The organism is Nodosilinea sp. FACHB-131, assembly GCF_014695395.1.
In the GTDB taxonomy this organism is placed as follows: domain Bacteria; phylum Cyanobacteriota; class Cyanobacteriia; order Phormidesmidales; family Phormidesmidaceae; genus Nodosilinea.
This window is the reverse complement of record NZ_JACJOF010000027.1, coordinates 742643-798097: the sequence shown is the minus strand read 5'-3', so window position 1 is coordinate 798097 and position 55455 is coordinate 742643. Positions and strand designations below refer to the sequence as shown.

47 protein-coding genes and 1 pseudogene (1 of these 48 running past the window's edge) are annotated in these 55455 nt (G+C 58.1%); 27 read left to right on the top strand and 21 right to left on the bottom strand.

Annotated elements, in window-relative coordinates:
- Positions 1 to 893: pseudogene (psaA, locus tag H6F75_RS19940) on the bottom strand (photosystem I core protein PsaA); the annotation flags it as partial.
- Positions 894 to 1711: 818 nt separating this feature from the next.
- Between psaA and H6F75_RS19935 the strand changes: the two are divergent.
- Positions 1712 to 1831: a photosystem II protein Y gene (locus H6F75_RS19935; protein ID WP_106871929.1), complete on the top strand. Its 120-nt coding sequence runs from the start codon at positions 1712 to 1714 to the stop codon at positions 1829 to 1831.
- A 130-nt stretch (positions 1832 to 1961) separates the two neighbouring features.
- Here the strand turns inward: H6F75_RS19935 and rdgB are convergent, their stop codons facing one another.
- Entirely contained in the window at positions 1962 to 2579 is a 618-nt protein-coding gene (rdgB, locus tag H6F75_RS19930; RefSeq protein WP_190754150.1) for an RdgB/HAM1 family non-canonical purine NTP pyrophosphatase, read from the bottom strand.
- A 246-nt stretch (positions 2580 to 2825) separates the two neighbouring features.
- Between rdgB and H6F75_RS19925 the strand changes: the two genes are divergently transcribed.
- Positions 2826 to 4580, top strand: coding sequence for an ABC transporter ATP-binding protein (locus H6F75_RS19925; RefSeq protein ID WP_190754149.1), 1755 nt, complete (start codon positions 2826 to 2828; stop codon positions 4578 to 4580).
- A gap of 72 nt (positions 4581 to 4652) precedes the next feature.
- Complete coding sequence (locus H6F75_RS19920; protein ID WP_190754148.1) at positions 4653 to 5333, top strand: DUF4033 domain-containing protein; 681 nt, start codon at positions 4653 to 4655, stop codon at positions 5331 to 5333.
- An 81-nt stretch (positions 5334 to 5414) separates the two neighbouring features.
- Here H6F75_RS19920 and H6F75_RS29050 read toward each other — a convergent pair whose 3' ends face one another.
- Entirely contained in the window at positions 5415 to 5597 is a 183-nt protein-coding gene (locus tag H6F75_RS29050; RefSeq protein ID WP_190754147.1) for a hypothetical protein, read from the bottom strand.
- A 414-nt stretch (positions 5598 to 6011) separates the two neighbouring features.
- Here H6F75_RS29050 and H6F75_RS19910 point away from each other — a divergent pair, with 414 nt between their 5' ends.
- The 3 genes from H6F75_RS19910 (at position 6012) to H6F75_RS19900 (ending at position 9561) form a co-directional block, all read left to right on the top strand.
- Complete coding sequence (locus tag H6F75_RS19910; protein WP_242020165.1) at positions 6012 to 7034, top strand: ABC transporter ATP-binding protein; 1023 nt, start codon at positions 6012 to 6014, stop codon at positions 7032 to 7034.
- 102 nt (positions 7035 to 7136) lie between these two features.
- Positions 7137 to 7949 carry an ABC transporter permease gene (locus H6F75_RS19905; RefSeq protein ID WP_190754146.1) on the top strand — a complete coding sequence of 271 codons (813 nt, stop codon included), beginning with the start codon at positions 7137 to 7139 and terminating at the stop codon, positions 7947 to 7949.
- 46 nt (positions 7950 to 7995) lie between these two features.
- Positions 7996 to 9561 carry a Gldg family protein gene (locus tag H6F75_RS19900; RefSeq protein ID WP_190754145.1) on the top strand — a complete coding sequence of 522 codons (1566 nt, stop codon included), beginning with the start codon at positions 7996 to 7998 and terminating at the stop codon, positions 9559 to 9561.
- A gap of 44 nt (positions 9562 to 9605) precedes the next feature.
- Here H6F75_RS19900 and H6F75_RS19895 read toward each other — a convergent pair whose 3' ends face one another.
- On the bottom strand, positions 9606 to 10259 hold the full coding sequence (locus H6F75_RS19895) for a hypothetical protein (protein ID WP_190754144.1): 654 nt from the start codon (positions 10257 to 10259) through the stop codon (positions 9606 to 9608).
- A 413-nt stretch (positions 10260 to 10672) separates the two neighbouring features.
- On the opposite strand from H6F75_RS19895, the gene H6F75_RS19890 reads away from it, so the two are divergent.
- Together H6F75_RS19890 and ruvB are read left to right on the top strand one after the other, a co-directional pair.
- On the top strand, positions 10673 to 10882 hold the full coding sequence (locus tag H6F75_RS19890; RefSeq protein ID WP_190754143.1) for a hypothetical protein: 210 nt from the start codon (positions 10673 to 10675) through the stop codon (positions 10880 to 10882).
- A 69-nt stretch (positions 10883 to 10951) separates the two neighbouring features.
- A complete protein-coding gene (gene ruvB, locus H6F75_RS19885; RefSeq protein ID WP_190754142.1) occupies positions 10952 to 12115 on the top strand; it encodes a Holliday junction branch migration DNA helicase RuvB in 1164 nt (387 codons plus the stop codon).
- A 64-nt stretch (positions 12116 to 12179) separates the two neighbouring features.
- Here the strand turns inward: ruvB and H6F75_RS19880 are convergent, their stop codons facing one another.
- Both H6F75_RS19880 and H6F75_RS19875 read right to left on the bottom strand, forming a co-directional pair.
- On the bottom strand, positions 12180 to 13196 hold the full coding sequence (locus tag H6F75_RS19880; protein ID WP_190754141.1) for a pentapeptide repeat-containing protein: 1017 nt from the start codon (positions 13194 to 13196) through the stop codon (positions 12180 to 12182).
- A 73-nt stretch (positions 13197 to 13269) separates the two neighbouring features.
- Positions 13270 to 14037 carry a hypothetical protein gene (locus tag H6F75_RS19875; RefSeq protein WP_190754140.1) on the bottom strand — a complete coding sequence of 256 codons (768 nt, stop codon included), beginning with the start codon at positions 14035 to 14037 and terminating at the stop codon, positions 13270 to 13272.
- A gap of 331 nt (positions 14038 to 14368) precedes the next feature.
- Here H6F75_RS19875 and H6F75_RS19870 point away from each other — a divergent pair, with 331 nt between their 5' ends.
- The gene (locus tag H6F75_RS19870; protein WP_190754139.1) at positions 14369 to 15085 is read left to right on the top strand and encodes a pentapeptide repeat-containing protein; all 717 of its coding nucleotides are present in this window, start codon (positions 14369 to 14371) and stop codon (positions 15083 to 15085) included.
- Between the two features lie 262 nt (positions 15086 to 15347).
- Here the strand turns inward: H6F75_RS19870 and tpiA are convergent, their stop codons facing one another.
- Positions 15348 to 16100, bottom strand: a complete 753-nt coding sequence (gene tpiA / locus H6F75_RS19865) for a triose-phosphate isomerase (protein ID WP_190754138.1) — start codon at positions 16098 to 16100, stop codon at positions 15348 to 15350.
- Positions 16101 to 16296: 196 nt separating this feature from the next.
- Positions 16297 to 18447: a polyribonucleotide nucleotidyltransferase gene (locus tag H6F75_RS19860; protein ID WP_190754137.1), complete on the bottom strand. Its 2151-nt coding sequence runs from the start codon at positions 18445 to 18447 to the stop codon at positions 16297 to 16299.
- A 194-nt stretch (positions 18448 to 18641) separates the two neighbouring features.
- Between H6F75_RS19860 and H6F75_RS19855 the strand changes: the two genes are divergently transcribed.
- The gene (locus H6F75_RS19855) at positions 18642 to 19631 is read left to right on the top strand and encodes an NAD-dependent epimerase/dehydratase family protein (protein WP_190754209.1); all 990 of its coding nucleotides are present in this window, start codon (positions 18642 to 18644) and stop codon (positions 19629 to 19631) included.
- Here H6F75_RS19855 and H6F75_RS19850 read toward each other — a convergent pair.
- The 9 genes from H6F75_RS19850 to H6F75_RS19810 all read right to left on the bottom strand — a co-directional run bounded on the left by H6F75_RS19850 (position 19628) and on the right by H6F75_RS19810 (position 32066).
- Entirely contained in the window at positions 19628 to 19801 is a 174-nt protein-coding gene (locus H6F75_RS19850; protein ID WP_242020159.1) for a hypothetical protein, read from the bottom strand. The two genes, H6F75_RS19855 and H6F75_RS19850, sit on opposite strands and share 4 nt — an antisense overlap.
- Positions 19802 to 20028: 227 nt before the next feature.
- Complete coding sequence (locus tag H6F75_RS19845) at positions 20029 to 21027, bottom strand: low-complexity tail membrane protein (RefSeq protein WP_190754135.1); 999 nt, start codon at positions 21025 to 21027, stop codon at positions 20029 to 20031.
- Positions 21028 to 21089: 62 nt separating this feature from the next.
- On the bottom strand, positions 21090 to 24176 hold the full coding sequence (gene infB, locus H6F75_RS19840) for a translation initiation factor IF-2 (RefSeq protein ID WP_190754134.1): 3087 nt from the start codon (positions 24174 to 24176) through the stop codon (positions 21090 to 21092).
- A 313-nt stretch (positions 24177 to 24489) separates the two neighbouring features.
- Positions 24490 to 24789 (bottom strand): YlxR family protein, encoded by a 300-nt coding sequence (locus H6F75_RS19835; RefSeq protein ID WP_190754133.1) that lies wholly within the window; start codon positions 24787 to 24789, stop codon positions 24490 to 24492.
- A gap of 19 nt (positions 24790 to 24808) precedes the next feature.
- A complete protein-coding gene (gene nusA / locus H6F75_RS19830; protein WP_190754132.1) occupies positions 24809 to 26299 on the bottom strand; it encodes a transcription termination factor NusA in 1491 nt (496 codons plus the stop codon).
- An 81-nt stretch (positions 26300 to 26380) separates the two neighbouring features.
- Positions 26381 to 26851 (bottom strand): ribosome maturation factor RimP, encoded by a 471-nt coding sequence (gene rimP, locus H6F75_RS19825; protein WP_190754131.1) that lies wholly within the window; start codon positions 26849 to 26851, stop codon positions 26381 to 26383.
- Positions 26852 to 27075: 224 nt separating this feature from the next.
- Entirely contained in the window at positions 27076 to 28656 is a 1581-nt protein-coding gene (locus H6F75_RS19820) for a glycosyltransferase family 39 protein (protein WP_190754130.1), read from the bottom strand.
- Positions 28649 to 29281, bottom strand: a complete 633-nt coding sequence (locus tag H6F75_RS19815) for a hypothetical protein (RefSeq protein ID WP_190754129.1) — start codon at positions 29279 to 29281, stop codon at positions 28649 to 28651. The genes H6F75_RS19820 and H6F75_RS19815 overlap by 8 nt, the downstream gene beginning before the upstream one ends.
- 169 nt (positions 29282 to 29450) lie before the next feature.
- Positions 29451 to 32066, bottom strand: coding sequence for a U32 family peptidase (locus H6F75_RS19810; RefSeq protein ID WP_190754128.1), 2616 nt, complete (start codon positions 32064 to 32066; stop codon positions 29451 to 29453).
- Positions 32067 to 32296: 230 nt separating this feature from the next.
- On the opposite strand from H6F75_RS19810, the gene H6F75_RS19805 reads away from it, so the two are divergent.
- A complete protein-coding gene (locus H6F75_RS19805) occupies positions 32297 to 33238 on the top strand; it encodes a phosphoribulokinase (RefSeq protein WP_190754127.1) in 942 nt (313 codons plus the stop codon).
- A gap of 113 nt (positions 33239 to 33351) precedes the next feature.
- On the opposite strand, the gene H6F75_RS19800 is transcribed toward H6F75_RS19805, so the two are convergent.
- On the bottom strand, positions 33352 to 33714 hold the full coding sequence (locus H6F75_RS19800; protein WP_190754126.1) for a hypothetical protein: 363 nt from the start codon (positions 33712 to 33714) through the stop codon (positions 33352 to 33354).
- Between the two features lie 344 nt (positions 33715 to 34058).
- Here H6F75_RS19800 and larB point away from each other — a divergent pair, with 344 nt between their 5' ends.
- Positions 34059 to 34847, top strand: coding sequence for a nickel pincer cofactor biosynthesis protein LarB (gene larB / locus H6F75_RS19795; RefSeq protein WP_190754125.1), 789 nt, complete (start codon positions 34059 to 34061; stop codon positions 34845 to 34847).
- 85 nt (positions 34848 to 34932) lie between these two features.
- On the opposite strand, the gene H6F75_RS19790 is transcribed toward larB, so the two are convergent.
- Positions 34933 to 36186 carry an HhoA/HhoB/HtrA family serine endopeptidase gene (locus H6F75_RS19790; RefSeq protein ID WP_190754124.1) on the bottom strand — a complete coding sequence of 418 codons (1254 nt, stop codon included), beginning with the start codon at positions 36184 to 36186 and terminating at the stop codon, positions 34933 to 34935.
- Between the two features lie 321 nt (positions 36187 to 36507).
- Here H6F75_RS19790 and H6F75_RS19785 point away from each other — a divergent pair, with 321 nt between their 5' ends.
- The 12 genes from H6F75_RS19785 to gltX all read left to right on the top strand — a co-directional run bounded on the left by H6F75_RS19785 (position 36508) and on the right by gltX (position 49574).
- Positions 36508 to 37464, top strand: coding sequence for a M23 family metallopeptidase (locus tag H6F75_RS19785; protein ID WP_242020158.1), 957 nt, complete (start codon positions 36508 to 36510; stop codon positions 37462 to 37464).
- A 148-nt stretch (positions 37465 to 37612) separates the two neighbouring features.
- Positions 37613 to 38419, top strand: coding sequence for a hypothetical protein (locus tag H6F75_RS19780; protein WP_190754123.1), 807 nt, complete (start codon positions 37613 to 37615; stop codon positions 38417 to 38419).
- Between the two features lie 89 nt (positions 38420 to 38508).
- Entirely contained in the window at positions 38509 to 39360 is an 852-nt protein-coding gene (locus tag H6F75_RS19775; protein WP_190754207.1) for a histone deacetylase, read from the top strand.
- A 26-nt stretch (positions 39361 to 39386) separates the two neighbouring features.
- Positions 39387 to 40256, top strand: a complete 870-nt coding sequence (locus tag H6F75_RS19770; protein WP_190754122.1) for a rhodanese-related sulfurtransferase — start codon at positions 39387 to 39389, stop codon at positions 40254 to 40256.
- Positions 40257 to 40270: 14 nt separating this feature from the next.
- On the top strand, positions 40271 to 40939 hold the full coding sequence (locus H6F75_RS19765) for an esterase (RefSeq protein ID WP_190754121.1): 669 nt from the start codon (positions 40271 to 40273) through the stop codon (positions 40937 to 40939).
- An 88-nt stretch (positions 40940 to 41027) separates the two neighbouring features.
- Complete coding sequence (locus H6F75_RS19760) at positions 41028 to 41240, top strand: DUF2555 domain-containing protein (RefSeq protein ID WP_190625890.1); 213 nt, start codon at positions 41028 to 41030, stop codon at positions 41238 to 41240.
- Positions 41241 to 41352: 112 nt separating this feature from the next.
- Entirely contained in the window at positions 41353 to 42591 is a 1239-nt protein-coding gene (gene coaBC / locus H6F75_RS19755) for a bifunctional phosphopantothenoylcysteine decarboxylase/phosphopantothenate--cysteine ligase CoaBC (RefSeq protein WP_190754120.1), read from the top strand.
- A gap of 72 nt (positions 42592 to 42663) precedes the next feature.
- Positions 42664 to 43665 carry a class I SAM-dependent methyltransferase gene (locus H6F75_RS19750; RefSeq protein ID WP_190754119.1) on the top strand — a complete coding sequence of 334 codons (1002 nt, stop codon included), beginning with the start codon at positions 42664 to 42666 and terminating at the stop codon, positions 43663 to 43665.
- Between the two features lie 229 nt (positions 43666 to 43894).
- Positions 43895 to 44254 carry a hypothetical protein gene (locus H6F75_RS19745; RefSeq protein WP_190754118.1) on the top strand — a complete coding sequence of 120 codons (360 nt, stop codon included), beginning with the start codon at positions 43895 to 43897 and terminating at the stop codon, positions 44252 to 44254.
- A 305-nt stretch (positions 44255 to 44559) separates the two neighbouring features.
- Positions 44560 to 45903 (top strand): LCP family protein, encoded by a 1344-nt coding sequence (locus H6F75_RS19740; protein WP_190754117.1) that lies wholly within the window; start codon positions 44560 to 44562, stop codon positions 45901 to 45903.
- A gap of 70 nt (positions 45904 to 45973) precedes the next feature.
- Positions 45974 to 47752 carry an N-acetylmuramoyl-L-alanine amidase gene (locus tag H6F75_RS19735; protein WP_190754116.1) on the top strand — a complete coding sequence of 593 codons (1779 nt, stop codon included), beginning with the start codon at positions 45974 to 45976 and terminating at the stop codon, positions 47750 to 47752.
- Positions 47753 to 48134: 382 nt separating this feature from the next.
- Positions 48135 to 49574, top strand: coding sequence for a glutamate--tRNA ligase (gene gltX / locus H6F75_RS19730; RefSeq protein WP_190754115.1), 1440 nt, complete (start codon positions 48135 to 48137; stop codon positions 49572 to 49574).
- Here gltX and H6F75_RS19725 read toward each other — a convergent pair.
- Positions 49548 to 50750: an MFS transporter gene (locus H6F75_RS19725; protein WP_190754114.1), complete on the bottom strand. Its 1203-nt coding sequence runs from the start codon at positions 50748 to 50750 to the stop codon at positions 49548 to 49550. The two genes, gltX and H6F75_RS19725, sit on opposite strands and share 27 nt — an antisense overlap.
- 317 nt (positions 50751 to 51067) lie before the next feature.
- Here H6F75_RS19725 and ftsH2 point away from each other — a divergent pair, with 317 nt between their 5' ends.
- Positions 51068 to 52954: an ATP-dependent zinc metalloprotease FtsH2 gene (ftsH2, locus tag H6F75_RS19720; protein WP_190754113.1), complete on the top strand. Its 1887-nt coding sequence runs from the start codon at positions 51068 to 51070 to the stop codon at positions 52952 to 52954.
- Positions 52955 to 53024: 70 nt separating this feature from the next.
- Positions 53025 to 54104, top strand: coding sequence for a glycosyl transferase (locus H6F75_RS19715; protein WP_190754112.1), 1080 nt, complete (start codon positions 53025 to 53027; stop codon positions 54102 to 54104).
- Positions 54105 to 54113: 9 nt separating this feature from the next.
- Here H6F75_RS19715 and H6F75_RS19710 read toward each other — a convergent pair whose 3' ends face one another.
- Positions 54114 to 54992, bottom strand: a complete 879-nt coding sequence (locus tag H6F75_RS19710) for a hypothetical protein (protein ID WP_190754111.1) — start codon at positions 54990 to 54992, stop codon at positions 54114 to 54116.
- A gap of 204 nt (positions 54993 to 55196) precedes the next feature.
- Here H6F75_RS19710 and H6F75_RS19705 point away from each other — a divergent pair, with 204 nt between their 5' ends.
- Positions 55197 to 55455: the 5' portion of a PD40 domain-containing protein gene (locus H6F75_RS19705; protein WP_190754110.1), read on the top strand. The gene runs 953 nt beyond the window's last position; the window shows 259 of its 1212 coding nt (coding positions 1-259); the start codon lies at positions 55197 to 55199; its stop codon lies off the right edge, out of view.

The window sequence follows — 55455 nt, the reverse complement described above, 5'->3', positions numbered from 1 at the left end:
GTTGTAGGGTTTAGACCGCCCTTGAAGGTGAGGAAGTCAGAGTACACGCCCCAGTTGAGGGTGAAGAAGGGCTTGATACCCTCAGCAAAGCTGGGGTACAAGTCAGCCATCAGGGCCTTGTTGAGGATCCACTCATGGGGCAAGGGAATTGCTCCAATTGAGTCGATCACCCGACCACCAATGGTTAGCGGCCGCCCCGCATCGATCGCATCCATACAGGCGTTGATGGGCAACGACACGTGGATCTGCTGACCGGCATAGCCCAAGCAGCCCAGGCCCAGTAGCCCAGCCAGGTGGTGGTTCATCATCGATTCCACGTTCTGGAACCACTCCAGCTTGGGAGCGCGCTTGTGGTAGTGGAACCAGCCGGCGAACAGCATCAGAGCGGCCATCACCAGCGCCCCAATGGCGGTGCAGTAGAGCTGGAAGCTGTTAGTAATGCCGTTGGCGCGCCACCACTGGAACAAGCCAGAGGTGATCTGAATACCGTGGAAACCACCGCCCACGTCGCCATTTAGAATTTCTTGGCCAAAGATGGGCCAAACAACCTGGGCACTGGGCTTAATACCGGTTGGATTAGTTAGCCAAGCTTCATAATTTGAGAACTTGGCACCGTGGAAGTACATGCCGCTGAGCCAGACAAAAATAACGGCTAAGTGGCCAAAGTGAGCACTGAAGATCTTCCGTGAAATATCTTCCAGGTCACTGGTGTGAGTGTCAAAGTCATGGGCGTCGGCGTGCAGGTTCCAAATCCAGGTGGTGGTTTTGGGTCCCTTGGACAACGTGCGGTCGAAGTGGCCGGGCTTGCCCCATCGCTCGAATGAGACGGGCACCGGATCTTTGTCAACCACTACCCTGACTTTTTGTCCCGGTTCAGGGGGACTTATGGTCATGGGACTCTCCTCTCTTCTACTCGAAAATACAGAGCGGATAAAGGCGCTTCCTACTCAATAGACGGATAAACCTGAGTCTATAGAAAGCTTAAATAAGCCGTTTCAGGCGTTACAAGCCACCTGAGACACAAACGACCTCCATTGGACGGCCAAGGGAGAGGCCTAAGAATCAGGTTTACAGCGCTTAACAGCCTAGTCCCTAGAAAGTTTCAAGCCACCCTGGGAACGACCCCATAGGGCTTTAGATTTGCAGGGCTATGACAGGTTAAGTAACAACCTACAGAATCACCGCCGCTCTTGGTAAGGGAAGTTTTCACAAGTTAATAACTCTGAGAAAATTAAATTAAAACGGCTGTTCAAGCTAGGGAGAAGGGCAGTCTAAGACCCTTCTATTTCTTGCGTCCAGAGAATTCACGAAGGCGATCGCAGCCCGTTATTTTCTTTCACTACTGAGTAAGTTAGGGCGCAAACCCAAGTGGGGAGCAGGTGACGATCGCACCCCAGACCAGCTCGAACTTTTTTCCTGCTGCTGGTCTGCTTATGTATAACGAGCTACTTCGATTTGTGGTGGTCACCAGCGATCGATTAGAGGTTAATTTAAGGGCGACGGCCCAGGGACAGAATCCCGAAGGATAATGGCTGTAGAGGTGCTATTGGGGCTTGTCGAGGCGGCGAGCCAGGCGATCTTGATGCCCTGAGGGAGGTTAGCCTTGGTTTAGATCGAGAAATCTCTCGGCCCGCGATCGCCCCATGTGGTGTACATTATGAGAAAATTGTGACAAGTGTTTAAGTAAAACTAGTTTAGGAGGGCATGCCCTATGGATTGGCGAGTCGTTGTTGTTTTACTGCCGATTGCTGTGGCCGCAAGCTGGGCTGTGTTTAACATTGGTCGGGCTGCTCTAGGGCAACTGCAAGATTTCCTTAATCGAGAAGCTTAGAATCTGCCTGCGAAGCTAGTGCGCGATGGTCAAAGACTGGCTCCACTGGGGCGATAGTCCAAGATCCGCCCATGGGGGCGATCGCACACCAGTTCCCAATCAGCCCTAGGGAGACCCAGCCACGGCTAGGTTACCCTAGGGCTAACTGCTTTAAGTGGGGCATCAGTTGACTAAAGGCAATGCCTCGATGGCTGTTGGCGTCCTTTTGCTCGGGCGACATCTCGGCAAAGCTCTTGTCCAAGGCAGGCACATAGAAGATTGGGTCGTAGCCGAAACCGCCAGTACCTCGGGGAGCCCGCAAGATCTCGCCGGGGCAGATGCCTTCTGTTTCTAAAACGATTTTACCTCTTGGATTTGCTAGGGCCAGAGCGCAAACAAACTGAGCGCTGCGGTCTGTTCCGGAATTGCCCTCCTCAGCGGAGCCCTGACCAGCGCGCTTACCCTCTAGCTCTTGAAGCAGGCGATCGATTCTAGCCGAGTCGCTGTCGGCGTAGCGAGCTGAGTAGATGCCCGGCGCACCCCCAAGGGCGTGAACCTCTAAGCCCGAGTCGTCGGCGATCGCCCACTGGCCCAGAGCCTTGGCTACCCCTGCCGCCTTGAGCCGCGCATTTTCTAAAAACGTAGTGCCGGTCTCTTCTATATCGATCGCATCGGGCTTGAGCTGTAGCTCCCAGCCCAGATCGCCTAGATACACCTGCATCTCTTTCAGCTTGCCGGGGTTTCCGGTGGCAACAATAACCGTGGGCATCGGCAAAACATCCCTCAAACATAGGCCATGGGTCGATTGTAGTGCCTTGCCCGTCGGGTTAAAATGGCGCGCTCACAGCAGATTGGGGTCAAGAGTGATTTGGCTAATTCTGATTAAAAATTTCAATAGGACGGCTTAACTGCCCCTAGCCAGAGCGGTCTAGCCAAATCCCCAGACACGACATTACCTGGAACACTCCAAACCTGGTAGCGTGGTGAACAGTATGCCATTGCGAAGGTTTTGCCCTTGAACCCCGAGCGCTCCGCTGAAGGCTCCAAATACTGGACGCTTGCCCCCTACGTACGGCGCGAGTGGCCCACTATCTTGCAGGCGTTGTTTGGCACCGTCATTTTTGTCTCTTTTTGGCCGATTTTGGCCTGGCTGTCGGGGAACATTCTGGAGCAGTTGGCGGCAGGCAATGTGCCTGTGGTGTCACGCTTCATTGCCATCACCATGGCCGGGTTTGCGCTGCAAAAGATTGGTCAATACATTCAAGACTCGCTGATGGCCAAGGCCGCCCTGGAGGTGGCCTTTAATCTGCGCCGAGATGTGTACACCCACATTCACCGGCTCAGCCTCACCTACTTTGAGCGCAGCCAAACTGGCGATCTGTCATACCGCCTGACCGAAGACATCGATCGCATCGGCGAGGTCGTGCAAAAACTGTTCCACGACTTTCTGCCCTCAGTGCTGCAACTGGTGGTGGTGCTGGGCTATATGGTCTACCTCAACTGGCAGCTAACCCTAACGGCAGTGGTCTTAGTTCCCATTCTGGCGGTGTTGGCCGGCTGGTTTGGGGAGCAAATGCTGAAATTTTCGCGGCGCAGCCAAAACTTGGTGTCTGACCTGTCGTCGCTGGTGACCGAAGTGTTTAGCGGCATTCGCCTGGTGCGGGCCTTTGCTGCCGAAGAATACGAAGTCGAGCGCTTTACCCAGGAGGCCGAGAAAAACCGCCAGGCCAAGTACAAGGCGGCCTGGCTTCAGGCAGTGCAGTACCCAGTGGTGGGCTTTACCTACGCCGTGGTGGTGATGCTGATTTTGCTAGTGGGCACCTGGCAAATTTCCCAGGGCAATCTCACTGGGGCCTCCTTTGGCAGCTACGTAGTCGCCGCGCTGATGCTGATTGACCCGGTGAACCACGTCATCATTAACTATGGCGAGTTTAAACAGGGTGAGGCCTCCGTTGACCGCGTGATCGAGCTGCTCGAGATTGAGCCAGCGGTACGCGAGCTGCCCACAGCCGCCGAACTGCCCAAGGTCACCGGGCGGGTCGAGTACCGCAACGTTACGTTTGGCTATGAGACTGACGAGCCCGTGCTGCGCAACCTTGACCTGCTAGCCCTACCCGGCGAGAAAATTGCCCTGGTAGGTTCCTCAGGCGCAGGCAAATCCACTCTGGTCAACCTGCTGCCCCGATTCTATGACCCCCAGGCAGGCCAAATTTTCATCGACGATGTGGATGTTGCCACCGTCACCCTGCGCAGCCTGCGGCGACAGATTGGCATTGTGCCCCAGGAAACAACGCTATTCTCCGGCACGATCGCTCAAAATATTGCCTTTGGTCAAAAAGATTTTGATATTGAAGCAGTGGAAGCAGCGGCCCGCATTGCCAACGCTCACGATTTCATCAGCCAGTTCTCCCAGGGCTACTACACCTGGATGGGGGAACGGGGGGTAAACCTGTCGGGGGGGCAGCGGCAGCGAGTGGCGATCGCCCGGGCCGTTCTCCTTAACCCCCGCATTCTGATTTTGGATGAAGCTACCTCTGCCCTAGATGCTGAGTCTGAGGCGCTAGTGCAGGAGGCGCTGGAGCGACTGATGAGCGATCGCACCGTCTTCATCATTGCCCACCGGCTGGCCACGGTGCGCGACGCCGACCGCATTTTGGTGATGGAAAAGGGCCAGGTGATTGAAGCGGGCACCCACAGCGAACTGTTGGCCAACCAGAGTCGCTACGCCCAGTTCTATGCCCAGCAGTTTGCTGGCAGCAGCCAGGGGTAGAGATTTTGCCCCTGCCTGTCACCTCGCCCGCTCAAGTATTAATCTGGAGTAAGTAATTATTCCTGATTTACTATGGCATCGCCCCCGGCCACGGGCCTTGGTCCCACCTCAGAAAAAGCGACCTATCAGGATGGGGTGGGCGATCGCCTGTTCATTTGGCTGTTTAGCCGCAAGATGGCCAAGGCCGTGGGCAAAGACACCGCCCGCAGCGGCTACGACGGCGTTGTCGATTTATCCACTCAGATTATGCAGGGGCGCAATGCTCAGCAGCAGCAGGCGCTCGTCGCCGTGGTGCTCAAGTCTCTGGTGCCATCCCCAGTGCTGTGGCTAATTCGCAACCTGTTCTCGCCAACCCGGCTAGTCTGCGAACTCAACGCCTGGTTTGCCGCGCGGCTATTCGAGTGGCTGGTCGGCCCTTGCGAAGTCAAAACTGTAGAATTCACCGACCCCCAAGGGCGAATTAGAGAGCAGCGCAGCGGCGTCCAAATCAAGAAGTGCCGCTACCTGGATGAAAGCCGCTGCGTCGGCATGTGCGTCAACATGTGCAAACTGCCCACCCAGCGCTTTTTCACCGAAGACTTCGGCATTCCCCTGACGATGGTGCCAAACTTTGAAGACTTTAGCTGCGAGATGATCTTCGGCCAGTCCCCGCCACCGCTGGAAACTGAGGATGCTTACAAACAGCCCTGCTTGATCGATCATTGCTCGCTCGCGACCCGTGATCCGCAACCCTGCCCTAAGGTCAGGAACTGAGAGCTTCGTCCAAGGTCTGCTCATACTCTTCAAGTGCTGCGAGTACTGATTCCAGCTCTTGTCGGTTTGCCTCGCTAGGTTCTAGTTGATATCGGATTTGAGCTTTCTGGTAGCGTACTTCCTGTCGATTTCGTCGAGCTTCTTGTCGATCTCTGCGAGCTTCTTCTCTCTCTCGGCGAGCTTCGCGTTCTGCTCTTTTAGCCTCGCGTTCTCCTGCTTCAGCCTCGCGGTTTCCTTCTCGTTCGCGAAGCGTGTCCCGGCCAATTTCGACGGTTCCACTCAACGCCGAAATAGCCAGTGCAGCCAGGAGGGCTGCCACAGTGAGTCGGTTGCTCCAGGTTTGGAGCTGGGCGACGATGCTGAGGAATTGGAAATCTTGTTCGCCATAAAGACGCAACAGGGTTGAATCTCAGGAACGCGATAGCAATCACTGATATCGTGACCAAGCTGCCGGGCAACAATTCCAGAAAGTTGATCCACACCTGGCGCTTGAGTAAATCCATATCTAAGCTACGGCCTTTGGCCCAACGGACCGGGCCATTGTAGTAGAGGGTGGTTATCGAGAGGTGGGGGAGACGAGGGGTTGGTTTAGATTGAGCCTTTAAACGCAATCAGAGGAAAAATCGCTACGGTAATCAGCAGTACAATATCCACTGGTTTGCTGGCGGTTCTACACCCATGATTGAAGTTGAGCACCTGAGTAAGACCTACGGGTCTACCACGGCCATTCAAGACATCACCTTTGGGGCGCAGCCTGGGGAGATTCTCGGATTTTTGGGGCCAAACGGGGCGGGTAAAACCACCACTATGCGGATTTTGGCGGGGTATTTGCCAGCGTCTGAAGGCACGGCCCGCGTGGCCGGGTACGACGTGCATACCGACTCGATGGCGGTGCGACAGCGGATTGGCTACCTGCCCGAGTCGCCGCCGCTATATCCCGATATGACGGTGCAGGGCTTTCTCAACTTTGTGGCCAAAATCAAGGGCGTGCCTGCCGATCTGCGCCAAAAGCGGGCCGACATTGCGATGGATCACTGCGGTTTAACTGACAAGCGCAAGGTGCTGATTCGCAAGCTATCAAAGGGCTATCGACAGCGGGTGGGCATTGCCCAGGCCATCATCCACGACCCGCCAGTAATTATTTTGGATGAGCCGACAGTGGGGTTGGATCCGCGCCAGATCAATGAAGTGCGGCAGTTGATCAAAGGGCTGGCGGGTAGCCACACCATCATTCTCTCCACCCACATTTTGCCGGAGGTGAGCATGACCTGCGATCGCGTCACCATCATCAACCGTGGCCAGGTCGTCGCTACCGACACCCCTGACAACCTCACCACCCGACTCTCCGGCGAAGCCGCCTACGAACTGGAGATCAAAGGGGATGTGGATAGAGCCCAGCGTCTGTTAAGTGAGCTGTCCCCCGTGCGCCAGGTCACCCTACTGGGGCTAGAGCACCTGCCAGACTATCACCACCGGCTGCGGGTGAGTGCAGAAGCCGATCGCGCATTGGGAGCCGTTATGTCCGCCGCTCTCATCAACGCCGGTCTCGAACTCCACGAGCTGCGCCGCCAGCAGGCCACCCTCGAAGACGTCTTCCTCAACCTCACCACCACCGAACCCGCGACAGGGGCAACGGCACCGCCCGAAGCACTCGCCGAGCTCCCCACAGTCGAGCCAACGCCAGAAGAATTCGAGACCTAACCCTTTTGGATCTTGGGTTTCCCCCATCCTCCTCATCTCCTCACCCCCTACCCATCCACCCTCCCACTCCCCTACCCATCCACCCATCCCCTCTCCCCGCCCATGACCCTTCTCTTCAAAAACATCCTCGCCATCTACCAGCGGGAGCTGCAAAGCTACTTCGCCTCGCCCCTGCCGTATATCATTGCCGCCGTGTTTTGGCTGCTGGGGGGCTTTTTCTTAGTGGCGATTTTGCTGGGGCCTCAGGGCATTTTGGCCCAGGCGGCTATGGCCGATCAGGCGGTGCAGATGGGCATGCCCCCCTCGCCTCCCTTTGATGTGGCCTACGAATTCAACAAAGCCTATGTGGGGCTGCTGGGGTCGCTGTCGATGTTTGTGCTGCCGATGCTCTCCATGGGGCTCTACGCCGACGAGCGCAAGCAGGGCACGTTGGAACTGTTGGCGACTTCGCCAGTAACCAACTGGGCGGTGGCCTTGGGCAAGCTGCTGGCGGTGGTGAGCTTCTACCTTGCGATGGTGCTGCCGCTGATGGTGTGCCAGTCGATCGCACTGGGGGCAGCCGAGCCTCCCACAGGATCAGGAGTATTCTTGCTGTCTCACTTGGGGCTAGTGCTGCTAGCGGCCAGCGTATTGGCCCTCGGCATGTTCATCTCGTCGCTGACGGAGAGCACGGTGCTGGCGGCGATTATGACCTTTGCGCTGATCTTGCTGCTGTGGCTGGTGGATGCGGTGGCCCAAGGGCTACCGGGGGTGGTGGGCAGCGCGATCGCCCATCTATCCCTACTTAAGCATTTCACCGACTTTACCGAAGGCATTTTCGACACCGGTGGCCTGGTGCTGTTTCTCTCGTTCATCGGGTTGGGGCTTTATCTCACGGCCCAGTCCATTGAAACACTTCGGTTCCAGCGGTCCTAGTGCCCAATCAGTCCAGTTAACGTCAGCAGGTTAGTAGTAGCGAGTAATGGCGATGAAATCGTTGGCGGCCTACCAAAAGTATTTGAAATACCTGGCTTTCCCGGGGCTGGCCCTAGTAACAGCGGGGCTGATTGCCGGTATTGTCGCCGGGTGGACGCTGTTGCCCGCAGGCCTACTGATTGGGGGCATTGGCCTACTCTTGCTTGGGCTGGTGCTGGGTAACTACGGGCAGGGTCGGTTTTGGGCTCAGCGTTCCACCGAGGCAGGGGCCAACGCTCTGATCTCTACTCTGGCGGTGCTGGCCATTCTGGGCCTGGTGAACTTTTTGGCAGTGCGCTATGCCAGCCGAGTAGACCTGACTGAGAACCAGATTTTTACCCTGGCTCCCCAGTCGCAGCAGGTGGTACAGACCCTAGAAAACCCCACTCGCATCGTCGTCTTCGACCCGCTGCCCAACCCCCAGGACCGCCAGCTGCTCGAAAGCTATCGCCAGGCCGGGCCGCAGTTTACCTTTGACTACGTCAACCCCTACAACGATCCCCGTCAAGCCCAGGAGTTTGGCGCTACCCAAACGGGCATGGTGTTTGTGGAAAGTGGCGAGACTCGCCGCTTTTTGCAGAACGTCGGCCCCAGCGAGCGGCTGTCGGAGCGCACGTTGACCAATGCGCTGGATCAGGTGGTGAGCGATCGCCCCCTCACCGTCTACTTCACCCAAGGTCACCAGGAGTTCACCATCGACGGCAGCGACACCGGCTTTTTGCAGGCCGCCACCGCCCTCGAAGACAAAAGCGCTGTGGTGCAGCCCCTCGACCTTTCTAAAACCAGCACAGTGCCCGAGGATGCCAGCGTGGTGGTGGTGGCCGGCCCCGCCGCCGAATTCTTTGAGCCTGAAGTTAACGCGCTGCAAACCTATCTCAACGGCGGCGGCAGCCTCATGCTGCTGATCGACCCGCGCACCAGTCCTGGCCTCGATCGCCTGCTCGACCCCTGGGGCATCACCCTTGACGATCGCATTGTGCTGGATACCTCCGGTAGTGGCCAGCTCGTTGGCCTTGGCCCCGCCGCCCCCTTAGTCACCGACTTCGGCGACCACCCCATCACCCGCGACTTTACCGGCGGGCGATCGTTCTTTCCGCTGGTGCGTCCAGTCAATGTCGAAGAGGTGCCCGGGGTAACGACAACGCCTATTTTGCAGAGCAATCCCCAAAGCCGGGCCGAGGCTCTTTCCACCGAAGGCGAGCTGCAATACGACGAAAACGCGCCGCCCTCTGGCCCCTACACCCTTGGGGTTGCCCTCAGTCGCCCGGTCGAAGGAGCGACCCCCGCCGAAGGTGAACCGCCACCGGAGTCGCGTCTAGTCGTGATTGGCAACGCCACCTTTGCCACCGATGGCCTCTTTGAGCAGCAGCTCAATGGCGATGTCTTTCTCAATGCCATTAGCTGGCTGGGTCAGCAGACCGACGCCACCCTCTCCATTCGCCCCCGCGAAGTCACCAACCGCCGCATTACCCTGACGGTGCAGCAGCAGATTGGTCTCGGGGTATTTTCCTTGCTGGTGCTGCCGGCTATCGGACTTGGTCTAGCCGTGCTGATGTGGCTACGGCGGCGATAGAACGCCTGCTCAGGCCGGCTAGAGGGCAAAAAGCAGAGACGGCATTAGGGATGTTTGAGCCGCGTCTGGGAAGGTAAGACCTGCTGGGCGAAACAGGCTATGGCATAGAGAATAATGGTTTCACCCAGGAGTTCTGCCAATTCCTCTAGGGTGATGCGGAGATGTTCGATTAAAAATACGGTTTCAGATGAGAAACGGGTAGATAGCGCTGGCGCGATCGCATCCTTGGCCAGCTCGGCCCCAAACCCGCCCAGCAAGAAGATCCCCAGCCCCGCTAGCACCCACAGCACCGTGAGCCGGTGGGTACGCCATAGCCAGACTAAATCCCTAAATCCCAGCACCACAATCGCCATCAAGAGGCCGAGGTAAATCAATTTCCAGTCCACCTGCCCCAGGGTGAGGTGAAACTTGATCAATTCATCCACAGCGCCGAAGAAACAGAGCAGTGCTAAAGCGCTGGGCAGCAACCAGGACGGCTTAGACATGTGCCGTCGATGGCGCAGCAAACCCACACACACAAACCCGATCGCACTCAGCAGGCTCGCCTGTAGCCAAGAGGGCAGCGATCGCAACCCGTCAAAGTCAAATAGCCCCGCCTCGCCCCGCAGACCAATCAGGGCCAAATAGGCGAAAGCAAGCCCTACCTCAAAGCCAATCAGGGCGATCGCGGCCTGTGTTAGATATTTTGGTGCGGGCATAGTCAGTATCCACTCATCACTAGGCCCAGCTTGCCCTTAGAGCAGAGGTAACGGCCATCGGGTTTAGTCGGGTTTGGTCGGCAACATGGCAGACCTGGGCAGGTGAACCGTGATTGATCTCCCCGTAACAGGTAAAGCCTGGATGAGGACAGGCAAAATGCCACAATTTAAGCTTATTAAGCATTTTTGCTCGTCGTAGTCTCGTTCTTCTGCTAGGTGAGCCCCAGCTAGGTCGATTGCGTTTGCAATCTGCAAATAACTCCTGAATTAAGAGCAGAATTTTCCAGAAGTTTTTCCCCTCGCGCAACCAGGACACCTGTTCCATGCTGTTAGTGTGTTCTCTGCTGTCGAGCGAATCTTCAGCCCAATCTGGAGATTCCCTGGTTGCCCGTTTACCCATTAGGTGTGTAGCCATGACTGTATCTACCCTCACCCCGCCCAGCGTGCAGTGTCCCGAGTGCGGTGTTCACAGCATTGTGGAATATAAGCCCACGGTGTACCACTGCCTCAAATGCGATTTTGAAAAAGACCTGAGCCTCTCCCCCGAACCAAAGCCTGCGGGCCTGGGGTCGGTGATCTTGGGCATGCTTGGCTTTAGCCTCGGTCTGCTCATCCTGCTATAGAGCCAGCCAATGGCTTGATAGTGCAAATGCACCACAGTATCATGGGGGGGCCGCCCCCTAGGCTCCCTTATGGCCATTGTTTCTTCTCACACGTCCGACGATTCGGCCAAGCCCAAGCGGGCTCAGTCTAAGCTGCCAGTCCAACCCACCGAAGCGGCTGATCTACAGCCGCTGCTCTCCCTAGTCAAGGGTGGAGAGATGCAGCCAGAAGATTTGGGGGATGAACCAGATACCCAGGCACTATCGTCAACTGCCCCTGAAGACACCCTGCGGCCCCAGCGGCTGCAAGACTACATTGGCCAGGCATCCCTTAAAGAAGTGCTGGGCATCGCCATTCAGGCGGCTCAGTCGCGGCAAGAGCCGCTCGACCATTTGCTGTTGTATGGGCCGCCAGGGTTGGGCAAAACCACCATGGCGCTAATTTTGGCCCAGGAAATGGGGGTGACCTGCAAAATCACCACGGCCCCTGCCCTAGAGCGGCCTCGCGATATTGCCGGACTGCTGATCAATCTCAAGCCGGGGGATGTGCTGTTTATTGACGAAATTCACCGGCTGCCCCGGGTCACCGAAGAAATCTTGTACCCGGCAATGGAAGACTCACGACTGGATATCACTATCGGCAAAGGGCAGTCGGCCCGCACTCGCAGCATTCCACTGTGCCCCTTTACTCTAGTGGGAGCAACGACGCGGGTAGGGGCGCTGAGTTCTCCGCTGCGCGATCGCTTTGGGCTGATCCAGCGGCTGCGCTTCTACGAAATCGATGAGCTTAAGCCCATTGTGCTGCGCACCGCCGATGTCTTAAAAACTCCCATCGAACCCGCCGGAGCCGAAGAAATTGCCCGCCGTGCCCGAGGCACCCCCCGCATTGCCAATCGCCTGCTGCGGCGAGTGCGCGACTATGCTGAGGTTAAGAGAGCAGGCCCCATCACCGCCGCCCTAGCCGCCGAAGCGCTAGAACTATTCAACGTTGACCCCTGCGGCCTCGACTGGACCGATCGCCGCCTGCTGTCAGTAATGATCGAAAACTTTGGCGGTGGCCCCGTTGGTCTCGACACCATGGCCGCCTCCACGGGCGAAGACCCCCAAACCATTGAGGAAGTCTACGAACCTTACCTGCTGCAAATTGGCTACCTACAGCGCACTCCCCGCGGCCGAGTGGTCACCCTTGCCGCCCGCCGCCATCTGGGCTACGACGAGACTCCTGGTGGCGGCAACCAAATGGCATTGTTGTGAGTCGAGGACAGAGAAGGCATACGGTTTTAGATCGTTCCTTCAGCCTGGCACCCCATCCCTTCGCCTAAGCAGGCTGGCTATCAAAAGCAACCGCCCCCGCTACGTCTCCCGGCATGTCAATGATCGCCTGCATCAGGTTGGTTTGGTTGAGATTAGCCCCAGTCAGGTCGGTCCCCAGCAGATTTGCTCCCAGCAGATTCGCTCCGCTGAGGTCAGCATTGGCTAAACAGGCCCCCCACAGGTCGGCGTGCATGAGGTTAGCCCCAGCTAGATTAGCCCCACTGAGATCTACCCCAGTTAGCCTTGCCCCACTGAGATCAGCTCCCCACAGGGATGCGCCCGGAGCTATATGGTGCATCGTTTCAGGCACCTGAAACCCGCGCGGGAAATGGGTGCTATCGGAGTAGAGGGCCCCGTCTAGGTTGGCGTGGGCTAGCTGACACCCTCGCAGGTTAGTCCCAATTAAATTGGCTCGGCTCAGGTCGCTATAGCGCAGGTCGGCCCCTCGCAGGTCGGCTAACATCAGCGTGGCCTGACGCAAATCAGCGTAGCGCAGGTCGCTATCGCCAACCAGAGCACTGAGCAGGTTGCTGCGTCTTAGCACCGCCCCAAATAGTTGACTGTTCACTAGCAGTGCCCCGCTGAGATCGGCGGCGGTTAAGTCGGTGCCACCCAGATCCCTCTCTCGTAAATCTTTAGTGGCCAGGGCAGCCCCTGGTGCCAGGCTCCACATGCGGGCTTGTCCAGGGTTAAACCCTTCGGGAAACTGGGTTTGAGCATTGTAGAGAGCGCCTTCCAAACGCGCATCATCGAGGTCGGCCCCGGTCAGCACGGCCTCGCGTAGATCGGCCCAGCGCAGGTCGGCTCCCGCCAGTTTGGCGTTGCAGAACTGGGTCTGTTTGAGGTTAGCCCGACGAAAATTAGCCTGGGTGAGATTTGCCCCGCTAAAGTCGGCGCCCCAAAAATCGACCCTAGCTAAACTCCAGTGGTTGAGGTCGGCTCCGGCTAAATTGATGCCGGTAAAGTCGCGCTCCCCTTCCACAAAGGCCGTCCAAAGATCTTCTAGCGTTTTGAGATTCATGCCTGCTTACCGCTCAACATTGCCTAGGAACATCGTTTTGATAACCGACTTTTGCCCAGTTGGGCTTGCATGCTTAACTTGTAGCTAAATGTCCTAGCCAAGGAACGGCCTGCTGGGGTCGTTCAGGCTGATGTACCCAAACCACATAGCCGTTGTCATCCCAGGTGGTGAGGGCGCGTTTGCCTTGCTGATGAAGCTGCTGTACCAACCTTCGAGCCTTGTCCAAATCGGGGCGGGTGCGGTAGTAGCGGTAGTACTCACCCTCTATAGCAAGGGCTAAACTGCGGCACTGATCGGCACCCTGAATGTGGTAGAGCACATGCTCATCTATGGGGCTAGAAGTCAGTTCCACCTTTGCCGAGGCATCAGGGGTAGTCGGCAGCAGGCTAGCCCAGTCAAGGGTTGTGGCAGCCTTAGCGGTAGTTGCAGTTAGGGCTGCGTCATGGCTGGCTGCAGCCAAATCAGTAGAATGCGATTGCATGGGGGCGGTGATAGGCAGGCGATCGCCTCCAAAGTCCTCCTGCTGATCATCCGCCAGCAGCACCTGATCGAGTAACCTCTGGTGTCGCTGCACTCGGCCCTGCCGAACGCGCATGGCCTTAGCGGTACCGACCCCGATCGCAACGCTCGACAGGATAGCAAAGCCGATGTAACGAATCGAAAATTCCTTGTGCTGGTTGGGGAGCAGAGCTGAGTCGACCCAGTAGCTGAGGGGTTGGGGTAGCTGCTCCGAGACCTGGACCGCGCGGTCGGAGGCCATCGGCCAGGTAAGAGCTGCAAACCCAGCACTAGACGCCAGCAGCGCTGGCAAAACAATACGACGAAAGGGAGAGTTATCCATAACAGAGAACACACTGAGGTGAATAAATCACCCCCCGGAGATCTCCTTCAGAATACGCAACAAACCAGCAAGGAACTACGAATTCACCGATGGTACTCTGTGATACTTTGATGAAACCTTAGGGAGATATCCGTAGAAATACGGATATCTCAGCCATCTAATCGAAAAGCTGGGATCCTTTACGAGGAGAGGTTTAACTCCTATCAAAACTTGATGCGATCGCTCCTGATCAATGTTCAGGCCTTTGAGTATTGGAACACCAATACCTAGCAACCCAGCTCAACCTATGCGGTGGAACATCTTTGTCAGTCTGCTCGTACTTTTAACCGCTGTGACCCCCACCGCGTGGCGTGTGGCAAATGAACAACTCAGCCGTTATCAAACCCTAGAGGCCGCAGGGGATGGTGCCACAGAGACTTCATCCACAGCCCAAGGAGCGGGCTCTCCGCGCGATCGCCGCTGTCAGCAATGCGATTTAGCCGCCGCCGATCTCAGCAGCCAAGACCTCAGCCGCGAGAATTTTCGAGAGGCTGATATGACCAGGGCCAACTTGACCGGCACTCAATTGATCAACGCTATCTTGCACAAAGCAAATCTCACCCAGGCAACCCTCCATCAGGCCAATCTTCAGGGGGCAGACCTTTCCGAAGCTAACCTGTTGCAAGCCGACCTCAGTCAGGCTCAAATGCTCCATGCCAGTCTTGTCAAAGCCAACCTTGCCAGCGCATCTCTCACCCAAGCCGAGTTGCGCGATGCCGCTCTGTGCTCAGCCCAAATGCACCAGGCTGATCTCTCAGAAGCCAGCCTCTATGGGGCGGTCTTGCGCCAGGCCGATCTGTCAAACGCCGATTTGCGTGGGGCAGATCTACGCTACGCCGACCTCTACGAAGCCGACTTAACCAATGCCAACCTCACCGGGGCGCGCTTAGAGTTTGCCACCATGCCCGACGGCAGCACCTACAACCAGGGCTATGTGCAGCCCATCAACCCCTCCCAGGGCTGCGACCCCAACCGTTCCGAAAGCATCGCTGATCAATCAGAACCCTAACGTCATCTACCCAATCCATGCCCCATCTGGGTGAAAGAATTCGCTTAAGCCGCCACCGCAAACCGTTCTCTTTTCAACTTCCAAAGGCAAAAGCCATCAACGAACGCATTGCTGTTGTGGGCGGCATGGCAACCCGCTAGTGGTTTCTTCAGTACCTTAATCCGACCGCCGCCAGTGACCACAGCATTGCGTTGGAGGACGCCGATGAGTTGGCCTATGCAAGTTTCCGCATACTCGCGCCATTTCTGTTTGCTAAGGCGCTCTAAGGTGCGCTTGCCAAGGTAGTACTCGACTGAAAGTTGACAATACGGGCAAAGCTTTCAGGCTCTAGGCTAGCACCACCCACCAGGGCACCATCGATCTCAGGCTGATTCATCAGCTCATCGACGTTGCTGGGTTTGACCGATCCACCGTACTGAATAGTGACATCAGGATTTCTCAGCAGCTTGCGAATGCCCCCAATCACCTGGTTGGCATCAGCGGCTTCGCAGGTGTCGCCCGTGCCGATCGCCCAGATCGGTTCATAGGCAATCACCAGATTGTTTTGGTCAACATCTACCAGACCCTTCTCAATTTGGGTAGTAATGACCGCCTCGGTTTCACCGGCATCGCGCTGGTTTTTGGTCTCACCTACGCACAAAATTGGAATGAGGCCGCACTTTTGAGCGGCTTTCAGGCGCAAATTGACTGTTTCATCGGTATCGCCGAAGTACTGGCGACGCTCGCTGTGACCCACAATCACGTAGCGCACCCCAAGCTCTCGCAGCATGTCCCCCGAGATTTCGCCAGTAAATGCTCCCTCTGGCAGCCAGTGAATGTTCTGAGCACCCACCCTAATCCTGGCCCCGTGCAGGCTTTTGGACAGGGCTCCCAAGGCTGTGAAGGGCGCGCACAGAACTATTTCACGCCCGTCGGGGGTATCGGCGAGTTGTCCGAGAAAATGGCGCAGAAAGTCCAGGGTTTCGCCCTGGGTCTTATACATTTTCCAGTTGCCAGCGATAACGATTTTGCGCACGGTGTTTTGAGGTTAAAGGCTAGATATACAAAATTGCATCCCTGCATCGTACTAAGAAAAGAACCCCCGAATCAATTGTTGCAGCGCACAACGTTTGATTCGGGGGTAAGAGGGATGGAGAGGATGAGGAGATGAGGGAAGACTTTGCGATCGCCTCACCCCTCATCTCCCTTACCTTCCTCACCTTGCGACTGCTCTAGCGCAGGGCCGCTGCCTCGCGGGCTGCTGCCGCCTCGTCAGGGTGAATGTTGAGGCGGGTCAGATTGATCCGACCGCGGCCATCAATTTCACGCACCTTGATGATCACTTCGTCACCGACGTTGACTTCGTCTTCGACCTTGGCCACCCGATAGTCCGCCAGTTGCGAAATGTGAACCATGCCCTCCTGGCCGGGCATAAACTCCACAAAAGCCCCAATGGGGATAACGCGGGTAACTTTGCCCACAAACACATCACCAGCGGCAGGCTTAAAGACGATTGATTCAATCAAGGCTTTAGCCTGAAGGGCTTTTTCGCCTTCGATCGCCGAAACAGTGACGGTGCCATCGTCGTTGATGTCGACCTTAGCGCCGGTTTGCTCAGTAATCGCCTTGATCTTCTTACCACCGGGGCCGATCACCATGCCGATCATCTCAGGATCGATCTTGAAGCTGATCAGGCGCGGAGCGTAGGGCGATAGCTCTGCTCTTGGGGTATCAATGGTGGCCAGCATTTTTTCAAGGATATGCAGGCGGGCGGGCTTGGCCTGGTTGATGGCGTCGGCAATCACCGATAGGGGCAAACCGGTGATTTTCATATCCATTTGCAAGGCGGTGATACCCGTGTCGGTACCGGCGACTTTGAAGTCCATATCGCCCAAAAAGTCTTCGATACCTTGAATATCGGTGAGAATGCGCACCTCGTCGCCTTCTTTGATCAAGCCCATGGCCGCTCCGCTGACGGGCTTAGTAATGGGCACACCGGCATCCATCAACGACAGGGTAGAACCACACACTGACCCCATGGAGGTGGAGCCGTTAGAGGACAACACCTCCGATACCACTCGAATCACGTAGGGGAAGTCTTCTTTGGAAGGCAGCACTGGCACCAGAGCACGCTCGGCGAGAGCGCCGTGGCCAATTTCGCGACGACCAGGCGATCGCATCGGCCGAGTCTCGCCCACCGAGTAGGGGGGGAAGTTGTAGTGGTGCAGATAGCGCTTCTCTTCATCGGGGTGAAGGTCATCCATCATTTGAGCATCGCCGGGGGTGCCCAGGGTAGCGACCGACATCACCTGGGTCAAGCCCCGCTGAAATAGCCCAGTGCCATGCACCCGCTTGGGCAGCAGCCCCACTCGGCAGGAGATTGGGCGTACCTCATCGAGCTGGCGACCATCGACCCGCACCTTCTCAGCGACGATTTGCTGACGCATCAGCTTTTTGGTTACTGATTTGTAGGTGTTACTCAGGGCTTTACCGTTCTCAGCCACCGCTACCTTGACTGGATTTTCGTCCTCTAGGGCATCAATGGCAGTGACCAGCTCATCTTTAATGGCGTCGAGCTTTTCGTCGCGCTCGGGCTTGGTGAGGCTAAACTGCTTCAGCACGTCTTTGATGGCGGCGGCAGTTTTTTCTTCGATGAAGGTGGCCAGAGTGGGGTCAGTCTCAGGCTCTTGCTCGGTGACGATCTCGATTCCCAGCTCTTTGATCAGCTCTAACTGGGCCTTGATCAAATCCTGTACGACTTCATAGCCAAAGTCGATGGCCTCAATTACGTCGGCCTCGGGCAGCTGATTAGCACCCGCTTCTACCATGATCACCCCGTCGGGGGAGCCCGCCACGATCAGGTCAAGATCGCCGGTTTCAACTTCTTTATAGGTGGGGTTGATAATAAAATCGTCGCCCACTAAACCCACGCGCACCGCTGCCATGGGGCCGTAGAAGGGAATTTTGGCTAGCAGCACTGCGATCGACGCACCAGTGGCGGCCAATACATCGGGGGGCACCTGCTCATCCATAGCCAGGGTAGTGGCGACAATTTGAATGTCGTCGCGCAGCCACTGGGGAAATAGGGGTCGCATGGGGCGATCGATCAGGCGACAAATTAAAGTAGCCCGCTCTGGAGGACGGCCCTCCCGCCGCAAAAACCCGCCGGGAATGCGTCCGGCGGCGTAAAGACGCTCTTCGTAATCAACCAGCAGAGGCAAAAAATCGATGCCTTGACGTCCTGCTGAGCGGGTTGCGGTCACCAGAACCGCGGTCTCACCCGACTGTACCAACACCGCACCCCCCGCTTGGGGAGCCAACAGTCCACCCCTCAGGTGAATATCGCGACCACCGAAGGAGATTGTTTTTTCAAATTCTTGCATGTACGACTACGTCCTTTCTCTCTTACCATTCTTCTTGGTTTCTTTGGCCTGATCCTAGCACCGATGATGGCGATGGCTTGGTGCATAGGGCGCCAGAGGCAAAATTAGGCAAAAGACTTAAGGTTTTAGGACGCGTTGGGTACTCTACGGGCGTTGGTTTGGATGCAAATTTCTGGCCCTAGGAGGCTACGGTCATCGCTGTACTGGTTACTGGGGTAGCAGGGTTTGTGGGCTCGTTTGTCGCCCGACGGCTGTTAGACAGCGGTCAGCAGGTCTACGGCATCGATAACCTCAACGACTATTACGATGTGGGTTTGAAGCGCGATCGCTTAGCCCGGCTAAAATCCGACGATGGTTTTACCTTTGAGCAGCTCGATCTGTTCGATCGCACGGGGATGCTGACGCTGTTTCGCAACCACCAGTTTCAGTATGTCATTCACCTAGCGGCCCAGGCAGGGGTGCGCTACTCGCTAGAAAATCCCTTCGCCTACTCTGACAGCAACCTGTCGGGGTTTCTCAACTTGCTAGAGGGCTGCCGCATGATGGGGGTTGAGCACCTGGTGTTTGCTTCGTCTAGCTCAGTGTATGGGGCCAATCGCAAAGTGCCGTTTTCGGTAGACGATCGCGTTGACCATCCGGTCTCGCTCTATGCTGCCACCAAAAAGGCCAACGAGCTGATGGCCCACGCCTACAGCAGTCTGTATCAAATTCCGACCACGGGGCTACGATTTTTTACGGTGTATGGCCCTTGGGGGCGGCCCGATATGGCCTACTTCAAGTTTGTGGAAGCAATTTTAGGCGATCGCCCCATCCAGGTGTTTAACCAGGGCCAGATGAAGCGCGACTTTACCTACATTGACGATGTGGTAGAAGGGGTCGTGCGGGTCATGACCCACATTCCTACCTCTAGCACAGACCTTAGCAGCGACAGCCAGGCTCCCTACAAGATTTACAACATCGGCAACCACCAACCAGTGGAGCTACTGCGCTTTATTCAGGTAATCGAATCAGCCCTGGGCAAGAAAGCTCAAACTGTTCTATGCGGCATGCAGCCTGGGGATGTGCCCGCCACCTATGCCGATGTCAGCGATCTCATGGCCGACGTAGGATTTGCTCCCAGCACACCCATCGAAGCTGGCATTCAGCAGTTTATAGCTTGGTATAAGCAGTACTACAAAGTTTAGTAGGCCAGGGTCTCTAGGGTTTCGCGCAGATAGCGACGCACGAGCTGGTCTAGCGGAGCCGCCTCGGCCTCGGCAGTGGGCAGTTCACCCTTCCAGCTCTTAAAGCCAGAGCTGCTGGCGATCGCAGACTTGAGGCTGAACCAAATGCGGGCGTGTTCAGAAAGCTGCATGGAGTTTACGGAGCGAGTTACGGCCATAGCTGCCTCTAAAAAGTTCGGATAACTGTCAAAATCTCAGGTCTTTCTACCGCTCAGGGCTACTCGCTCAGTTTGCGAGTCAGCAAAAACTCTAGACACTAGAAGATTACTTACAAGATAGCGCAATCGTCCCGCTGCGATTGTGCCAAGGACCACAGTACTAAAAATTGGCCAAGCTCTGGGGTCGGTGCACCAGAGCCCTAGCGGACATTGGGGTAGATGTCGGCGATCGCAGGCAAGGACTGTGGATAGCCGGCATCGTCCAGGTAGGTCACATTCTCGCTAGACTCCTCAAGTTCTGGGTGGTGAAGGGGCACGTAATCATCCGTGCCGTCGTTCTCTAAGATAGAACCCGCTGCAACAGAGTCTTCAGGATCAACAGCGTCTGCGATCGCCTTTGAACATGCCAGCCCATCTAATGCGTTTGCGCTGACCTGAGCTACCGGGGCTTCAGTTGCGTCTGATTCAACTACGTGCCCCAAAGATTCGGGTTCGTCTGTCGCTTCAGCTACGCTATTTGTTGACTTCACAGTGGGTGTCTCGACGGGCGCAATCTGATGAGGCTCAGGGGTTCTCACCACGGCTGGGGCGGCTAGGTCGGATGTTTGCTGGTTCGTAAGATTGGGCAAAATTTTGCTGACCGTTAGCCCAACCCAGGTGAAGTCAGCGGCAATGTTCTCAGCAGAACAAGGGGCAACCTTGGCCATCACCCGATCTGGCGTAGCTAACACCTGAAGTACGGCTATGGGTATCTGCAAGAAAAGATTGGCCATGAGGAAGCTGAGGGCGGCGATCGCTACACCTCCCAGTCGTCCCCACTCGCTGAAGGGCGTCAGGTCACGGGCCAGAAATGCTAGGGGGTAAAGCTTTAGCAAACCCCACACCAGAGGCACCGGCACCAGCAGCGCTCCGAAACGCAATCGCCACCGCTGAAATTGATTCAGCAGACGACGTTGATCATCGTGCAGCGCAGCAGGCTTGAGTGCCAGCCCTGGCAAACTAAAAATGTAAAAAGGCTGCCGCAACTGCATCACCAGCACCGGCAGCACTCCTAACGCAACAATGACACCTATCTCTAGCTCAGGCAGGGTTGGGTTACCCACCGCCAGCCCAAGTAAGCACAGATCGATCCACAAAGGTACAGTAGCCAATCCGGCCAGGTGTACCCACAGGTACGGATCGCAGCGCCAGGGTGCCATTGTTAACTCCGTTTCTACACTGCTGTCTCGCAGGGTTCCTCGTAAAGGAACCCTGCCCTTGCCTAGGCCATCGCCAAGGTGCGACGCTTCGTGACCATCTTGAAGGCATCGATAATGTCGCCTTCTTTCCAGTCGCTGAAGTTGTCAATGCCGATGCCGCACTCGAACCCGGAGGCTACGTCTTTGGCATCTTCTTTCATGCGCTTGAGGGAGTCGAGCTTGCCGGTGTAGACAACCTCGCCATTGCGCACCACTCGAAGGTTGCAGTTGCGGGTGACCTTGCCTGAAAGCACGTAACAGCCAGCAACTGCGCCCTTGCGCACGGGGAATACGGCCCGCACTTCCACTTGACCCAGGGGATCTTCGACCATTTCGGGGTCGAGGAGACCTTCCATGGCACCTTGGATGTCGTCAAGGAGGTTGTAGATCACCTCGTAGTCGCGCACATCTACACCTAGGCGATCGGCAGACTGCCGCGCTCCAGGAGCCAAGGTGGTGTTGAAGCCGACGATTACCGCGCCACTGGCAGCCGCCAGATCGACGTCAGTTTCGCTGATTTCGCCAGGGGCAGCCAGCAACACTCGAATCTGCACCTCGTTCTGCGGTAGCTGCTGGAGTGCCGCCAGAATGGCTTCGATGGAGCCCTGCACGTCGGCCTTGAGCAGCAGGTTGAGATCCTTGAGATCGCCCTCCTGAACCTGGGCAGAGATGGTGTTGAGGGTAACGCGACGAGAGGCCATCGACTGCTGTAGACGCGACTGGCGCTGCTCAAGCATACGCTTGTCGGCCACTGCTCTGGCAGTTTTCTCGTCAGAATAGACCTCAAACTCGTCCCCGGCAGCGGGTACATCATTTAGACCTAGTACTTCAACCGCAAAGGAGGGGCCTGCGACTTGAACCCGCTTCAGGCGATCGTCGAGCATGGCCTTGACCTTGCCCAAGATAGGACCAGCCACCAGCGAATCGCCCACCCGCAGCGTACCGTTCTGAATCAGCAGGGTAGCAACCGGGCCGCGCGCCTTGTCGAGGTTGGCCTCAATCACGGTACCGCGAGCCAGACGGTCAGGGTTGGCCTGGAGATCTTCTATCTCAGCGACCAGCACAATCATCTCCAGCAGGCTGTCGAGATTTTCACCCGACAGGGCGCTCACCGGTACCATGATGGTGTCGCCGCCCCATTCCTCAGGCACCAGCCCGTGCTCCATCAGCTCTTGCTTAACGCGATCGGGGTTGGCAGTCTCTTTGTCGACCTTGTTGATAGCCACAATCAGCGGCACCTCGGCGGCCTTGGCGTGGCTGATGGCCTCGATAGTCTGGGGCCGCACGCCGTCGTCGGCTGCCACCACCAGAATGGCAATGTCGGTTACTCGGGTACCCCGCGCTCGCATGGCGGTAAACGCCTCGTGGCCAGGAGTGTCTAGGAACACAATCTGATGGGACGTGCCCGCGTGATCGACATCGACATGGTAGGCACCGATGTGCTGAGTAATACCGCCAGCCTCACCTTGGGCCACCTTGGTCTTGCGAATGGAGTCGAGCAGCGTGGTTTTACCGTGGTCGACGTGACCCATGATGGTAACCACCGGAGGCCGCCGCTTGAGGCTCTCAAGGTCGGCTGCGTCGATCATTTCAGTGACCTTTTTAGCCTCTGACTCGACTTCGCTGGTTTCGACCATAACCTCAAACTCCTCAGCCACCATTTTGGCGGTTTCGATGTCGAGGGTTTGGTTGATGTTGGCAGCGATACCTTTGAAGAACAGAGACTTGATCAGCTCTGTCTCGGGCACCATAATTTGCTCGGCCAGCTCATGGACGGTCAGCCCTTCGGAGAGCACGATAAACTCGGGGCGCTCCTGGGTCGGCTGAGACTCACCCCGACGACCACGACGGGAGCGACCACCGCCGCTACTACTGTCACGATGCTGAGGCTTGTGGCTCTTCATCGTCGGTGACGACGGCCTACCACTACTGGCACTCTTGGGCTTGGGTGGACGCGCTAGCGAGATGCTCAGATTTTGGGCATCGGTAGCCTGCTCTTCGTCTTCGTCAAGCTCATCAACCAGCACGTCGAGATCTTCATCATCTTCGCCCAGCACGCCTTGGCCCCGCCGCTTGGTCTTGCCGACCTTGCTGGCTTTTTCGCGCATCTTTTGATCGTCGTCCTCGTCTTCGCGCTCTTCGCGCTTATGGCGAGGCGGTGAAGGGCGACGCGGTTGGTCGTCAAGGCCGCCGACCCCAAGCACGGAAATTGAATCATTGCCGGGAGGGGTTTCGTTGCGGGCAGCCGTTTCGGCTCTGGCCGTTTCAGCATCGGCATTGGGCCGTCGCAGCTTGGGCTTGGGCTTCAGACGGGTAACATCTTCGCCCGCATCAATTTCGCGGATAGGAATGGTGGGACGCGGTGCGCTAGGGCCGTCGGCCGAACGGCCTTCTGAGCTGCGGCTTTCGGGGCTACGGCTCTCAGGGCGGCGAATGACAGGGCGGGGCGGACGAGCGCCTTCTGGCACAATCACTTGGCGATCGTCACTGTCGTTACGAACCCGCGACACAGGCCCAACCAGCTCGGGTCTTGGCTTAACCGGCGGTGGAGAGACCTCTACAGGGGGCTCGACCGCAACCGTTTCAACCTCTTCGACAGGAGTCTCAGCAGGAGCGTTTGCCCCAGGGCGATTGAGAGCTACTGGCGGTTTGGGTCTAACCTCTGCCTGATCGGCTTTAGGAGCTTCCCCAGGACGGCTAGGGGGCTGAGAAAGGCTATCAGGACGCGTTGGGCGACTGGCGCTGGGGGCAGGAGTACTGGGGGAGGCAGGGCTGGGAGTGGGAGCGCCTGCCTCAATATCAGCCCTGGGGGTAACCCGATGGCGACGAATTTCTAGAATTTGCTGCTTGCGTTCGGGTCGAGCACCATTTTTGACCGGGGCCGCTGGTCGAGGCCGATTGGCAGAGCGGTCTGGCGCATTGGGCCGATTGGCACCGCCACTGGCGCGAGACTGAAGAGCCGCTGAGCGAATTTGATCAGCTTCTGACTCTGCGATAGTGCTGCTGTGACTCTTCACGGCAATGTCGAGGCGACTTGCGATCGCCAAGATGTCTTTGTTATCCAAATCCAATTCCTTCGATAACTCGTAAATTCTCACTTTGCCGTTCATCCACATCTCCCTACGCTAGTCAAGCTTGTTACTTACATAAACCAACCTGCTTCGTCCAACAAAACGACATCAAACCATTCTGACGAATACGTTAGCCCTAGCATGGCATTGTAAACCAAGGCTAGGTGGACATGGGACCTCAAGCAAGTTTACTGACGCCCTAGGGGGGCCAGTCAGATACCCATACTATGAGTGTAATCAGTTGCTTCCCCAATGAACAGAATCTCAGAGGGATCGCGTCTAGAGACGATTCAGTTGCAAAAATTTTTGGTTAAGCCTCCTGACGGCACATTTTCCCCTAGACGTTCTCTGCTTAGGCTTGCCGGCCGGGCAAAGGCTGTTGGGCAGCAACGGAATTAGCCGTTTCGCCTTCTAGCTGGCTCCACAGGCTTTGGTAAACGTCTTCTGGTACGTTAACTTTTAAAGCCCGCCCTAGCCGACTTTTTTTCTGAGCCTGGCGCAGGCAGTCGGCTTGGGGGCAGAGATAAGCCGATCGCCCCATTCCGCTGCCGAGACGCACCACTCGGTCAGGATAAACCCGCACCACCCGCCAAAAATCGGCCTTAGGGGCGATCCGCCGACAGCTGACACAGCGCCGATAGTTGGGCTGCATGGGAAACTTTCTCCAAAACTTACTCCTCCTCTGCGATCGCCACTGGGCTCTCGTCTGCCAGGGGTTCTTCTTCAAAGTCAGTGGCTAGTTCAACCGCCTCAGCTTCTTCAAACTCGGGCTCTTCAGCAGCGGACTCTGGATTGGCGTCATATTCAGCATCGGCGAGAGGTGCAGCTTCTAATTCATCCTCCTCAAAGGGTGCTTCATCGACCTCTAGGCCCGCTGCTCTAGCCTCAGCCGCTGCCCGTTCTGCCGCCGCCTTCGCTTTCCATTCTGCTGCCTCAGCTTCCTCCGCTGCCAGCTCTGCAGCTTCGCGAGCGGCCTCCTCGCGAGCCGCCGCTATTTCGGCAATCTTGCGGTCTTCCTCATCATAGTCATACTTGCCCGAGTCTTTGATGTCGATCTTCCAGCCAGTAAGACGGGCCGCTAGGCGAACGTTTTGACCCTCTTTGCCGATCGCCAAACTGAGCTGGTCTTCGGGCACCAGCACGTGGGCCTGGCGATCGTCGGGGTTGACCAGGCGCACCTCGTCCACGCGGGCGGGGCTGAGAGCGTTGGAGATGTAGGTGGCTGGATCAGGTGACCAGCGAATAACGTCAATTTTTTCGCCCCGCAGCTCGTTGACCACCACCTGAATGCGCGATCCTCTGGCACCAATGCAGGCACCCACTGGATCCACATCTCGTTCAAGAGTGTCTACAGCGATCTTGGTGCGGGGGCCAACGGAGCGCGAGGGGGGGTTTGCCTCCCGCGCGACGGCCACAATGCGAACGATTTCGTCCTCAATTTCAGGCACTTCGTTGGTAAATAACTCGACCACCAGCGCCGCATCAGCCCGCGACACCAGCAGCTGCGGGCCACGGTGAGAGCCTTCGGAAACTTTTTTGAGCGCCACGCGGAAGGTGGCGTTGGCCCGGTAGTTGTCGTTGGGGAGCTGATCGCGCTTGAGCAGCTCAGCCTCAACCTCGGGCTGGCCCACACCGCTAACGACCGCCATGATCACCGACTGGCGCTCAAACCGCAGCACTCGCGCTGAGAGAATGCTGCCTTCGAGGTCTTGAAATTCTTCTTGAACCAGCTTGCGCTGCTGGTCGCGCAGCTTTTGGGCCAGCACCTGCTTGGTTTGAATGGCGGCCATGCGGCCAAAGTCGCGCTGGTCGGGGGTAACGTCGAGCACCACGGTGTCACCAGCCTGGGCCTCAGGAGCGACTTCGCGCACTTCTGATAGGGAGATTTCGTGATCTTGGCTAGTGACTTCGTCAACAATGGTTTTGGTAGCCAACACCCGAAAGCCTTGGTCGTCGTAGTCATCAACATCTAGCTCGATGTCAAAGTTATCGAAGTATTCTTCGTCGAAGTGGGTGTCGATTTCGCGGGTGCGGCGGTAGCGCTCGTAGCCCTTGAGCAGAGCCTCTCGCAGGGCATTTTCAACCGCGTGCTTGGGCAGGTTGCGCTCGCGGCTAATGACATCAATCATTTCCTGCAGATTGGGCAGACTTACTAACGACATAACCACTCACCTCTGGACAATAATTCTTCTAAGCAACAAATCTGTGACGATCGCAAAACCTAAACGCAGCGCGTGTGTCGCCTAGTCGGGGCTTTGGTCGCTCAACTCCACCGTCTGTACCAGGTTGCGAGGCAGGGAAATGGATTTTCCTTTTTGGCTGACCACCACGGCCTCATCGTCGCGGCGCACTAACTGGCCCACCCACTGCTTTTTGCCCTTGTGCGCCTCAGTTAGGGCGACTTCGACCATAAACCCCTTAAACACCACAAAGTCGCGATCGGTTTCGAGGGCAGCAGAGACGCCTGGGCTTGATACCTCTAGCACGTAGGCATCGGGAATGATATCGCTGGTATCGAGTACGGCTTCGAGGGCCTGGCTCATTCTTTCGCAGTCATCCAGGCCAGTGTCTTCGTTTTCTAGACTGCGCACGTCGATGCGTAGCACCGGAGGAGACTGGTTGGTGTGAAAAACCGCTTCAACCACTTCTAGCCCTAGCTCTTGGGCAACAGGGGCCACCAGCTCAAGCACCTGGGGAATAAGGGGATGTACCATTTAATCTGCGAAAGAATGCCAATAAAAAAGTGGGCCTCGACCCACCTCCCAAAACATTGCTGCTAAAGGAGCCCAAACCCAGGGGCTTGAGCTTCCCCATTCTAGCGGATTGTGGCGGCATTGAGACAAGCGCAGGCCGCGATTGGCCCAGGGAAGGGGTTGCGGGAGATTTACCCAAATGCTTTTGACGGACGCGGGGATCAAGATTGGGGGATGGATTCTGTCTACTCTGGCAAGCACTGCTCTCCATTGCCGGTAAACGCTAGGGGATAGTCTGAGGTCAGGGGATAGCCCTCTGGCCCAGCCCTAAAACCATAGCCCCGAACTATTTCATAGGTTTGCAGCACCTGGCCAAACCGACGCACTTCTAGGGTTGCTGGCGGGTCTACGCGATCGAACATGGCCAAGTGAGTGGGGCAAATTGGGTGCCAGGTTTCGCCCAGCAGCACAGCGTCGCGTCCCTCTAGCTTAGGGGCATCGTACCAAAAGTCAAACTGATCGAGCCGGCCTGAGATGGCTAGCACGTGAGGGGTGTTGAGAGCATAGGCCAGGGCCGATGCTGAGCGATAGTCGGTGGTGAGTAGCAGGGGATCGTCGAGATCGTCGGCTTGGGTCGTTACGGCTTGGGCAACCTGGGGCCAGCCAAAAAGCGCGGCACCATCGGGATCCGCTGAGCCAAAGAACGTTCCCAGGGGGATGACGGTGTAGTAGGCGACTAGAGCTGTGGCGGCAAATAGACCCAGGCCTTGGGCGATCGCCAGCTGCCCAGCCCGGGCTGGCTTTGACCATTCGGGTCGATAAAACTGCTCGCTCAGCAGCGGAAACAGCAGCGGATAGGCCAAGATGTTCCAATAAAACAGCGCGACTGACACGGTGGACAGGGCTGTAAAAGCCGCAGTGGAAAGACCAAAAATCCACAGCGCCAAAGCTGGGTAGCAGGAGGCACGGGCCATGGCCGTCTGCCCCCGCTGCCTGAGCAGTCGAATGATGCTCCAGGACTGAATGGGGCCAAGAATCACACCACACAGGGCCAAAAACACCACGGGCTGAAGCAGGTTGAAGTTTAGCCCACCCCCGGCGGTGCGATCGCGGTAAAACCGAAACGAAAAGAAGTCGTGCTGAACATTCCAGATCAAAATTGGCGAGAGCACCAGCAAGAGTAAGCCCAGGGCCAGGTAGAGGCGGCGATCGCGCAGCACTTGCCAGCGTCGCCTATCCGCCAAAATCATCGCTAGAAACCCCAGCCCCACAAACACCGCGTTGTACTTACACAGCCCCGCTAGGCCGAGAAAAATGGCGGCACCGTAGAGATCCCGCCCGCTGCTTTGGTTGGAATTTTCAACTACGCTATCCACGTAGCGGACGAATAGAAAGCTGCTGACCACCGCCCAGGTCACCAGCCAGTGGTCGTGCCAGGCCAGCCCCAAATACCAAAAAAATAAGGGCGACGACAACCCCAGCAGGATGACTAGCCAGAAGCGATCCCTGGATTGATCGCCATAGAGGTAGCGACAGATGTGGTAGACCGTGAATCCTAACACCCCGCTGCTGACTAGGTTAGGCAGGCGTAGAACAACCGCAGAGCGCCCTAGCCCTGCGGCAAACACCCCCTGCACCCAAGCGTGAAAGGGCGGGTGGTCGTAGTACGAAAAGCTCGGTCGTTGCCCCCACAGCCAGTAGTAAGCTTCGTCGGGATTAGGGAAGGCTGTCAGCCAAAACACCACCCGCAGGGCCAAAAACCCCAGCAAAACCCAGCGTCCCCAAGCCCACACCGGAGACTGAAAGAAAGCCCAGCGCTTACTCATCAAGGGATTCTAGGGCGCTGGTGTCGATGTCGTCTAGCTCGGGAATGTCGCCAATGTCGAGGGTGCTGGGGTCTTCCCCAACCAGTTCAGCCTCAGCGTCGGAGGAGAGTAGCACGGTAGGCAAACCCGCTCCCCGCAGACCTTGAAGAATGTGCCCCGGCGTTTCAGGAAACACCACAAACAGGGGAAGGGTCTTGTCGGTGCCGTCGCTAAGCAGGTGCTCATAGCGCTGGGGCAGCAGCCACTCGTAGCCGCGATCGACCAAAATCTGCGTGTGCCGCCAGCGCATCAGCAAGTCTGAGAAATCCTCTTGGGGGCGGTGAATGTAGACAAAAATCTCAACCCCGGTCTTAATCTTCCACTCGGGATCGCACATCAGCAGAGCAACATCGCAGGGCAGTGTCACCACCGAACCGGGGGCAATGCTTTGGCTGTGGGGATTGAGGTGCACCCCGTCCCGGACGCGCACGTTCGGCAGCGGCAGCGTAATTACACTCTCATCAGGGCGTCGCATGCTGGGCACGGCCTCGAGGTAGGGACGATGGTGCTTGAGCAACTCCAAGGCCCCTTCGTGGTCGGTACAGACCGAGAGCAGCGTTTCGTACTGAATAGGTTTAATCGCCATGCTGCCTACAGAGAACTACGGGTTAGGGTCAGTATGCCCTGCATTTTATCCAAACCGGGCGAGCGACATGGCAGGCTACTCGAACGCATACCCGCAGTAGCCGGTTCTAAACAGCCGCAAAGAACCTCACAACCAAGACATCGGCTTTCTGTCGCATTAGCCTTGGCCACTAGCCTCGGGCTGAGCTGGTTTTAGAGTCTAAGGGGCCACGGGTAACCCCGAGCTTACTTTGCAGGTGTAGGGTACGCCAAAGCTGGCTACCGCTGATGTCTCCTCTCAAAAGCTGACGGTATTGAGCGATCGCCCTCTCCACCTGCTCCGGGCTTTCATCCAAAAATTCCAGCCGAAAGTGCCCCGCCCCCGCCTGCATGAGTCGCTGGGCGTACTCCGCCCCGGTCTGGGCGACGCCGTTGAACACCGTATTGCGGCAGCCCGCGTCGGCCAGCAGAAGGTGCTCAGTGCCAACCCTATCACGCAGTTTGACCTGCTGACTCTCACAGGGGCGACCACAATCACGAAAGTCTTTGCCATCGGACAGAAAGGCGCAGAAGACACAGTGCTCCATGTGAAACATGGGCATGTGCTGGTGCAGGGTAATTTCAAACCAGGCGGCTGGGGCAGATTGCAGCAAATCTACTAGCTGATCCGCATTCAGATCGTAGGAGGCCGTCACTCGCTCCAGCCCATAGCGGTTCAGCAGATAGTCTGCTGTGAGCGCGTTGGCCACGTTTAGCGAAAAATCCCCTACACAGCGCTGGTCGGCGAAATGGGCCAAGTGGTCGTAGTTGCGCACCAGGTAGCCGTCAGCTTCAGACCGCTTTACCTGATCGAGAATGTAGGTTTCTAGCGGCTTGGTAATTCGGGGCGGAGCTACCCAAATGGTCTGGGACTCGCTAACTCGATGGGACCGGAACCACTGTACGGCGTCGCGGTAGGTGGCAGGGTTTTCGAACTCGCAGTAGAGGGTTTCAATGCCGGCCTCGGTTGCGGCAGCAAGCTGAGCACGGGTGCGGACAAGGGTGGAGAGATGTGGGTGAGGTAATGGGGAGAAGCGATCGCCTAATGGCTTGAGGTCATTCGGGAGCAGATTGGACAGGGAGACATTGGAGTTGAGGTACCAAGGCTTCGGGCGTAAGCGCAGCTCCTCCAACCCTTCCACCAGCTCTCGCCGCAGCCGGTTTAGCTCGCTGACGGGGATCATCACATTCCCCTGGAGATGATTGCTCAGGGATTCGAGATGGAACGGGGTGTTGCCCAGACGGCCTAACTGCTGCTCTAGGCGGTCGCCCGTCAGCGGCTTTGAATGAGCTTCTACTAAGGCCATAGTGGAAGTTGTCTGGGCGATGTGGCCCTGGCTGTCGCGAGCGATCGCCACCAGCTCCTGCCCCACCGCACCATGTACCTCAATGGTGATGGGTCGCGTGAATTTGGGGCGATCGCCGCTATAGGTCTGCTGGAGCTCTTTATCTAAGGCTGGATCGCTGGTTTTCCACAGCTTGTCGCCGGGGCGGATGCGGCGCAGATTGAGCGCGTCGCGGCCAAACATGAGCCGGGTTTCTGGGCCAACCTTATCAACCTGATAGATGCGGCCGCCCTGCTCTTTTTCGGCGGGGTGGCCGTCGTCAAACACCACGCCATCCCCAGCTTTAATCGGAGCCTGGGTTTTCAAAAACACAGCATCTTCGGTGACGCGGGTGACCTCGCCTAGATAGACCCCGCGCTTTTTACCAAAGCGGGCGTGGACGAGGGTTTGGTTGTCGATGCCCTCAAACCAGCCGGTGGAGAGGCCGCGGGAGAAGGCCATTTCGAGCTGGTAGCGATCCGTTGGGGAGGAGTGGGTGGGTGGATGGGTAGGAGGGTGGATGGGTGGATGGGTGGATGATCCCGTAGTTTGGGTCAGCCCTGCGGCCCCAGCTCCCGCCGCCAACCTATCCAGCGCTTGGCGGTAGACGCGGGTGACGTTGGCGACGTATTCGGGCGCTTTGAGGCGGCCTTCAATTTTGAGGCAGCTGACGCCGGTTTGCACCAGCTTGGGCAAGACATCCAAGCCAGAGAGGTCTTGGGGACTGAGCAGGTAGGCGCGATCGCCCAAATCTACCCGTTCCCCATCGGCAACCAGATCGTAGGGCATGCGGCAGGCCTGGGCACATTCGCCCCGGTTGGCCGACCTGCCGCCCAGAGCTTCGCTGGTGAGGCACTGGCCCGAGTAGGCCACGCACAAAGCCCCATGCACGAAGACCTCTAGGGGCAGGGCAATGTTGCGATCGCCCATCTGCGCCTGAATTTTGGTCAGGTCTTTAATCGAGCACTCCCGCGCCAGCACCACCAGCTGACAGTCGAGATCGCGGGCAAACTCGACCCCAGCGACACTAGTTACCGTCATCTGCGTCGAGCCATGGATAGGGAAATCGGGTGAAAGATGGCGGATTAGGCGACAAACCCCAATGTCCTGAACGATTGCAGCATCGACCCCAGCCGCGATCATCGTTTTGAGATATTGCGCGGCCTCTGCTAGCTCTGAGGGAAATACCAGCGTATTCAGTGTGACGTAGCCCTTCACCCCGCGTCGATGGAGAAAGGCCATCAGTTCAGGTAAATCGGCTTCGGTAAAATTTTCGGCTCGCATGCGGGCGTTGAAGCGATCGAGGCCAAAGTAAATGGCATCGGCCCCGTTTTCGACCGCTGCTTTGGCACAGCCCCAGTTGCCCGCCGGAGCCAACAGCTCCGGCAAAGGAGGCGACGCGACTGGTTCATTAGAACTGGGGGCGGGGTCGAGGGCAGGCATGGGTTTGGGCTCGCAGAGCTAAATAGTGGCCCCCAAAAGACGGCCAGCGACACCATTCTATTCTTACAAATTCCAGACGATTGCAAGCTTGGCAAAGCTAGGGATTGCCGCAGGGGCGATCGCACAATTGTTTTGAGGCCATTACACAGAGCAATAAATATTTGGTGATGATCCCGCTGGTTCCTACAATGGGGAAACTAACTACTGGTTGCAAAACCCTGGAGAAATCTATGAGTCGTCCGATAATCCTCGGCATTGTGGGTGACAGCGCGGCGGGTAAGACCACACTGTCGCGGGGCATTGCGCAGATTTTAGGCGAAGACGACGTTACTATCATCTGCACGGACGACTACCATCGCTACGATCGCAAACAGCGCAAAGAAATGGGCATTTCAGCCCTGCACCCCGACTGCAACTATATCGACATCATTCAGCAGCACCTGGGTTTGCTGCGCACTGGGCAGCCTATTCTCAAGCCCATCTACAACCACACTAGCGGCGAGTTTGACGCCCCTGAATACATTGAGCCTAAGCGCTTTGTCATCGTCGAAGGCCTGCTCGGTTACTCGACCCGCGCCTGTCGCGATGCCTACGACGTTAAAGTCTACCTGGCCCCGCCCGAAGACCTGCGCGCCAACTGGAAAATTAAGCGCGACACCCGCAAGCGCGGCTATACCCCCGAAGAAGTAATGGAGCAAATTCAGGCGCGGGAAGAAGACTCTGAAGCCTTCATTCGTCCCCAGCGCCAGTGGGCGGACGTAGTGGTTAGCTTTTACCCCTCCGATGGTGAGAGCAACGGTGACGAACTACTGCTCAACGTGCGATTGGTAATGCGGCCCACCATTCCCCACCCCGACTTTACTCACCTGCTGGAAGACAAAAACGGCGGCTCCCTGAGCGACGCGGTGCGCATGGGCCTCGATCGCGACATGGGCAAGCCCGTAGACGTGCTCGAAATCGACGGCCACGCTACTGAAAAACCCGTACAAGAGCTAGAGCGTACTCTGTGCAGCGAAGTTCCCTACCTGGGCAAGTTTTGCAGCATTGAGGGCAACACCGATATTGGCAAAGTGGTGGGTACCACAGGCGAAACGCTGCAAAGCTATCCCCTGGCGCTGACCCAGCTGCTGATTACCTACCACATGCTCAAGGCCGCCAAAGTTCCTGAGTAGGGGCGAACTGCCTTTTGCCCTTCCCAAACTTTTTGAGCACAGCAGGGGCGATCGCCCTAAAAAAGCCGACGGCTCCGCAGAGGCGGAGCCGTCGGCTTTTTTGTCTCTGTGGCCTACTGTTGCGACAGCGATTCGCCCTGCGACAGTTCACCCAGCATCATTTGAATGAAATTAGCGGCCACCTCCGCCGACTGGTCGTGGGTGGCAAACACGATCGCCAGGCTGTTGGTGTCTCCAGCGCCGTAGCAGAGCACCCGAAAGGAGCCATCTTCAAAGTAGCCAGTGCGGTCAATGCCGCCCTGGTCAGACTCAACTCCCAGGGTGTCGATCAGCTGATCGGCTCGCGTCAGACAGCCAGCCACATCGGTGTCGAGCAGTTGGTCGCCGCTGGCGATTTCAGGGCGAGCGTTGGCGGGCTGAATTAGAGCGGCTAAGCCCAAGCCGGTGAGGGCGATCGCATATAGATGCCGTTTCATAGGAATTAAAACTAGGGTTAAGTACAACTGCCGCCCCGCCTAAGGGTGCCTCGCCATCTGCGCTGGTGGCAAAGGATTGTTTCACGGCCTGATCAGTTAATACAGGTTGCCCCCCAGCTTTCCGGATGCCACAAAGCAAAAAAGCGCCGGAGCTAGTAGCTCCGGCGCTTGGGGTGTTGAGGAGTGAACGATTAATAGTTAATGTAGGGGCTTGGTATGTCACCGAGGTAGCTGAGGTATGACAACCCTGTGACATTTTTCGCTCCCCTTTTTTGACACCATGGTCTAGGCTAATCTTTCCAGAGTCTTCTGGCCTTGCCCATTATCCTGTCTCTGCTGCCTCCGTGACCCAGCCCGACGCCCTGCGCAGTCTACTCAACGCCGTTTCTCAGGGGCAGCTCAGCCCCGATGCCGCCTTTGACCAGCTCAAATACCTCGATTTTGAGCCGGTCGACGACTTCGCTAAGGTCGACCATCACCGCACCCTACGCACCGGCTTTCCAGAAGTTATTTGGGGGCCAGGCAAAACCCCTCACCAGATTGTGCAGATCATGCACAGCCTGCATCAGCACAATCCGGTGGTCATGGCCACCCGCATCGAACCTGAAGTTTTTGCCCAGGTGCAGCAGCAAATTCCGGCGGCGCGGTACTACGACATGGCCCGCATTTGCGCCCTAGTGCCCACCGACTGGGCAGCCCAGCACCCCGGCACCATTGGCGTGCTGACAGCAGGCACCGCCGACCTGCCCGTAGCCGAAGAGGCTGCCATTACCGCCGAACTGAGCGGGTTTACGGTCAAGCGCCTGTGGGATGTCGGAGTAGCCGGGCTACACCGCCTGCTGCACCACCGCCACTTGATCCGTGACATGGATGTGCTGATTGTTGTAGCGGGCATGGAGGGCGCACTCCCTAGCGTTGTGGCGGGCCTAGCCGATTGCCCCATCATTGCGGTGCCCACCAGCATTGGCTACGGAGCCAGCTTTAATGGCCTCTCGGCCCTGCTCACCATGCTCAACTCATGTGCAGCGGGCATTGGCGTTGTCAACATCGACAATGGCTTTGGCAGCGCGGTGCTGGCCGGGCAAATTTTGCGCACTGGGGCGCGGTTGGGAGGTAAGGGGGTAGATGGGTAGGGGGTGGATGAGTGGAAGGTTGTGAGTTCAACCTTCAGCCATCAACTCAAAACTTAAAACTGAGCATTCACAACTCTCTCGCCTACTAGCGCAGGTCGGAGGGCATGGCGGCGGGTTTAACGTCGATGGTTTGGTCCCGGCCATCGCGGTGAATATCAAGCTTGAGGGTATCGCCAATTTTGGTAGCTTCTACCCGAGCCTGCACATCGGGCGGGCTGTCGACAGGGTCGCCCGCAATGGCGCGGATGACATCCCCTATTTTCAAACCAGCGGTTTGAGCTGGGCTATCAGGCAGCACCCCGACAATGAGAACGCCGGGCTCATCGTCATTATCAATTTTGAGATTGAGCTGCTCTTCCTCGTTGAGGCGATCGACCATCTCGGCGGAGAGTTCAACCATTTGAATGCCGAGGAATGGGTGCAGCACTTCACCGTTGGCAAAGAGCTGATCGGCGATCCGTTTGGCGGTTTCGATGGGAATGGCAAACCCCAAACCCTGAGCATTAGCGCGAATGGCGGTGTTCATGCCGATCACCTCGCCCCGGTCATTCAGCAGGGGACCGCCGGAGTTGCCGGGGTTGATGGCGGCGTCGGTCTGAATAAACTGCACCCGCTTATCGGGAATGCCCACCTGGTTGCTGCTGCGCCCTAGGGCACTGATGATGCCGGCGGTGACGGTGTTGTCGAGACCGAGGGGATTACCGATGGCGATCGCCCATTGCCCCGGGGCCAAGTCTTGAGTGCTGCCGATTTGCACGGTAGGCAGGTCAGCAGCTTCAATTTTGACGACCGCCACGTCGGTCACCGAGTCAACTCCAACTACCTTTCCCTCGAAGTCACGCCCATCGCGTAGGGTCACCTGCACCGTTTTGGCGCCCTCAACCACGTGGGCATTGGTCAAAATTTGGCCATTGCCAGTGAGAATGAACCCTGATCCAGTTCCCTGCTCTAGGCGATCGGGCAGCTCAGCCGGAGGCATTTCTTGCTCGTCAAAGAAGCGGCGAAAGAAGGGGTTGTTAAAGGCATCGGGGGAAATTTCGGGCACGGTGCGCTCGGCGTCAATCCGCACTACCGCTGGCCCCACCTGCTCTACCGCTAGAGCAATGAAGTTTTGGTTTTCCCCCATTGGGTCGGTGATTCGGGAGTTGGGGGCCGCCTGGGCTACGGTCGTCAACGAAGTCTTGACCGCTGGAGGAGGTTCCGTCTCAGCCTGCTCTGCTACGGTCGCACTCGCCTGGCTGACGTAGTAATGACCAGCCCAACCTGCACCACCCCCTACGGCCAGAGCCACTGCCACCAACGCGAGCTGCTGAGAAAACTGCTTTGGTAACGAGTCCATGCTGAATGCCCTCTGCTACTGTGCCTGGTGTGCCTTACCGGGTGCGCCGGATTGGCTTTGCGATCGCGACTGCGAGCAACCCCGCAATCACCTGATGCCGCCGATGATTTTACTGATCTGGCTTTAACTGATCTGGCTCTACTCTACCGAATATTCTGCGGAGCAAATAATTTCCGGATGGGGTTGTTTGCGGCTAGAAAAACCCAGGTATGCCCCCTGAGCAATCGGGGTTGTCCTGCCTATTATAGAGGCTGTACTCCTTAGGGTTGATTGGTTCACCAGGGGAGCCCCAATCAAAGTTGGCTAAGTCGCTAAGTTTTTATGATGTTTTACGATTTGCTTCAGCATTGGGCCACCCGCCGGTTGAGCGCTGTTAGCACTACCGAGCGATTGGGGCAGTTCAAAGGCTTAGTTTGGCTGCTTAGTCTAGCCATTACCCTACCGCTGGGGGGGCTGGCTACGCCCGGCGCGATCGCCCAGACCGGCCCAACTGCTTGCTCCCAACCCGCCCTGTCGCGCTTAACCCGTCACCGCGTGGCCCAGGGCGAAACGCTAGCCGCCATTGCCCAGCGCTACAGTCTCTTACCGGCCACTATCATGGGGCTCAACCCTGCCGTTCAGGGGGGTGCCGTCAGCCCCGGGCAAGAGCTGATCATTCCGCCCTTCAACGGCATTCGGGTCAGCGTGGCCCCAGGCCAAACCTGGCGGCAAGTCGCCCAGACCTATAACAGCCGACCCGATGTGCTGTTTGAGGTAAATGGCTGTGTGAGCACTGTCCCGACCGCCATTTTTGTGCCGGGAGTGAACTGGTTTCCAGGGGTTTCAACAACCACAGCGACCCCCGTCGCTGCCCCGGCCACACCACTTCAGGGCTATCCCCTGCCTCAGCGATCGCAGGTAATTGTCAACTACGGCTGGCAGCCCGATCCGGCCCAGGGCAAGCTGGTGTTTAACACTGGGGTCGCCCTGGCTAGCGCAGCTAGCACCCCGGCACTGGCAGTAGGAGCAGGCACCGTAGCCTTTGCTGGCACAGACGCCACCTACGGCAACCTGGTGGTCATCAACCATGCCCAGGGGCTGCAAACCCGCTATGCCAACCTGGCAGCGCTGAACGTGCGCGCTGGGCAGACGGTGCGCCAGGGCGATCGCCTGGGGGCGATCGCTACCGCAGAGGGCGACGATGACGCGTTCCTATTCTTTGAGGTGCGGCTCAACTCCACCGCAGGTTGGGTTGCCCAGGACCCCCAAGACTACGTGCCCGCCATGGTGTTGCGCTAGAAAACTGACTGGTTTGGACAGGCTCGGGCGGTCGCATGACGCCAAGCCCACCCAAACTCTAGCGCCCACTGGCAAGAGCACCTACAATTGGCCTTAAGGGTGCACGGCAACGCTGGAGGTTTGTGCACCGATGGCCTCAGGTAACCTAATGGCACAGCATTTTTCTGGGCAGCCGCCCCATTCCCCCCAACCGTTTTCTGAAGCCCGCGACCCCGCTGTCACGTCGGGGCTGTTTTGGACTAGGCTGCTGACCTATCGGCCCCTGTTTTTGCTGGGTGGGCTTTGGTTAACCCTGGTGTGCGTGTCTGCGATTGCCTACCACGGCCTCATGTTCAACGAACCCATAGAAGAAGTCGCTCCTGAAGCGCCCCTAACGGTTTTGCCAGTTCCAGCCGACGATGCCGCCTCTGCCCCAGAAATTGCGCCTGTGCAGGAGGCTTCGTCCCAGTCTGGGGTTGCCCTTTGGGGCCTGCTGAGCCTGGTGGGGCTGTGTGCCTTTGGCTCCTTTGTGCTCACCCAGCAGATCAAGGCCTCATCTCGGGCCACCAAGCGCAAAAAAGCTCGTCCGCGCCCGGTTGCCAAAGCACCTGCGCCGTTGCAGCCACCCCATCCCAAGCGTTTGGCTCCCTACTCGCCCCAGCGCGATGGACTCGTAGCCCCCGGCGTCAGACTTGTGGAAACACCTGTGGTTAAGCCACATAGCTCAGCACCGGTGCCAGCCCAACCAAGGGTTGGCACGGTGCCTCAGTTTAGGGCGGTGCCTCAGCCAGGGCGATTCCCCTCCAGGGAGGCTGCCCCATCGCCCCGGCCCCCGGCTCCCAAAGTTGCGCCTGTGCCGACCGCCACTCCAGCCGTAGTGCCCCCCGAGGCAGACCTACCCCTCGATTGGTCTGAGGGCAGCGTGGCCCACGCTCTAGATATGCGGCAGCGGCGACCGCTGTCGTCCTTAATGTAGGCATTGTTGATCTTGGAGCTTTGAGTCAGCTTCCGGTTATCTACCACCCCGACTATGTGGTCCCTCTGCCCGACGGGCATCGCTTTCCGATGCCCAAGTTTCGGCTGCTGCGCGATCGCCTGCTGCACGACGGCGTGATCACCCCCGCCCAGATCTACCAGCCCGGCGAACCGCCCCAGACCTGGCTGGAGCTAGTGCACCAGTCTGCCTACGTCAACGCCTACCGCCAGGGCACGCTGGATGCCAAAGCCCAGCGGCGCATTGGCTTGCCCTGGAGCACCGCCCTGGTCAAGCGCACCTGCACGGCGGTGGGGGGAACCATTCTCACCGCCAAGCTGGCTCTGGAGCACGGGCTGGCCTGCAATACGGCGGGGGGCACCCACCACGCTTTTCCCGACTACGGCTCGGGGTTTTGCATTTTTAACGATCTGGCGATCGCCACCCGCGTGCTGCAAGCGCAGGGCCGCGTCAGTCGCGTGCTGATCCTCGACTTAGATGTGCACCAGGGCGACGGCACCGCCTGGATCTTCCGCGACGACGCCAGCGTTTTCACCTTCTCCATGCACTGCCAGGAGAACTTTCCGGCCCGCAAGCAGAGCAGCGATTTGGATGTGCCCTTGGCCCTGGGCATGGAAGATGACGCCTACCTAGACTGCCTGGCGCGGCACGTTCCAGAGCTGCTAGCCCAGGTGAAACCTGATCTGGTGTTTTACGATGCCGGGGCCGACCCCCACAAAGACGACCTGCTGGGCAAGCTGGCGCTGACCAACACCGGAATTTACCGGCGCGATCGCTACGTGCTCGACAGCTGTGTGCAGGCGGGCTATCCCGTCGCCTGCGTCATCGGTGGTGGCTACGGCCAATCCATGGAGGATCTGATCTTTCGCCACTCGCTGCTGCACCGAGCGGCTGTCGAGGTGTACCAGGCCCACCACCTATAATTGAAACTTTGTAGCGTTGTCAGACCATGGATTGGGCGATCGCCACCTTCTACAAATTTGTCACATTGAGGGAACCAGCGGCGCTGCGCCAGGAGCTTTTGACGCTCTGCCAGGGTTGGGGGCTAAGGGGCACAATTTTGCTGGCGTCAGAAGGGCTGAACGCTACCTTAGCGGGCGATCGCCAGAGCATTGATACCCTGTTGGCCTGGCTGCACAACCACCCCGAAATTGGCCCCTTTCCCCATCAAGAATCCACCACCGCTGCGCCCCCTTTTGAGCGGATGAAGGTGAAGCTCAAGCGGGAAATTGTCACCCTCGGGCGGCCCAATGTGAACCCCGCCCAGCAGGAGGTGGGCACCTACATCGAACCGCAGGCCTGGAACCAGCTCATTACCGACCCTGACGTGGTGCTGATCGACGCCCGCAACAAATTTGAGGTAGAGCTCGGCACCTTTAAGGGCGCGGTGAATCCTCAAACCCGCTCTTTTAGGGAACTGCCGAATTACGTAGAAACCCACCTCGACCCAGCTCAGCACAAAAAAGTGGCGATGTTCTGCACGGGCGGCATCCGCTGCGAAAAAGCCACCGCCTACCTGCTAGACCAGGGCTTCGAGCAGGTCTACCACCTCCAGGGCGGCATTCTCAACTACCTCAAAACAGTACCGACGGCCGACAGCCTGTGGCAGGGCGACTGCTTCGTGTTTGACGAACGGGTGGCCGTTGACCACCGCCTGCAACCCAGCGAGTACGAGCTCTGCTTAGGCTGTGGCCACCCGGTAAGCGCAGCTGAAAAAGCCTCACCCCACTACGAGGCGGGTATCAGCTGCCCTCACTGCTATGCTGCTCTTACCCCCGCAAAACGGGCTCGGCTAGAGGCTCGTCAACGCGATCGCTAGCTCTAAGGAAATCCATGCTGCCCACAGACCAACCGCTTCAGGCCCTGACCTATGGCCCCACCGATGGCACCGCTGACTGGTGCCTGGTGGCTCTCCACGGCTGGGGAGCCAATGCCGCCGATTTGATCGGGTTAGCCCCCTATTTAGAGATAGCCAACTTCTCAATGGTCTTTCCCGACGCGCCCTGGCCCCATCCCCAGGCCCCGGGGGGCCGTATGTGGTACGGCTTTCCCAACGGGTATGATTTTCGCCGTCCCTACGACTTCGAGACCCAGTCCGACCTCCAGACCAGTCGAGAACGGCTCAAACTCTGGCTGTCAATGCTGCCTAAAACCACCCAAATTCCTCTAGAGCGCACTATATTGGCCGGGTTTTCCCAAGGGGGGGCGATGGCGCTAGATGTGGGATCGCAGCTGCCGCTGGCCGGGCAGATTATTCTCAGCGGCTACCTGCACAGCGCCCCCCAGGCTCCAGTGAGCCCCCGCCCGGTAATGATGGTACACGGCACCTTTGATCCGGTGGTGCCGATCGCCAAGGCTCAGCAGGCTAGCGCGGCCCTCACCGCCCTCGGCCAACCCGTAATCTGGCAGGAAATGGCCATGGGGCATGAAATTCCACCTCAGGTAATGGGGCTAATTGCCGGGTTTTGCGAAGATTTGCGGCAGGCCAGCGGGAATCCCTAACCAAACCTTTATCCTGAAGGGAGAGTGAATCGACCCTGGGCTGCACTCGTGCGGCTCTGAGGCAAACGTCACCAAGGGGGAAAAGACTATGCTGAGCCTACATGTTTCGCAGCAGGCCGTCTCAGATATGACACCGGATACGGTGGCTGAGCTGGCCCGTCGCCTTGAGACCGATGCCTACGACAACGCCTTTGAGGGGCTGCAAGACTGGCACTTGCTCCGGGCGATCGCCTTCCAGCGACCCGAGCTGGTAGAATCCTATGTCCATTTGCTCGACCTCGAACCCTACGATGAGTCATAGACCGTCGGCGGCTAAATCCTGTTGAGATACCCCCGAGCCGTAGGGGCAAACGACCGTTTGCCCCTACGGCAGTGTCGTTCTTAAAATTGAGATGACTGGCGTCGGGTTTGGGATGGCAAGTCGTTCTACAACTGTGGAAACTCCCCGTCGAGTGCTGATAGGCATTAGCGGTGGTATTGCGGCCTACAAGATCTGCTCAGTGATTTCGTCGCTGGCCAAGGCGGGCCTAGCGGTGCGCGTTGTGCTGACCCAGCAGGGGCAGGCCTTCATTCCACCCCTGACGGTGGCCACCCTAGCTCGACACCCTGCCTACACTGACGAGAATTTTTGGCAGGCGACCCAGGGACGGCCGCTGCACATTGACCTGGGCGAATGGGCTGAGCTGCTGGTGATAGCACCACTGAGCGCTAACACTCTGGGCAAGCTGGCCCATGGCTTGGCCGATAATTTGCTGACCAATACCGTGCTGGCCTCGACCTGTCCGGTGCTATTGGCCCCGGCGATGAATACCGACATGTGGCAGCAGCAGGCCGTGCAGCGCAACTGGCACCAGCTGCTTCAAGATCCGCGCTACCACAGTATTGATCCAGGCAGTGGGGTGCTGGCCTGCGATCGCATTGGCACCGGGCGCATGGCCGAGCCGGAAGACATTCTCAGCCACATTCACTCGCTGCTGCACAGCGGCGGGCGGCGCGACCTGAGCGGCAAACATTTGCTAATCAGCACTGGCGGCACCCGCGAGTTTTTAGATCCGGTGCGCTTTATTGGCAACCCGGCCAGCGGCAAAATGGGGGTGGCCCTGGCTCAAGCGGCACTGCATCGCGGCGCGACCGTCACCCTGGTGCACGGCCCCATGGACGAATCCCTTCAAGCTCGTCTGGCGGGAATCCAAACTATCGGCGTAACTACTGCTGAAGAGATGCACCGGGCCATGCTCTCCCATCTATCCTCCGCCAGTTGGGTCGTGATGGCAGCAGCGGTGGCCGATGTAAAACCGGCCACTCAGGCCGCCACCAAGCTTGCCAAGGCCGATCTACCCAATGCGCTCCCCCTGTCCCAGGTGCCCGACATTGCAGCCGATCTATCCCAAAAGCGATCGCCCCACCAGCGGCTGATTGGCTTTGCGGCCCAGACCGGCGACATTATTCTCCCAGCACTGGATAAGCTGCACCGCAAGGGGTTAGATGCGATTGTGGCAAACCCCATTGATGTGGCCGGCAGCGGGTTTGGGGGCGATCGCAACCAGGCCGTCCTGCTCACCAAAGCAGGCGGCAAGCTCACCATCCTCCCGTGCACCAAGTTGGAGATGGCCCACCAAATCTGGAGTGCGTTGCTTGGGGCTGGGTTCTAACAACGCTGAGACCAGTTTATTCAGCCATCGTTAACCCCTTACAATGGGGGCTGTTCTGACTTTGGTGTCGGTATGACCGCTACCTTCTCTCCCAACCTGCTGTCTAGCGTGGTCAATCAGGTGCTCGCCATTAAGCCCCTGTGGAACTTTGCCAAGGGGCGCGCCCGCCACATGATGGTGACGCGGGCCGAAACCATCGGTGTGCCCTGGCGGGAGCGGGTTGAGGCCTTGCAGGGCCGTCGCACAAGGGTTGGTCACCCCGAGGCTGGGCTATCCACGGCTGAAACCGGGGACCTGTCGCCCCTCTGGCAGACCGATCTAGAAGCGGTGCAAAATCCTCACCTTGTCTACCCCGACTACTACACCACCAGCTTTCACGCCTACGACGAAGGCAACCTGGGCTGGCAACCCGCCATGGAGGTTGAGGTAGCGGCCCAGGCAGTGCATGCCAAAATTTGGCCCGAGGCCGGGGCTGCTGGCGACGATCGCCTCCGCCAGAGCTACCACGATGTCCTGGTTGCCCGACTGCCCCAGGCACCAGAGGCCATCGTGGATATTGGCTGCGGGGTCGGCATGAGCACCGAAGCGTTTCAGACCACCTTTCCCCAGGCGCACCTAACCGGAGTAGATTTATCGCCTTACTTTCTCGCCGTGGCCCGGTATCGGCAGCAGGAACGGCAGGCAGCTGGAGAGGTTTCCTCGACTGCAACTCCAATCACGTGGCACCACGCGGCTGGCGAAGCGACCGGACTACCCCCTGCCGCCTATGACCTGGTTTCGATCTGCCTGGTCTTCCACGAGCTACCGCAATCGGCGGCGAAGGCCATTCTGCAGGAGGCACGTCGGTTGCTGCGCCCCAACGGGCACCTGGCAATTATGGATATGAACCCCCGTTCTGAGGCAATTCAAAACCTGCCGCCCTTCGTCTTCACCCTACTCAAAAGCACTGAGCCCTACTTAGATGAGTACTTCAGCCTGGATATGGCGGCGGCCTTTGAGGCGGCAGGGTTTGAGCAGCCTACCGTGACGTTCAACAGCCCACGGCATCGGACATTTATTGGTCAAGCGATTTAGGGAAATAGTGGTTGGGAAGAACCCAGCGATCACACCGGCCCCTGCTGACTTAAGGCTCTAGTGGGCGGCCGCTGATGCGATCGCGACCCAGCCTTGATATCCACCCACTCTGGCAACCCCGTAAAGCTCCAGCTTTCTCATCGGGCAGGTACGCGTGTGCTGATCCCGTGGGGCATAATCTGGACAGACCCTGCAACAATTTCTCCCTTCTGTCCAGGGCTCAGTACCTATGAAAAAAGCCAGTCCCGCCTCAGGGGAAACCCTCGAGCGCCTAAAATTGAGCCTCTACCTAGTGCCTATTTTCGGGGTCGTGCCCGCTCTTTACAGCCTGTGGCAAAAGCAGGGCAGCCGCCAAGAGCTAGCAGTCAGTCGGCTGGTGATTACCCTGGCCTTTACCTGGGTGATTACCTACGGTATGCTCAGCGCCGGGAGCCATCTGGCACCAGGGCTATCGCTGCGGCTACTGATCTCCAACACCCTAGTAACCACCGGCTATACCCTGACCAACCTCGTTCTGATGGTGCGTCTATTGCAGGGCAAATCGGTCAACCTGACAGGGTTCAGCCAATGGAGCAAGCGGCTGCCCTAGGATTATGGGTGCCGACTCAGCCTTCCTGCTAGCACAAATTTTGGATTGCGAGAAAGCGCCAGACCTTGTCCTCAGGGCCTTCCATGGTCCCACAAAAAATTAACCCAATTTGTTGGGTCCGTGCCATATTACGTGGGTCGGCTGACTAAATTGCTGTTAACATGCAGCTAAAAATTTGGCAGAGTCATCCCCCTACGGGGCTGTAATCTCCTACCCCGTTCACTTTTACTGCCCCGAGGTCCCTGGTGTCTCAACGTCATCCCCAACATCCCAACGCTCGTTCATCCCAGGGGCATCCACAAAAAATGCCAACTCAGCCGCGACGACGCATGCCACGCATGCTCGGCGTGGGCATTGCCCTGGCCTCAGTGGCGGGCATATCGGGAGTGGCCGGGGCAATGCTGGCAGTTTCGCTGTCGGCAGCACCGCTCATGCAGCAAGATCTGAGTGCCGAAGAATCTGGAGTGTTTAGCCAGGATGCCGCGATCGCGTCAGGCGGTAACCTGCGGCTGCCTCGCCTGACTCGTCCGGTGAATATTCTGGTGCTAGGCGTCAAGGTGTTGACGACGGACGTCGAGAGCGTGCCGCCCGAACTGGAAGACGTGGGCTACCACGCCCTAGTCAACTCCTTTGACGGTCTCTCAGACTCGATGCTGCTGCTGCGGTTTAATCCCCAAACCGAGCAAATGGTGGTGCTTTCCCTGCCCCGCGACACCCGCACCTACGTGCGCGGTCGGCTGACTAAGCTCAACGAGGCCAACCGCGACGGCGGCCCCGCCCTAGCCGCCGAGTCAGTCAGCGATCTATTGGGTGGCGTGGCCGTCGATCGCTACGTGCGCATCAACGTGCAGGGGGTCGAAAAACTCATTGACGCCCTGGGCGGGGTCACAGTCAACGTACCCGCCGACATGAAGTACCAGGACGATAGCCAGCACCTCTACATTAATCTCAAGGCGGGAGAACAAAAACTCAACGGCAATCAGGCGCTCCAGTTCCTGCGCTTTCGCTACGATTCCCAGGGCGATATCGGCCGCATTCAGCGCCAGCAGATGTTTATGCGGGCCCTGGCTGAGCAGGCCCTCAATCCGGCAACCATTGCCCGGCTACCCAAAATTTTGTCGGTGATTCAGGAGAACGTCGACACCAACCTGTCAGTAGAAGAGCTGTTGGCCCTGGTGGGCTACGGAGCACAAATCAATCGCTCTAACGTACAAATGCTGATGCTGCCAGGCAGCTTCAGCAGCCCCCAAGAATTCACAGCGAGCTACTGGCTACCCAGCTACAACGACATCGACGGCATGGTTGACCAGTATTTCGGTTTTGGCACCCAGCGGGTCGCTACCACCAGCGACCCCAGTCGGGTGCGGGTTGCCATTCAAGATAGCACCAACGACCCAGTAGCGGTACAAGCCCTGACCCGGGCGCTGCGTGAAAGTGGCTACTCCAATATTTTTGTCGACCAGACCCTGAACGACCCCCTGCCTATTAGCCGCATTGTGGCCCAGCGAGGCGATGGCGCGACTGCTGAAATGGTGCATCGCTTTTTGGGAATTGGCGAAGTGCGGGTGGAAAGCACTGGTGCCCTTAACTCCGATATCACCATTCAGCTGGGGCAAGACTGGAACCAGGGCTTGGGTGAGTCGCTTTAAAATCACTCGATCGCGACCATGCCCCTAGGACGTAGACTGGCGGGGTAGCGATCGCATCGGATGAACACCTATGGCGCAGTGGGTTTGGGGCGCAGCCGCGCTAGCCGGTCTCAGCACAGTGGGCATGGCCACCCTGGCTCAGGCCCAGACCACTCTCCAAGTGGTCTATCCTCCCGATGGCCATCAGACCACGGCAGAGCAGATCTTTTTCATTGGCACTGGGGCCGCCGACCAGCCCGTGCTGCTCAATGGCGCACCCATTGACGGACGCAGCGCCTCGGGGCACTTTGCCCCTTCCCGCCCCCTCAATCTCGGCACCAACACCTTTATCCTTACCCAGGGCGATCAAACTCTAGCCATCACCGTGACGCGAGTAGTCGCCGGGCCAACTCTACCCGCGACCCTAGGCTTTGCTGACGGCTCCCTAGTCCCCGCCGCAGACGTTGCTCGTCAGCCGGGGGATTGGGTCTGTCTAGGGGCGATCGCCCCCGCCAACGCTACCGTCACGGCATCTCTGGCAGGGCAGACCTATACCCTGCTGCCCCAGGGCGATCGCGCCGATCTGCCCCCCAACTCAGCCGTCCTCACCGACCAGGCTCAGCCCATCGCTGTTACCACCGCTGGCCCCAGCCGCTACGAAAGCTGCTTCATGGCCACAGCCCCAGGCCACCTCGGCAAACCGACCTACAGCCTCACCCAGGGTGGCTCCACGATCACCGCGTCGGCCCCCGGTGCCGTCAGCATTCAGAATCCCAGTGCGATCGAGGTCATCGAAGTCACCGCTGCCGCTGGCGTAGCCCGCACCGGCCCCAGCACCGACTATTCCCGCCTCACGCCCCTGCCCCAGGGCACCCGTGCCAGAGTTACGAGCCGCGAGGGCGACTGGCTGCGCCTCGACTACGGCGGCTGGATTCGCGCCGCTGAGACTCAGCCAGTGGCAGGGGGAACGGTGGTGCGATCGCTGGTGCGCGGCGTCACCTCCCGCCAGGTGCCAGGCTGGACAGAAATTCACTTTCCCCTGCAAGTCCCCGTACCCGTCAGCGTTGAGCAAGGGACAGACACCTTCAGCCTCACCCTGCACAACACCGTGCCCCAAACCGACACCATCTACGTCACCGACGACGGGCTGGTTGAACGCTTAGACTGGAATCCCGTCCTGCCTGACCAGGTAGAGTACCGAATTCATTTCAAAACCGACCAGCAGTGGGGCTACAAGCTGCGCTACGAAGGCACAACCCTCGTACTATCCCTCAAGCAGCCCCCCAACCTTCAAGCGGCTCGTCCCCTAGCAGGCACCACCATTCTGGTCGACCCCGGCCACGGTGGCGACGAACCGGGCTCACGCGGCCCCAACGGCACCCCCGAAAAAGACGTCAACCTGGCAGTGTCGCTACTCCTACAAGCCGCCCTAGAAGCCCGAGGAGCCCAGGTGATTATGACCCGCACCGCCGATAGCACCGTTGGCGTCAACGATCGCCCCGCCCAGATCGCCCAAGTCGAACCCACCCTAGCCCTCAGCATTCACTACAACGCCCTCCCCGACAGCGGCGACGCCCAAAACACCGCCGGCATCGGTGCCTTCTGGTTCCACACCCAGGCTCACAGCCTGGCTCAGTTCCTCCACGACTACCTGGTAACCGAACTCGATCGCCCCTCCTACGGCGTCTTCTGGAACAACCTCGCCCTCACCCGCCCCCACGTCGCCCCCTCCGTACTGCTAGAGCTAGGCTTCATGATCAACCCCAATGAATTCGAGTGGGTGACGGATCCGCAAGAGCAAGCAAAACTAGCAGAAACCCTGGCCGAGGGAGTGGAGCTTTGGGTGCAGCAAACGGGGGCAGGGGAGTGAGTAGGTGAGTAGGCGAGTGGATGGGTGGGCGAGTGGATGGGTGGATGGGTGGATGGGTAATGAGGTGAAGAGATTAGGGGGGTGAGAGAGCATAGGGAAGAAGACAAGAGAGCTGAGCAACTCAGGATCGATTTGCTTACAAGCCCATTTGCAGGACAGGGGTTTAAACCTATGATCAACCGATTCTTTCCGTGGGGTGAAGGGCGGCGGAACGCCATTCTCGATGGGGGTCTGGGGCCAGCGAAATGGCCCCAGCGGTAGATTTGGCTTTTACCAAAGATTGGGCGCCGCGCCTCACCTATTGCCGAAGTTTAGGATCCCATTCTCAATGCGATCGCCCCACCCCCTAAAATAAGAATTTGTCGAAAGTGCAGGAAACCCCATGACCGTCCGCGTTCGCCTTGCCCCCAGCCCCACGGGAACTCTGCACATTGGTACCGCCCGCACCGCTGTGTTCAACTGGCTATTTGCCCGCCACGAAAGCGGCCAGTTCATTCTCCGCATCGAAGACACCGACGAAGAGCGATCCAAACCAGAATTCACCGACAACATTCTTGCCGGCCTCAAGTGGCTCGGCATGGAGTGGGACGAAGGCCCCTTCTTTCAGTCCCAGCGGCTCGACCTCTACCGCCAGGCCATTCAAACCTTGCTCGATAAGGGCCTCGCCTACCGCGCCTACGACACTCCCGACGAGCTAGACGCTATGCGCGAAACCCAAAAAGCCAGGGGCCATGCCCCCCGCTACGACAACCGCCATCGCGATCTCACCCCCGACCAGCAGGCCGCCTTTGAGGCAGAGGGCCGCTCAGCCGTGATTCGCTTCAAAATTGACGATAGCCGCACCATCACCTGGAACGACATGGTGCGCGGCCCCGTCACCTGGCAGGCCAGCGACCTAGGCGGCGACATGGTCGTCGCCCGCGCCTCCTCCGCCACCACCATTGGCCAGCCCCTCTACAACCTGGCCGTAGTGGTTGACGACATCGACATGTCCATCACCCACGTCATTCGCGGCGAAGACCACATCGCCAACACCGCCAAGCAAATTCTGCTCTACGAAGCCCTCGAAGCTGCCGTGCCCGCCTTTGCCCACGCGCCGCTGATTCTCAACCAAACGGGGCAGAAGCTCTCTAAGCGCGACGGCGTCACCTCCATTTCTGATTTCCAGAAAATGGGCTTTGTGGCTCCGGCCCTGGTCAACTACATGACCCTGCTGGGTTGGTCAGCCCCCGACGCCGCCGAACAGTTCACCCTGGCCGAAGCCGCCAAACAGTTCAGCTTCGATCGCGTCAACAAAGCCGGTGCTAAATTTGATTGGGATAAGCTCGACTGGCTCAATAGCCAGTACCTCCACGCGATGGAGCCGAACGCTCTGCTGGAGCTAGCCCTGCCCTACCTGCAAGACGCTTATGCCGTTGATGCAGAGGCGGATCACGGCTGGCTATTACCCCTAGTGACAATGCTCGGCCCTAGCCTCACCCGACTGACAGACGTTGTGGAGCAAAGCCGCTTTTTCTTTACCGAAACAGTGGAGTTTGCCGACGACGCTAAAGCCCAGGTGCAACTCGACGGCGTGTCCCCTGTACTGGAGGGCATTCTGACGGGGCTCACCGAAAAATCCCCAGCCACCATCGACGAGCTGAAAGCTTTGGTGGATGAAGTCACCAAGGCCCAGGGCGTGAAAAAAGGGCTGGTGATGAAGTCGATGCGCGCGGCGCTGATGGGCGCACTCCAGGGGCCAGACCTGATGGAATCTTGGCTAATTCTGCGCCAGCGCGGCTTTGATGTGCCTCGTCTACAGGGGGCGATCGCGCTGAGCTAGCCTTCGCCAGCGGGCTATTACACCCAAGGTAATGGCTCCCAGCAGCAGCATGAGGCCCCCGGCCAGACCATAGGTGGCGGCTAAACCCAGCTGCTGGCTGAGGGGTTGGCTCACCAGCGGCGATATAAACTGACCAAAGAAAAAACTGGTGGTGAGACCGCCCAAAATCCGTCCTCGCAGGGCCGCTGGGGTCGACGACGTGAGGCAAACGGTCATATTGGGGGTAAAGAGGCCGAGGCCGAGGCCCGCGATCGCCAGCCCCACCAGCACTCCCCCATAGCTCGACGCCTGGCTGATCAACAGGTAGCCCACCCCTATTAGCCCAAAGGCCAGGGCGTAGATAGCGGTAAACGTGAACCGCGCCTTGAGTTTTTGGTAGCTGAGCGAACTGCTGGCCGCGGCTAGGGTGGACAGGGCGATCGCGAGTCCGCTCTGCGACCCATTGGCCCCACTTAGCTGCTGTAGATAGAACGGCAGCTGCACCGGAATCATGTAAAACACGATTTGGGTCAGCAGGGCGATCGCAAAGGTCGTGAGCAGCAACACCCACGGGACCGGTTCAGGGTTGACCGCAGCCAGGGCCTCCGCCTCAGCGCGGCTGACCCGCACCGGTTCAGGCAGCACCAGCAGCACTAGCGGCAGCATCAGCCAGGCTGTCGCATAGATCAAGAACGGAAACCGCCAGCTAATATCGGCCAGGTAGCCACCCAGGGTGAGAAACAGCACGCCGCCCAGCGCCATAAATGCAGCCTGCACCCCCAAAAACTGGGCGCGAGCGGCTCCCAGGTAATAATCGGCAACCAGGGTGGTAGCGGTGGTCATAATGCCCGCCACGCTCAGGCCCAGCACCAGCCGCCCGACCAAAATCCATCCGATATCGTTTAGAAAAAAGCCCGAACTGCCCGCCAAACCGTAGGCAAACACCGACAGCGCCAGCCAGCGCTTGCGGCCAAAGCGATCGATAATTGTGCCTGCGATCGGGGCACCCAGAGCGATAAACAGGGCTGGCACCGTCAGTACCAACCTCACCCAATAGTCGGCGTTGGGCACCGCGGCAAAGTGCGATCGCATCGCGGGCAGGGAGGGGGCGATCGTAGCTCCTGCCATAACCGTTAGGGTGCTGACTAGCAGCAGGGTAGCTTTCACCCCCAACGTCTCGGGATGACGGGGTTTCATCGCAGGGCTCCTCGGCCGTCAAACATTTCTCAACTCAATAACCAGTTAAAGTAACGATAGAGGAGAAGTCTAGCTAACGCTACGCACCTTAAGGTTAGTGGCCCTGGGACAATCAATTTGAGCGGGGATTTGCCCGAGTCCCGTGGCTTACGTTACATTAAGTAAAGATTTATCTCATATTTCTTTTCCCGACTCGAGATTCCGCCCCCGGCAACACCCTGTTACCAGGCATGATAGACGTAGGGCCAAACTCGGTCACCATCCGTTAACTGAACATCCGTTAACACTGAGCACGTTAGTCAATAGAGGCCATAGGTATGAAATTTTCGTGGCGAGTAGCCTTACTGTGGACCCTGCCCCTGCTGGTAATTGGGTTTTTCTTGTGGCAAGGAGCATTTTCGTCGGCTCCGGCCGATATGGGTCGCAACGCGGCCAACACCCGCCTCACCTATGGTCGCTTTCTCGACTATCTTGATGCCGGGCGGGTAACAGCCGTAGACCTCTACGACGGTGGTAGAACCGCCATTGTCGAAGCCGTTGACCCCGATCTAGACAACCGCGTCATGCGCTGGCGGGTTGACCTGCCGGGCAACTCTCCCGATCTGGTGAGCCGTTTGCGCGGTGCCAACATTAGCCTCGACTCTCACCCCCCGCGCAACGATGGCGCTCTGGTGGGTGCCCTGGGCAACCTGCTGTTTCCGCTGCTGCTGATTGGCGGTCTGTTCTTTTTGTTCCGCCGCTCCAACGGCGCCATGGGTGGTCCGGGTCAGGCGATGAGCTTTGGTAAGTCTAAGGCCCGCTTCATGATGGAGGCCAAGACCGGCGTCATGTTCGACGACGTGGCCGGTATCGACGAAGCCAAGGAAGAACTCGAAGAAGTTGTTACCTTCCTGAAGAAGCCCGAGCGCTTTACCGCCATTGGGGCGCGCATTCCTAAGGGTGTGCTGCTGGTGGGCCCTCCCGGTACCGGTAAAACCCTGCTAGCCAAGGCGATCGCAGGTGAAGCCGGCGTACCCTTCTTTAGCATCTCCGGTTCTGAGTTTGTCGAAATGTTCGTCGGCGTCGGCGCTTCTCGCGTGCGCGACCTGTTCAAAAAGGCCAAAGAAAACGCCCCCTGCATCATCTTTATCGATGAGATTGACGCTGTCGGTCGGCAGCGGGGTGCAGGCATCGGCGGCGGCAACGACGAGCGTGAGCAAACCCTCAACCAGCTGCTCACCGAGATGGATGGTTTTGAGGGCAATACCGGCATCATCATCATCGCCGCCACCAACCGGGCAGACGTGCTCGACTCAGCGCTGCTGCGCCCCGGCCGCTTTGACCGTCAGGTGATGGTCGATCCGCCCGACATCAAAGGCCGAATTGAAATCCTCGAAGTCCACGCCCGCAACAAGAAGCTGGCCGAAGACATTTCTCTAGAGACGATCGCCCGTCGCACTCCCGGCTTTACCGGGGCTGACCTGGCTAACCTGCTCAACGAGGCTGCTATTCTCACTGCTCGCCGCCGCAAAGATGGCATGACCATGGCCGAGGTCGATGATGCCGTCGACCGCGTCATCGCCGGTATGGAGGGCACCCCCCTAGTCGACAGCAAGAGCAAGCGGCTGATTGCCTACCACGAGATTGGCCATGCGATCGTCGGCACCCTGGTCAAAGACCACGACCCCGTGCAAAAAGTCACTCTGATTCCCCGTGGTCAGGCTCAGGGTCTCACCTGGTTTACCCCCAGCGAAGAGCAGATGCTGATCTCTCGGGCTCAGATCCTGGCTCGCATTACCGGGGCACTGGGCGGTCGCGCCGCTGAGGACGTGATTTTTGGCGATGCTGAAGTCACCACCGGGGCCGGCAACGATCTCCAGCAGGTGAGCAACATGGCTCGGCAAATGGTCACTCGCTTTGGCATGTCTGACCTGGGGCCGCTGTCCCTCGAAAGCTCCCAAGGTGAGGTGTTCCTCGGTCGCGACTGGCTCTCTCGCTCAGAATATTCTGAAGAAGTGTCGTCTCGCATTGACGGCCAGGTGCGTACTATCGTTGACCACTGCTACACCAACGCCAAGCGCATTATGCAAGACCACCGCGCCCTGATCGATCGCCTCGTCGATCTGCTGGTCGAGCGTGAAACCATCGACGGCGAAGAGCTGCGTCAGATTGTCTCTGAGTACACGGTGGTGCCCGACAAACAGCAGTTTGTGCCCCAGCTCTAGGGTCTAAGCTGTTGAGATGATTGAGGCTCGTCCCTAGGGACGAGCCTTTTTAGTTGGAAAGGAATTGTCTATGCCCCGCCCTGTGCTTTACGTGGCGATTACTAATCACGGCTTTGGCCATGCCACTCGGGCCGCCGCTGTTGCGGCTGCGGTCAAAGCGCTACAGCCCGAGGTGGATTTGGTACTGGCCACCACCGCTCCCCAATGGCTGCTCGACGAATATCTGCCAATGCCCTATGAATATCGTCCGGTGGCCTTTGATATTGGCGTGATTCAGCCCGATAGTCTCACCATGAATTTGCCAGCCACGCTGGCTAAGCTTCAGGATATCCAGGCTCATCAGCGGTCAACCGTGGCCGCAGAGGCCGCCTACCTCAAGCAGCGCGGGGTCAATCTGGTGCTGGCCGATATTCCACCGCTGGCTACGGCGATCGCCCACGCCGCCGACATTCCCTGCTGGATGGTTAGCAACTTTGGCTGGGATTTTATCTATAGAGGCTTTGGCCCAGAGTTTGAGCCGATCGCCCGCTGGATTGGGGACTGTTTTGGCGAGTGCGATCGCCTCTTTCGCCTACCCTTCCACGAACCGATGGCCGCCTTCCCCCGGGTAGAAGATACCGGACTAACCGGAGGAACCCCGCGCTATGAGGCTGAAGCGTTAAGGGCGCAGTGGAATCTGTCTCACCCTAAAGAATGCACAGTTCTACTGACCTTCGGCGGGTTAAGCCTCCAGGCTATTCCCTACGATCGCCTCACCCAGTTCCCCGACTGGCAGTTTCTCACCTTTGAGCAAGACGCCCCCGCCTTGCCCAATCTGTTTAAGGTGCCCAGGCAGGGTTACCGCCCAGTGGATGTCATGCCTCTGTGCAGCCGAATAGTCTCAAAGCCAGGGTTCAGCACCTTCTCCGAAGCCTGCCGCCTAGATCTGCCCATTATTACTATCACCCGGGAAGACTTTGCAGAAGGCCCAGTGCTTGTCAAAGGCCTGCAAGACTACAGCTGGCACCGAGTCCTCACCCCTGCGGAATTTTTTGAGGGCGACTGGGCATTTTTGACCCAGCCCCTCGACCCACCCCGCACTACCAAATCCATCGCCAAAGACGGCAATCATCAGATCGCCAAAGCTATTGTCGATTACCTCAGTCGATAAGTCCGGCACTCAATCAACTACTGCCGACTGGGCTCGCCCTTGCCCAGTCGGCAGTGACGGCGGACTCTGATACGGCAGCGGAATGTACTGCACCGTCGGTCGACCCATCATCGGCTGAGGATAGAGATCCATCAGGCTGTAGATCTCCAGGGGTAAGCCCACAGTCACGGGCAGCCCCATGTCGGTCGCCTCTTCCACTGCGATCGGGTAGTCGTGGGTAACCTGGCCGGTGGTGAGGCGATCGATAATTTTGTCAATGTTGGCCGGGTCAACTTTCTGTCGAGGGTTTGAGTCTTCTAGAAGAGCGCGCACAAATTGCTGCACCTGGTTAATTGCCTTACGGGCTAGATCGGCCGTCACCAGAGTTTGATCGTCCACTTTCTCGGGTGGTTTCGCCTCTAGCACCGTGAGAATGCTGGCGGCCGCCACATTGCCCAACTGAGGATCCACCGGCCCCAACACCGCATTTTCATCCATGACAATTTCGTCGGCCGCCATGGCCAGCATCGTGCCGCCACTCATGGCGTAGTGGGGAATAAACACCGTTACCTTAGCCCCGTGGCGAATCAACGCCCGGGCAATTTGCTCAGTAGCCAGCACCAGTCCCCCCGGAGTATGCAAAATTAAGTCGATAGGCACGTTGGCGGGGGTGAGGCGAATGGCCCGCAAAATTTGCTCTGAGTCCTCGATATTGATAAACCGCGAAATGGGAATGCCCAGCAGGCTGATCGACTCTTGACGGTGAATCAACAAAATCACTCGGCTGCCGCGCTGCTGCTCCAAATTACGAATGGCATTGACCCGTCGCGACTCGACCAGCCGCCGCTGAATGGCAGGTTGAAGAGAGGAGAGAATTAAAAAAATAAAAAACAGGCTGATGACGTTCATGAGCTGACGAATAGATACAGCACCGGCATCAGCACCCGCCCATCCTGTCTGATGGTGGTGGGGCCAATAACCCAACTAATGCCTCTGGCATCTTAGAAACTAACCGATGATCGGGGCGATTGCCCGGTGCGATTCTAAAATCTGGTTCCAAGCTCCCCAGCCCATAGCTATGATGACGAAGGGAACGCTCAAGGATGTGAAACCGTGATTCAACCTTCTGTTGCCGTATTCACCACCGCAATTGTGGCGTTTGCCATCACAGCAACGCCAGCGGCAGATTTGTCCTTTGCGACCCCCAATGGGTTGTTTCGCCTAGAGCCCGACAGCGGCGATCGCGAAGCCCTGCTACCCGAGGGCGATCGTCCCTTCAACACCCTATCCTGGTCTCGCAGCGGCGAGCGGCTGGCCATTGTCCAAAACTACGGCGAAGTCTATCGGGTTGAGCCGGGTACGAACTCTCCCA

Excerpts from the sequence above, each read along its gene's own strand:
- gltX (WP_190754115.1), top strand. The coding sequence starts at position 48,135 with ATGACCGTCCGCGTTCGCCTTGCCCCCAGCCCCACGGGAACTCTGCAC.
- H6F75_RS19920 (WP_190754148.1), top strand. The coding sequence starts at position 4,653 with ATGGCATCGCCCCCGGCCACGGGCCTTGGTCCCACCTCAGAAAAAGCG.
- H6F75_RS19725 (WP_190754114.1), bottom strand. The coding sequence starts at position 50,750 with ATGAAACCCCGTCATCCCGAGACGTTGGGGGTGAAAGCTACCCTGCTG.
- H6F75_RS19880 (WP_190754141.1), bottom strand. The coding sequence starts at position 13,196 with ATGAATCTCAAAACGCTAGAAGATCTTTGGACGGCCTTTGTGGAAGGG.
- ruvB (WP_190754142.1), top strand. The coding sequence starts at position 10,952 with ATGGCCATTGTTTCTTCTCACACGTCCGACGATTCGGCCAAGCCCAAG.
- H6F75_RS19850 (WP_242020159.1), bottom strand. The coding sequence starts at position 19,801 with ATGCAGCTTTCTGAACACGCCCGCATTTGGTTCAGCCTCAAGTCTGCG.
- coaBC (WP_190754120.1), top strand. The coding sequence starts at position 41,353 with ATGGCAAGTCGTTCTACAACTGTGGAAACTCCCCGTCGAGTGCTGATA.
- rimP (WP_190754131.1), bottom strand. The coding sequence starts at position 26,851 with ATGGTACATCCCCTTATTCCCCAGGTGCTTGAGCTGGTGGCCCCTGTT.
- H6F75_RS19835 (WP_190754133.1), bottom strand. The coding sequence starts at position 24,789 with ATGCAGCCCAACTATCGGCGCTGTGTCAGCTGTCGGCGGATCGCCCCT.
- H6F75_RS19935 (WP_106871929.1), top strand. The coding sequence starts at position 1,712 with ATGGATTGGCGAGTCGTTGTTGTTTTACTGCCGATTGCTGTGGCCGCA.
- H6F75_RS19875 (WP_190754140.1), bottom strand. The coding sequence starts at position 14,037 with ATGGATAACTCTCCCTTTCGTCGTATTGTTTTGCCAGCGCTGCTGGCG.
- H6F75_RS19765 (WP_190754121.1), top strand. The coding sequence starts at position 40,271 with ATGCTGCCCACAGACCAACCGCTTCAGGCCCTGACCTATGGCCCCACC.
- H6F75_RS19800 (WP_190754126.1), bottom strand. The coding sequence starts at position 33,714 with ATGAAACGGCATCTATATGCGATCGCCCTCACCGGCTTGGGCTTAGCC.
- H6F75_RS19750 (WP_190754119.1), top strand. The coding sequence starts at position 42,664 with ATGACCGCTACCTTCTCTCCCAACCTGCTGTCTAGCGTGGTCAATCAG.
- H6F75_RS19895 (WP_190754144.1), bottom strand. The coding sequence starts at position 10,259 with ATGCCCGCACCAAAATATCTAACACAGGCCGCGATCGCCCTGATTGGC.
- H6F75_RS19785 (WP_242020158.1), top strand. The coding sequence starts at position 36,508 with ATGATGTTTTACGATTTGCTTCAGCATTGGGCCACCCGCCGGTTGAGC.
- H6F75_RS19845 (WP_190754135.1), bottom strand. The coding sequence starts at position 21,027 with ATGGCACCCTGGCGCTGCGATCCGTACCTGTGGGTACACCTGGCCGGA.
- H6F75_RS19775 (WP_190754207.1), top strand. The coding sequence starts at position 38,509 with ATGCCCAAGTTTCGGCTGCTGCGCGATCGCCTGCTGCACGACGGCGTG.
- H6F75_RS19820 (WP_190754130.1), bottom strand. The coding sequence starts at position 28,656 with ATGAGTAAGCGCTGGGCTTTCTTTCAGTCTCCGGTGTGGGCTTGGGGA.
- H6F75_RS19910 (WP_242020165.1), top strand. The coding sequence starts at position 6,012 with ATGATTGAAGTTGAGCACCTGAGTAAGACCTACGGGTCTACCACGGCC.
- H6F75_RS19770 (WP_190754122.1), top strand. The coding sequence starts at position 39,387 with ATGGATTGGGCGATCGCCACCTTCTACAAATTTGTCACATTGAGGGAA.
- H6F75_RS19815 (WP_190754129.1), bottom strand. The coding sequence starts at position 29,281 with ATGGCGATTAAACCTATTCAGTACGAAACGCTGCTCTCGGTCTGTACC.
- rdgB (WP_190754150.1), bottom strand. The coding sequence starts at position 2,579 with ATGCCCACGGTTATTGTTGCCACCGGAAACCCCGGCAAGCTGAAAGAG.
- H6F75_RS19745 (WP_190754118.1), top strand. The coding sequence starts at position 43,895 with ATGAAAAAAGCCAGTCCCGCCTCAGGGGAAACCCTCGAGCGCCTAAAA.
- H6F75_RS19735 (WP_190754116.1), top strand. The coding sequence starts at position 45,974 with ATGGCGCAGTGGGTTTGGGGCGCAGCCGCGCTAGCCGGTCTCAGCACA.
- H6F75_RS19740 (WP_190754117.1), top strand. The coding sequence starts at position 44,560 with ATGCCAACTCAGCCGCGACGACGCATGCCACGCATGCTCGGCGTGGGC.
- H6F75_RS19890 (WP_190754143.1), top strand. The coding sequence starts at position 10,673 with ATGACTGTATCTACCCTCACCCCGCCCAGCGTGCAGTGTCCCGAGTGC.
- H6F75_RS19905 (WP_190754146.1), top strand. The coding sequence starts at position 7,137 with ATGACCCTTCTCTTCAAAAACATCCTCGCCATCTACCAGCGGGAGCTG.
- H6F75_RS19805 (WP_190754127.1), top strand. The coding sequence starts at position 32,297 with ATGAGTCGTCCGATAATCCTCGGCATTGTGGGTGACAGCGCGGCGGGT.
- ftsH2 (WP_190754113.1), top strand. The coding sequence starts at position 51,068 with ATGAAATTTTCGTGGCGAGTAGCCTTACTGTGGACCCTGCCCCTGCTG.
- H6F75_RS19760 (WP_190625890.1), top strand. The coding sequence starts at position 41,028 with ATGCTGAGCCTACATGTTTCGCAGCAGGCCGTCTCAGATATGACACCG.
- H6F75_RS19900 (WP_190754145.1), top strand. The coding sequence starts at position 7,996 with ATGGCGATGAAATCGTTGGCGGCCTACCAAAAGTATTTGAAATACCTG.
- H6F75_RS19780 (WP_190754123.1), top strand. The coding sequence starts at position 37,613 with ATGGCACAGCATTTTTCTGGGCAGCCGCCCCATTCCCCCCAACCGTTT.
- nusA (WP_190754132.1), bottom strand. The coding sequence starts at position 26,299 with ATGTCGTTAGTAAGTCTGCCCAATCTGCAGGAAATGATTGATGTCATT.
- H6F75_RS19710 (WP_190754111.1), bottom strand. The coding sequence starts at position 54,992 with ATGAACGTCATCAGCCTGTTTTTTATTTTTTTAATTCTCTCCTCTCTT.
- H6F75_RS19790 (WP_190754124.1), bottom strand. The coding sequence starts at position 36,186 with ATGGACTCGTTACCAAAGCAGTTTTCTCAGCAGCTCGCGTTGGTGGCA.
- infB (WP_190754134.1), bottom strand. The coding sequence starts at position 24,176 with ATGAACGGCAAAGTGAGAATTTACGAGTTATCGAAGGAATTGGATTTG.
- H6F75_RS19860 (WP_190754137.1), bottom strand. The coding sequence starts at position 18,447 with ATGCAAGAATTTGAAAAAACAATCTCCTTCGGTGGTCGCGATATTCAC.
- H6F75_RS19810 (WP_190754128.1), bottom strand. The coding sequence starts at position 32,066 with ATGCCTGCCCTCGACCCCGCCCCCAGTTCTAATGAACCAGTCGCGTCG.
- H6F75_RS19715 (WP_190754112.1), top strand. The coding sequence starts at position 53,025 with ATGCCCCGCCCTGTGCTTTACGTGGCGATTACTAATCACGGCTTTGGC.